This is a genomic window from Staphylococcus sp. ZWU0021 (assembly GCF_000798895.1).
Taxonomy (GTDB): Bacteria; Bacillota; Bacilli; order Staphylococcales; family Staphylococcaceae; genus Staphylococcus; species Staphylococcus saprophyticus.
The window spans coordinates 406911-464581 of record NZ_JTLN01000030.1; the positions used below are offsets into that span (position 1 = coordinate 406911).

Annotated in this window: 57 protein-coding genes, 2 pseudogenes and 1 riboswitch (1 of these 60 only partly in view); of the genes and pseudogenes, 28 read left to right on the top strand and 31 right to left on the bottom strand. The window is 34.2% G+C overall.

Annotated features, from left to right (window positions below):
• Nucleotides 1–111 precede the first annotated feature (111 nt).
• Nucleotides 112–897: a putative hydro-lyase gene (locus L987_RS11005; protein WP_047504649.1), complete on the top strand. Its 786-nt coding sequence runs from the start codon at nucleotides 112–114 to the stop codon at nucleotides 895–897.
• A gap of 47 nt (nucleotides 898–944) precedes the next feature.
• Here L987_RS11005 and L987_RS11010 read toward each other — a convergent pair whose 3' ends face one another.
• The 3 genes from L987_RS11010 to L987_RS11020 all read right to left on the bottom strand — a co-directional run bounded on the left by L987_RS11010 (nucleotide 945) and on the right by L987_RS11020 (nucleotide 4209).
• Complete coding sequence (locus L987_RS11010; RefSeq protein ID WP_011302288.1) at nucleotides 945–1961, bottom strand: PTS sugar transporter subunit IIC; 1017 nt, start codon at nucleotides 1959–1961, stop codon at nucleotides 945–947.
• A gap of 459 nt (nucleotides 1962–2420) precedes the next feature.
• Entirely contained in the window at nucleotides 2421–2984 is a 564-nt protein-coding gene (locus L987_RS11015; RefSeq protein ID WP_002482261.1) for a sugar O-acetyltransferase, read from the bottom strand.
• A gap of 28 nt (nucleotides 2985–3012) precedes the next feature.
• On the bottom strand, nucleotides 3013–4209 hold the full coding sequence (locus tag L987_RS11020; protein WP_002482260.1) for a DUF819 family protein: 1197 nt from the start codon (nucleotides 4207–4209) through the stop codon (nucleotides 3013–3015).
• Nucleotides 4210–4364: 155 nt separating this feature from the next.
• Here L987_RS11020 and L987_RS11025 point away from each other — a divergent pair, with 155 nt between their 5' ends.
• The 3 genes from L987_RS11025 to L987_RS13565 all read left to right on the top strand — a co-directional run bounded on the left by L987_RS11025 (nucleotide 4365) and on the right by L987_RS13565 (nucleotide 6887).
• A complete protein-coding gene (locus L987_RS11025; RefSeq protein ID WP_047504651.1) occupies nucleotides 4365–5786 on the top strand; it encodes an SLC13 family permease in 1422 nt (473 codons plus the stop codon).
• Between the two features lie 136 nt (nucleotides 5787–5922).
• Nucleotides 5923–6129, top strand: a complete 207-nt coding sequence (locus tag L987_RS11030) for a hypothetical protein (protein WP_002482258.1) — start codon at nucleotides 5923–5925, stop codon at nucleotides 6127–6129.
• Nucleotides 6130–6602: 473 nt separating this feature from the next.
• Nucleotides 6603–6887 carry a YxeA family protein gene (locus L987_RS13565; protein WP_256112161.1) on the top strand — a complete coding sequence of 95 codons (285 nt, stop codon included), beginning with the start codon at nucleotides 6603–6605 and terminating at the stop codon, nucleotides 6885–6887.
• Nucleotides 6888–7122: 235 nt separating this feature from the next.
• Here L987_RS13565 and L987_RS11035 read toward each other — a convergent pair whose 3' ends face one another.
• The 3 genes from L987_RS11035 to L987_RS11045 all read right to left on the bottom strand — a co-directional run bounded on the left by L987_RS11035 (nucleotide 7123) and on the right by L987_RS11045 (nucleotide 10809).
• Nucleotides 7123–7992, bottom strand: coding sequence for an SDR family oxidoreductase (locus tag L987_RS11035; RefSeq protein WP_011302285.1), 870 nt, complete (start codon nucleotides 7990–7992; stop codon nucleotides 7123–7125).
• Nucleotides 7993–8162: 170 nt separating this feature from the next.
• A complete protein-coding gene (locus tag L987_RS11040; protein WP_011302284.1) occupies nucleotides 8163–10058 on the bottom strand; it encodes an FtsX-like permease family protein in 1896 nt (631 codons plus the stop codon).
• Nucleotides 10048–10809 carry an ABC transporter ATP-binding protein gene (locus L987_RS11045; protein ID WP_011302283.1) on the bottom strand — a complete coding sequence of 254 codons (762 nt, stop codon included), beginning with the start codon at nucleotides 10807–10809 and terminating at the stop codon, nucleotides 10048–10050. Before L987_RS11045 ends, L987_RS11040 begins: the two co-directional genes overlap by 11 nt.
• A 199-nt stretch (nucleotides 10810–11008) precedes the next feature.
• On the opposite strand from L987_RS11045, the gene L987_RS11050 reads away from it, so the two are divergent.
• The 3 genes from L987_RS11050 to copZ all read left to right on the top strand — a co-directional run bounded on the left by L987_RS11050 (nucleotide 11009) and on the right by copZ (nucleotide 15271).
• Nucleotides 11009–12460, top strand: coding sequence for a SulP family inorganic anion transporter (locus tag L987_RS11050; RefSeq protein WP_011302282.1), 1452 nt, complete (start codon nucleotides 11009–11011; stop codon nucleotides 12458–12460).
• Nucleotides 12461–12634: 174 nt separating this feature from the next.
• Nucleotides 12635–15019 (top strand): heavy metal translocating P-type ATPase, encoded by a 2385-nt coding sequence (locus tag L987_RS11055; protein ID WP_047504653.1) that lies wholly within the window; start codon nucleotides 12635–12637, stop codon nucleotides 15017–15019.
• A gap of 45 nt (nucleotides 15020–15064) precedes the next feature.
• Nucleotides 15065–15271 (top strand): copper chaperone CopZ, encoded by a 207-nt coding sequence (gene copZ / locus L987_RS11060; RefSeq protein WP_011302280.1) that lies wholly within the window; start codon nucleotides 15065–15067, stop codon nucleotides 15269–15271.
• Between the two features lie 50 nt (nucleotides 15272–15321).
• Here copZ and L987_RS11065 read toward each other — a convergent pair whose 3' ends face one another.
• The 5 genes from L987_RS11065 to L987_RS11085 form a co-directional block, all read right to left on the bottom strand.
• Nucleotides 15322–16320 (bottom strand): D-lactate dehydrogenase, encoded by a 999-nt coding sequence (locus L987_RS11065; RefSeq protein ID WP_011302279.1) that lies wholly within the window; start codon nucleotides 16318–16320, stop codon nucleotides 15322–15324.
• Nucleotides 16321–16345: 25 nt separating this feature from the next.
• Nucleotides 16346–17503: an aminotransferase class I/II-fold pyridoxal phosphate-dependent enzyme gene (locus L987_RS11070; protein WP_011302278.1), complete on the bottom strand. Its 1158-nt coding sequence runs from the start codon at nucleotides 17501–17503 to the stop codon at nucleotides 16346–16348.
• Between the two features lie 58 nt (nucleotides 17504–17561).
• Nucleotides 17562–17670, bottom strand: a riboswitch (SAM riboswitch).
• 100 nt (nucleotides 17671–17770) lie between these two features.
• Entirely contained in the window at nucleotides 17771–18502 is a 732-nt protein-coding gene (locus L987_RS11075) for a transglycosylase family protein (RefSeq protein WP_047504656.1), read from the bottom strand.
• A gap of 525 nt (nucleotides 18503–19027) precedes the next feature.
• Nucleotides 19028–20071, bottom strand: a complete 1044-nt coding sequence (locus L987_RS11080; protein WP_047504659.1) for a PTS transporter subunit IIC — start codon at nucleotides 20069–20071, stop codon at nucleotides 19028–19030.
• A 513-nt stretch (nucleotides 20072–20584) separates the two neighbouring features.
• Nucleotides 20585–21013, bottom strand: a complete 429-nt coding sequence (locus L987_RS11085) for a 6-pyruvoyl trahydropterin synthase family protein (RefSeq protein ID WP_011302275.1) — start codon at nucleotides 21011–21013, stop codon at nucleotides 20585–20587.
• A gap of 131 nt (nucleotides 21014–21144) precedes the next feature.
• Here L987_RS11085 and L987_RS11090 point away from each other — a divergent pair, with 131 nt between their 5' ends.
• Together L987_RS11090 and L987_RS11095 are read left to right on the top strand one after the other, a co-directional pair.
• The gene (locus L987_RS11090; protein WP_011302274.1) at nucleotides 21145–21498 is read left to right on the top strand and encodes a DUF488 domain-containing protein; all 354 of its coding nucleotides are present in this window, start codon (nucleotides 21145–21147) and stop codon (nucleotides 21496–21498) included.
• Between the two features lie 10 nt (nucleotides 21499–21508).
• Nucleotides 21509–22174 (top strand): DNA-3-methyladenine glycosylase family protein, encoded by a 666-nt coding sequence (locus L987_RS11095; protein WP_011302273.1) that lies wholly within the window; start codon nucleotides 21509–21511, stop codon nucleotides 22172–22174.
• Between the two features lie 175 nt (nucleotides 22175–22349).
• On the opposite strand, the gene L987_RS11100 is transcribed toward L987_RS11095, so the two are convergent.
• From L987_RS11100 to L987_RS11110, 3 genes and pseudogenes are all read right to left on the bottom strand, one after another.
• A complete protein-coding gene (locus tag L987_RS11100) occupies nucleotides 22350–22922 on the bottom strand; it encodes a M23 family metallopeptidase (protein ID WP_206170434.1) in 573 nt (190 codons plus the stop codon).
• Nucleotides 22923–23119: 197 nt separating this feature from the next.
• On the bottom strand, nucleotides 23120–24067 hold the full coding sequence (locus L987_RS11105; protein ID WP_047504666.1) for a nucleoside hydrolase: 948 nt from the start codon (nucleotides 24065–24067) through the stop codon (nucleotides 23120–23122).
• Between the two features lie 58 nt (nucleotides 24068–24125).
• A pseudogene (locus L987_RS11110) lies at nucleotides 24126–25480 on the bottom strand (amino acid permease).
• A gap of 218 nt (nucleotides 25481–25698) precedes the next feature.
• Between L987_RS11110 and L987_RS14360 the strand changes: the two are divergent.
• The 3 genes from L987_RS14360 (at nucleotide 25699) to L987_RS11120 (ending at nucleotide 27396) form a co-directional block, all read left to right on the top strand.
• Entirely contained in the window at nucleotides 25699–25857 is a 159-nt protein-coding gene (locus tag L987_RS14360; RefSeq protein ID WP_011302269.1) for a hypothetical protein, read from the top strand.
• A complete protein-coding gene (locus tag L987_RS11115) occupies nucleotides 25823–26662 on the top strand; it encodes a DMT family transporter (RefSeq protein WP_305961154.1) in 840 nt (279 codons plus the stop codon). Before L987_RS14360 ends, L987_RS11115 begins: the two co-directional genes overlap by 35 nt.
• Nucleotides 26663–26832: 170 nt before the next feature.
• Nucleotides 26833–27396 carry a TetR/AcrR family transcriptional regulator gene (locus L987_RS11120; protein WP_011302267.1) on the top strand — a complete coding sequence of 188 codons (564 nt, stop codon included), beginning with the start codon at nucleotides 26833–26835 and terminating at the stop codon, nucleotides 27394–27396.
• 57 nt (nucleotides 27397–27453) lie between these two features.
• Here L987_RS11120 and L987_RS11125 read toward each other — a convergent pair whose 3' ends face one another.
• Nucleotides 27454–28236 carry a trypsin-like serine peptidase gene (locus L987_RS11125; protein WP_047504669.1) on the bottom strand — a complete coding sequence of 261 codons (783 nt, stop codon included), beginning with the start codon at nucleotides 28234–28236 and terminating at the stop codon, nucleotides 27454–27456.
• A 287-nt stretch (nucleotides 28237–28523) separates the two neighbouring features.
• Here L987_RS11125 and L987_RS11130 point away from each other — a divergent pair, with 287 nt between their 5' ends.
• Nucleotides 28524–29501, top strand: coding sequence for an LLM class oxidoreductase (locus tag L987_RS11130; RefSeq protein ID WP_011302265.1), 978 nt, complete (start codon nucleotides 28524–28526; stop codon nucleotides 29499–29501).
• Nucleotides 29479–29712, top strand: a complete 234-nt coding sequence (locus tag L987_RS11135) for a DUF896 domain-containing protein (protein ID WP_002482236.1) — start codon at nucleotides 29479–29481, stop codon at nucleotides 29710–29712. Before L987_RS11130 ends, L987_RS11135 begins: the two co-directional genes overlap by 23 nt.
• 333 nt (nucleotides 29713–30045) lie before the next feature.
• Here L987_RS11135 and L987_RS11140 read toward each other — a convergent pair whose 3' ends face one another.
• Entirely contained in the window at nucleotides 30046–30903 is an 858-nt protein-coding gene (locus L987_RS11140; RefSeq protein WP_011302264.1) for a fructosamine kinase family protein, read from the bottom strand.
• Nucleotides 30904–31154: 251 nt separating this feature from the next.
• Here L987_RS11140 and L987_RS11145 point away from each other — a divergent pair, with 251 nt between their 5' ends.
• Both L987_RS11145 and L987_RS11150 read left to right on the top strand, forming a co-directional pair.
• On the top strand, nucleotides 31155–32222 hold the full coding sequence (locus tag L987_RS11145) for a quinone-dependent dihydroorotate dehydrogenase (protein ID WP_047504672.1): 1068 nt from the start codon (nucleotides 31155–31157) through the stop codon (nucleotides 32220–32222).
• A 109-nt stretch (nucleotides 32223–32331) separates the two neighbouring features.
• Nucleotides 32332–32754: a universal stress protein gene (locus L987_RS11150; RefSeq protein WP_011302262.1), complete on the top strand. Its 423-nt coding sequence runs from the start codon at nucleotides 32332–32334 to the stop codon at nucleotides 32752–32754.
• Between the two features lie 82 nt (nucleotides 32755–32836).
• Here L987_RS11150 and L987_RS11155 read toward each other — a convergent pair whose 3' ends face one another.
• Nucleotides 32837–33640, bottom strand: a complete 804-nt coding sequence (locus L987_RS11155; RefSeq protein ID WP_002482232.1) for a Cof-type HAD-IIB family hydrolase — start codon at nucleotides 33638–33640, stop codon at nucleotides 32837–32839.
• Between the two features lie 50 nt (nucleotides 33641–33690).
• Nucleotides 33691–34071: a VOC family protein gene (locus L987_RS11160; RefSeq protein ID WP_047504675.1), complete on the bottom strand. Its 381-nt coding sequence runs from the start codon at nucleotides 34069–34071 to the stop codon at nucleotides 33691–33693.
• 453 nt (nucleotides 34072–34524) lie between these two features.
• Between L987_RS11160 and L987_RS11165 the strand changes: the two genes are divergently transcribed.
• The gene (locus tag L987_RS11165) at nucleotides 34525–35952 is read left to right on the top strand and encodes an APC family permease (RefSeq protein ID WP_002482230.1); all 1428 of its coding nucleotides are present in this window, start codon (nucleotides 34525–34527) and stop codon (nucleotides 35950–35952) included.
• Between the two features lie 139 nt (nucleotides 35953–36091).
• Here L987_RS11165 and L987_RS11170 read toward each other — a convergent pair whose 3' ends face one another.
• The 8 genes from L987_RS11170 to yut all read right to left on the bottom strand — a co-directional run bounded on the left by L987_RS11170 (nucleotide 36092) and on the right by yut (nucleotide 43587).
• Entirely contained in the window at nucleotides 36092–36505 is a 414-nt protein-coding gene (locus L987_RS11170; protein ID WP_011302259.1) for a MarR family winged helix-turn-helix transcriptional regulator, read from the bottom strand.
• Between the two features lie 301 nt (nucleotides 36506–36806).
• The gene (locus L987_RS11175; RefSeq protein WP_011302258.1) at nucleotides 36807–37718 is read right to left on the bottom strand and encodes an ABC transporter substrate-binding protein; all 912 of its coding nucleotides are present in this window, start codon (nucleotides 37716–37718) and stop codon (nucleotides 36807–36809) included.
• A gap of 147 nt (nucleotides 37719–37865) precedes the next feature.
• Nucleotides 37866–38555, bottom strand: a complete 690-nt coding sequence (locus L987_RS11180; RefSeq protein ID WP_047504678.1) for an ABC transporter ATP-binding protein — start codon at nucleotides 38553–38555, stop codon at nucleotides 37866–37868.
• Nucleotides 38548–39327: an ATP-binding cassette domain-containing protein gene (locus tag L987_RS11185; RefSeq protein WP_047504681.1), complete on the bottom strand. Its 780-nt coding sequence runs from the start codon at nucleotides 39325–39327 to the stop codon at nucleotides 38548–38550. The genes L987_RS11180 and L987_RS11185 overlap by 8 nt, the downstream gene beginning before the upstream one ends.
• Nucleotides 39320–40141 carry a nickel transporter permease gene (gene nikC, locus L987_RS11190; protein ID WP_047504684.1) on the bottom strand — a complete coding sequence of 274 codons (822 nt, stop codon included), beginning with the start codon at nucleotides 40139–40141 and terminating at the stop codon, nucleotides 39320–39322. The genes L987_RS11185 and nikC overlap by 8 nt, the downstream gene beginning before the upstream one ends.
• The gene (gene nikB, locus L987_RS11195; protein WP_370490318.1) at nucleotides 40138–41115 is read right to left on the bottom strand and encodes a nickel ABC transporter permease; all 978 of its coding nucleotides are present in this window, start codon (nucleotides 41113–41115) and stop codon (nucleotides 40138–40140) included. The genes nikC and nikB overlap by 4 nt, the downstream gene beginning before the upstream one ends.
• On the bottom strand, nucleotides 41115–42593 hold the full coding sequence (gene nikA, locus L987_RS11200; RefSeq protein ID WP_047504688.1) for a nickel ABC transporter substrate-binding protein: 1479 nt from the start codon (nucleotides 42591–42593) through the stop codon (nucleotides 41115–41117). The genes nikB and nikA overlap by 1 nt, the downstream gene beginning before the upstream one ends.
• A gap of 91 nt (nucleotides 42594–42684) precedes the next feature.
• The gene (yut, locus tag L987_RS11205) at nucleotides 42685–43587 is read right to left on the bottom strand and encodes an urea transporter (RefSeq protein WP_047504691.1); all 903 of its coding nucleotides are present in this window, start codon (nucleotides 43585–43587) and stop codon (nucleotides 42685–42687) included.
• 215 nt (nucleotides 43588–43802) lie between these two features.
• Between yut and L987_RS11210 the strand changes: the two genes are divergently transcribed.
• The 7 genes from L987_RS11210 to L987_RS11240 are packed head-to-tail and all read left to right on the top strand — an operon-like array spanning nucleotide 43803 to nucleotide 48862.
• Nucleotides 43803–44105 carry an urease subunit gamma gene (locus L987_RS11210; protein ID WP_011302251.1) on the top strand — a complete coding sequence of 101 codons (303 nt, stop codon included), beginning with the start codon at nucleotides 43803–43805 and terminating at the stop codon, nucleotides 44103–44105.
• A 15-nt stretch (nucleotides 44106–44120) separates the two neighbouring features.
• Nucleotides 44121–44525, top strand: coding sequence for an urease subunit beta (locus L987_RS11215; protein ID WP_047504693.1), 405 nt, complete (start codon nucleotides 44121–44123; stop codon nucleotides 44523–44525).
• A gap of 5 nt (nucleotides 44526–44530) precedes the next feature.
• The gene (ureC, locus tag L987_RS11220) at nucleotides 44531–46246 is read left to right on the top strand and encodes an urease subunit alpha (RefSeq protein WP_002482218.1); all 1716 of its coding nucleotides are present in this window, start codon (nucleotides 44531–44533) and stop codon (nucleotides 46244–46246) included.
• 10 nt (nucleotides 46247–46256) lie between these two features.
• Complete coding sequence (ureE, locus tag L987_RS11225; protein WP_002482217.1) at nucleotides 46257–46709, top strand: urease accessory protein UreE; 453 nt, start codon at nucleotides 46257–46259, stop codon at nucleotides 46707–46709.
• Complete coding sequence (locus tag L987_RS11230; RefSeq protein WP_011302248.1) at nucleotides 46702–47391, top strand: urease accessory protein UreF; 690 nt, start codon at nucleotides 46702–46704, stop codon at nucleotides 47389–47391. The genes ureE and L987_RS11230 overlap by 8 nt, the downstream gene beginning before the upstream one ends.
• Before the next feature lie 13 nt (nucleotides 47392–47404).
• Nucleotides 47405–48019 (top strand): urease accessory protein UreG, encoded by a 615-nt coding sequence (gene ureG, locus L987_RS11235; RefSeq protein ID WP_011302247.1) that lies wholly within the window; start codon nucleotides 47405–47407, stop codon nucleotides 48017–48019.
• Nucleotides 48020–48862, top strand: a complete 843-nt coding sequence (locus tag L987_RS11240; protein ID WP_047504695.1) for an urease accessory protein UreD — start codon at nucleotides 48020–48022, stop codon at nucleotides 48860–48862.
• Nucleotides 48863–48948: 86 nt separating this feature from the next.
• Here the strand turns inward: L987_RS11240 and L987_RS11245 are convergent, their stop codons facing one another.
• A complete protein-coding gene (locus L987_RS11245) occupies nucleotides 48949–49155 on the bottom strand; it encodes a hypothetical protein (protein WP_011302246.1) in 207 nt (68 codons plus the stop codon).
• A 177-nt stretch (nucleotides 49156–49332) separates the two neighbouring features.
• Here L987_RS11245 and L987_RS11250 point away from each other — a divergent pair, with 177 nt between their 5' ends.
• The 3 genes and pseudogenes from L987_RS11250 to L987_RS11260 all read left to right on the top strand — a co-directional run bounded on the left by L987_RS11250 (nucleotide 49333) and on the right by L987_RS11260 (nucleotide 51916).
• The gene (locus tag L987_RS11250; RefSeq protein ID WP_011302245.1) at nucleotides 49333–49803 is read left to right on the top strand and encodes a thioesterase family protein; all 471 of its coding nucleotides are present in this window, start codon (nucleotides 49333–49335) and stop codon (nucleotides 49801–49803) included.
• 173 nt (nucleotides 49804–49976) lie between these two features.
• Nucleotides 49977–50531: a TetR/AcrR family transcriptional regulator gene (locus L987_RS11255; RefSeq protein WP_002482211.1), complete on the top strand. Its 555-nt coding sequence runs from the start codon at nucleotides 49977–49979 to the stop codon at nucleotides 50529–50531.
• Nucleotides 50532–50666: 135 nt separating this feature from the next.
• Nucleotides 50667–51916, top strand: a pseudogene (locus L987_RS11260) (MFS transporter).
• Between the two features lie 97 nt (nucleotides 51917–52013).
• On the opposite strand, the gene L987_RS11265 reads toward L987_RS11260, so the two are convergent.
• A complete protein-coding gene (locus L987_RS11265; RefSeq protein ID WP_011302242.1) occupies nucleotides 52014–53159 on the bottom strand; it encodes a bifunctional cystathionine gamma-lyase/homocysteine desulfhydrase in 1146 nt (381 codons plus the stop codon).
• Nucleotides 53156–54061 carry a PLP-dependent cysteine synthase family protein gene (locus L987_RS11270; RefSeq protein ID WP_047504698.1) on the bottom strand — a complete coding sequence of 302 codons (906 nt, stop codon included), beginning with the start codon at nucleotides 54059–54061 and terminating at the stop codon, nucleotides 53156–53158. Before L987_RS11270 ends, L987_RS11265 begins: the two co-directional genes overlap by 4 nt.
• Nucleotides 54062–54278: 217 nt before the next feature.
• Here L987_RS11270 and L987_RS11275 point away from each other — a divergent pair, with 217 nt between their 5' ends.
• Nucleotides 54279–55568, top strand: coding sequence for a homocysteine synthase (locus L987_RS11275; RefSeq protein ID WP_011302240.1), 1290 nt, complete (start codon nucleotides 54279–54281; stop codon nucleotides 55566–55568).
• A 405-nt stretch (nucleotides 55569–55973) separates the two neighbouring features.
• On the opposite strand, the gene L987_RS13570 is transcribed toward L987_RS11275, so the two are convergent.
• Nucleotides 55974–57044, bottom strand: coding sequence for an ROK family protein (locus L987_RS13570; RefSeq protein WP_077461027.1), 1071 nt, complete (start codon nucleotides 57042–57044; stop codon nucleotides 55974–55976).
• Nucleotides 57045–57209: 165 nt separating this feature from the next.
• Nucleotides 57210–57671, bottom strand: partial view of a lactate/malate family dehydrogenase gene (locus L987_RS11285; protein WP_047504701.1) — the 3' portion only. 471 nt of this gene lie beyond the right edge of the window; 462 of the gene's 933 nt are visible here — the last part of the coding sequence; its start codon lies beyond the right edge, outside the window; the stop codon is at nucleotides 57210–57212.

Genomic DNA, 57671 nt, shown 5'->3' on the forward strand with positions numbered 1-57671 from the left:
TATGCCATTCAGTGACACGCGTTCAAGTAAATTACTTTAAAAGTATTTAATCCCTATTTGATTACATTTTTTGTTAAAATAGTAATAATACATAGTTAAGGGGTGGTTTGATTGAACATACAAGATGCGCAACCTAGCACTTTAAGAGAAATGATTAAACAAGGGAAACTAACTGGTCACACAAGCGGGATGGCAAAAGGCTATGTACAAGCTAACGTAGTCATACTTCCATCTAAATATGCTTATGATTTTTTACTATTCTGTTTTAGAAATCCCAAAACATGTCCACTCTTGGACGTATCTGAAAAAGGAAATAAATCATTTACAAAATACGGTGTAACTGCAGACATTAGCACTGAAGTAGCTGCTTACCGTATTTATCAATATGGTGAACTCATTGAAACACGCGCCAATGTGGACGATTTATATACTGATGATATGGTTAGCTTTTTAATAGGCTGTAGTTTTACATTCGAACATGCTTTATTGGAAGCAGGCATACCGATTCGACATTTAGAAGAAAATCACAATGTCCCTATGTATGTAACTAATATACCTGCTAATCCAAGTGGGCAATTTAAAGGTAACATTACAGTGAGTATGAGACCCATGACCATGACACAAGCAATTAAAGCTACAGAAATTACGACGCGTTTTAAAAATGTCCACGGGACACCTATTCACATTGGTAATCCTACAGAGATAGGTATCACAGACCTTGCTCTACCAGATTTCGGTGAACCCGTTACTATTAATGAAAATGAAGTTCCTGTATTTTGGGGATGTGGTGTAACGCCTCAGTCAGTTGCACTAGATGCTAAACCCGATTTAATGATTACACATGCACCAGGTCATATGTTTATTACAGATATACCAGATAGTCAATTAAGCGATTAGTCAAAAACACTCCGATGCCTTAACTTTTTTAGCATCGAAGTGTTTTACTATCTTGTTTCTATATCCTCTTTTGAGACAATTGGATAGTTTTTAAATAACACTGAACAAACATAACCAACAATTAAACCTATTAATCCAATAATCGCACCATAGATAAATATTTTTATAGGATCATTAAAACCGAACATAACCAAGAACCCTGCCAATGGTGTCGCAGTACCTGTAGCATCATTTATCATACCTGATGATGCAATCACAGCACCTGCCAATGCACCTCCAATAAAATTAGCTGTGTATATTGGTACCGGGTTCGCTGATACAACATCAGCCTGAGACAAAGGTTCAATACAAACTGCAATTCTAGATTTACGATCTCCCAATTTTAATTTATTGAACATTGTGCCATTGATAAATGATGATGCAAAGGACACCATCGCTGCAATGGCCATTGGCATACCAGTTAAACCGAGTAGCGCTGTTAAAGCCATTGAACTTAACGGTGCAGTACCTACTACTGTAATGACACCACCTAAGATAATACCCATAATAATTGGACTGACCTCAGTAGAACTTTGGATAATATCACCGATTTTTAATAATGAATTATTGACTAATGGTGTAACACCTACGGCTACTAACCTCGCTAAGGGTGCAATAATTAAAATACCAACTATTAAATCAACACCATCTGGTACTTTACGTTCTGCATATTTCATTAAATAACCAATAACATAACCAGCAACAAAACCAGGTATTAAATCTAGTCCACCACATGAAGCAGCAATCGCTAATGCATAGACCGGAGATACACCAATTGCAAGTGCAACTAAACCAGCAGCTGCAACGCCACCGAGACCTCCGGCTGCATCACCAAGATCTCCCAAAAATGAAATGCCTAATAAATCTCCACCGACATATTTGTGAAATGCCTCAACCAAAAAAGTCGCAATCGCTGCATTTGCTAAGGCACCCATAGCTCTCATACCCATAGGTGCTCGATATGTAAATAGTGTAAAAAGTGCTAACACTACAATTAAAAACAATGTTCCAATCAAAATATCCATTTTTTCGAATTCCTCATTCCTATTCTAGAAGTAGTTAAATTAAGTACGGAAATAATTTTTCAACCATTTGCTAAGCAGTATAGACAAACATTTTATTAATTATTACTCCTACTATTTCACTCATATTTTATATTAACACAAATTCGTTTTATATTCCGAACAATTTTATTAATTTTTATTTAAGCTCCGCGGAACATTTTGATAAATGGTTTTAATTATTTTTAATATATTACACAATTTTATATTAATTTTCTTTCAAAAAGCCTGAATATTTGTTTTGTATATTTTATATGTTTAACTTTTACTGTACTAAAAAAACGAGTATACAAATCTAAAAAACAACTTTAGCATTTGCACACTCGTCTTGCGGAGCATTATTATATTCTTCTATATAAAACAAGAAACACCTTGTAAATTACTTATAGCTAAGCAGCATGTCAACATACGATTAGCTTAAATTTATTGATTTTTGATATCGCTGACCGGTTTGGCTGGTGTACCTAACGCTAGCACATTCGGCGGTATATCTTTAGCCACAGTACTACCAGCGCCTATTACTGAACCTTCACCAATTGTTACTCCAGGTAAGACAACGACATTGGCACCTAACCAGACATTAGACTCAATTCGAATTGGTAGTGCTTGTTCTAACCCAATATTACGTTCTTTATATTCTAAGGGATGCACTGCTGTATATAAGCCACAACTTGGCCCGATGAACACATCATCACCAATAAATATCTTGCCACCATCCATAAAATAGCAGTCATGATTAATAAAAATTCTTTCACCTAAAAAGATATTATATCCATAATCTGTTTGGAATGGACTTAACAACTCCAATGCTTTCGGTTCATAATTTAATAATTTTGTAAGTATTGTATGACGCGATTCTTTATCACTAGGTTTGATATGATTTAATTCAAAGCACAAATCCTTAGCCTTCATTCTCTCAGCATCTAATGATTCGTCAAAATTAGCATCATACCAATCACCTGCTAACATTTTTTCTTTTTCACTCATCGTAAATGCACCTCCATATTTTTTATATTCACCCTAAATAAGTTAAAAGTTGATACATTAACGTTCCTGCATAATTTCCAATAACATAACCTAATGTGCCAATGATAAGTATAGGGCCAACCACCTTCGTCCAACCTTTGCCAATTGCTAATGCGGCAGCAGTTGTTGGCCCACCAGCAGTTGCGTTACTTGCAAGTAAAATTTCTTCTATTTTAAAGCCAAAAATTTTACCAAAGATTAAGCTTAGCCCTAGATTAAAGACAAGGATAATTATAACAAAGATAAACAATAAAGGCGCCGTTGTTATTATCGTAGCAAATGAGGCAGGTGTCCCAATAACCACAAAGAAAATATAAATTAGAAATGTACCAATTTCTGAAGCACCTGCTAAACTTTCAAAGAAGTCTCCCCAAACTGCAACTACAATTAAAGTTAAAGTGGTTAACAATAAATAAGGATCTCCCAAAAAAGAAACAATCAATGTAAGAACTACATTGTGTTGCGGCATCCATTGTTGAATGAGATCAGCACCTTTGAAACTAACTGCTACAAGCGTCACAGCACTTGCAATCGAAAAAGCAATATCTAATAATTGTATTTTTTTTGGCTCCCAATACGCTTGTTGAGATTCTGGAGTACTTTTTGATTCATAGTCACTTTTAAATTGTTTTTTAATTAAAGGCAATGAAGGTAGTGCGATTAGCAGCATAAAATAAAGTGCCATAACGCTATTATCTGCTACTACAGTAGATGAAATCATTTCACTTGGTGTCTCAAGTTTGGAACTCAATGCCGCAAAGTTAACGCCTCCTCCAATGTAACTTCCAGTCATCATGGCTCCTATTTTATTTAAATATGGAATCCATTGATTTAAGATCATAAATCCTACCGTTGTACCAATCATGGTACCTATAGAGGCTACAAAAAATATCACTAATAATCTTCTACTTTCTTTCCAAATCTTCAATATATTAGAACTAAAAAGAAGTAATGGAATAGATAAGGGCACAATATAATCCCACACAGTATCATATACTGGCGCGCTCATTGGAATCACTTTGAAATTTGATAGTAACATTGCCCCAACAAGTGCAATAATCGCACCCGAAATGGTACTCGCCCATCGATAACGTTGTTCTAAAAATAAACTCACCGTTGCCCAAACAATAATGATTGCCCATAATAACCATGTATCATCTTTAGCTACTATTGCACCTATTAGCATAAATAATCCCCCTTCGACAATCTACAATTTGTTAAATTCATTCTACCAGTTACCTCGGATTATTTTTACAATTTTCTGAAAAATGAATTGTTTATAAAGTTTTAAATTGATATTCTTACTGGTACAGGGGTTATAAACAAGGGGGATTTACATTTATGAAACAAAAAATCGGATTGATTTTAGGACCATTACTTTTTATTATCTTTTATTTTATACCTGCCATTACAGGTTTAGCAGACGCACCTAGAGCTGTGTTAGCAGTCACATTATTCGTAGCAACATGGTGGATTACAGAAGCGATTCCAATTCCTGCGACTTCATTAATTCCACTTATTCTCCTACCACTTACAGGTGGTACGGATGAAGTGATTGCAGCAAGTGCGTATGCGGATCCCATTGTTTTTATGTACATGGGTGGATTTATTATTGCGCTAGCGATTGAAAAATGGAATTTACATAAGCGGATTGCGATGACAATCATTTCCATGATGGGCACAAGCAGTAACCGCATTATATTAGGAACAATGATCGCCACTGCCTTTATATCTATGTGGATATCAAATGCTGCGACAGCACTGATGATGTTACCGATTGCCTTAGCACTTATTCAAGAAATTAAGGATGCACAATTTCTCAAACCAGCATCTGCAAGTAAGTTTAGTAAAGCGCTCTTACTTACCGTTGCTTATTCCGCTTCTATTGGTGGACTAGCTACACTCATTGGTTCAGTACCCAATGCAGTCTTTGCTGCCGTTGCATCATCAAGTCTTGATCGGAAAGTATCATTCGCGCAATGGATGATTTTCGCAGTGCCATTAACAGTTATTTTATTAGCAATTCTCTACTTCCTCTTAACAAAATGGCTATTTAAAATTGAAGATGCTGACCAAATATCCTCAGATTTTGCCAAGAAAGCTTTGCATGATTTAGGTCCGATGTCTAAAGAAGAAAAATTAACAGGCATTGTCTTTTTACTCGTTAGTTTATTATGGATTTTCGGAGGGCTTTTACCTGAAACATTGCACATCACAGATACGATTATAGCAATGTTTGGCGCTGTGTTGTTATTCCTTATTCCAGCCAAAAATGCTAAAGGCGGATTACTGGTATGGGACGATATGAATAAGTTACCCTGGGGAATATTACTACTATTTGGTGGCGGTTTGTCTTTAGCTGCAGCATTTGAAGATTCAGGGTTAACAAAATGGTTTGGTGGTATGTTAGGTATTGTGAAGCCACTGCCATTCATACTCATTGTGATTGTATTAACAACGGCCATCCTATTCCTAACAGAAGTGATGTCAAATACTGCCGTTTCAAATATGTTAATGCCTATCAGTATTGGATTTGCAGCAGCTATCAGCCAAGATCCCTTTATCATTATGGGTATCGTTGCCTTATCTTCTACTTGTGCATTTATGTTGCCTATATCCACGCCACCGAATGCAGCCGTATTTAGTTCGGATGAGTTAGAAATGAAAGATATGGTCAAGGCTGGCTTTGTACTTAATATTTTTGCAATTATTGTTATTTCACTCTTTGCGTATTTCTGGCTACCTATCGCATTCGGTTTATAGCTGGATGCTTCACAATAAACGATCGATACGTGCTATACTGCTAAGGTATGACACAACATCTATACTAAGGACGCATGTTAAATTGAGCGAAACAGTATAAACTAGGTATATAAACTTATAAAAGGAGTCAATAATTATGAAATTTTTAATTAAGGGAGCAATTGCCGTGGTCATTATACTTGGTGTCGTGAAGACTTTTGAAGATCATGATGTAACTGCCGAGGCAACAAATTACTATAACCAAGTTAAAAACGGTGAAATACTACAAAGCATTGAAAACGTAAATTTTGACGGTATAAAAAATTTGGATTTCGAAAAGTTGATTCCTTCTGATTTCTTTTAAAGTTTATAACCTCATCAAGACATGACACATAAGTATTTAACATATGCTATACGTTATCTTGAGGTAACGCTATGCATATACAAATTGGATTTACTGTATCGGAATAACGCAATTGCAACAAATAGATTTTCTAAGACAACCTTCAGACTGAAGCAACGGACCGCTTATTTAAAAGCGCCGTTGCTTTTTTGTCGTGAATTTTAATTTCCCTATACATTATAGTGAAATATTATAAATAATTATTTATAATATAATTAAATTATAAAAAGGAGGTTTTCTTATGAAGAAATTCATTGTAAGTTCATTGTTGCTTGTCTCATTTTCCTTAAGCACTAGCCCTATACTCAAAGCCGCTACTGTTTATACTCAAGGTGCCGTTTGGAATTAAAGTATAGGTAGTATTGTCGTTATTAGAAAGTACTCATTTCATTAAAATAAAGGAGCTATCATCATGAAAAAAAACCTTACTCATTATCGTTATCCTTTTCGTACTATTGACAGTTGCCTTCTTCTCATTTGATAAATTTGACAGATTTAACCCATTATTAAAAAAAGAAACCTCTTATGCCATCGTTAAATTAAACACGCAATACTATCAAGATTTATCCATTTATTCTAAACAAGGAGAAAAACGCAGTTATAAAGTGTCATTTAATGGGTATAACCCTTCTGAACAATATGTAAAACTAAAACATAAAGGTACATACGTTGAACATATAGAATATATCAGCAAACAATCTTTCCCATCATTAAAATGATTAAAAATAATATTTCCAATAAAATATTTAACTTTAACAAAAGGTACTTCTCCCCAGTTTTATCAATTAAATATAAGTTTCCAATAACATTAAGCAATCAAAATGAGTCAGAAATCAGATTTTCTAATATAGATTTTTTAGTCCCATCCTGCGAACGATGACTAGAAAATGAAAAAGAGTCTGAAACATTTATGTTTGTCCCAGACTCATTGTCTTATTTTTTCCATTTCTATATTTATGAAGTAATATAATCTCCACCATTAACATGAATCACTTGGCCAGTGATATACGAACTATCCGCATAGGAAGCCAAAAATACATAAGAAGGCGCAAGTTCTGCTGGCTGTCCTCTTCTTTCCATTGGTGTTTCTCCACCTTGATTTTCCACTTTATCTTCAGAAAATGTAGCTGGTATCAGTGGTGTATAAATAGGACCTGGTGCCACAGCATTGACTCGTATGCCTTTGCTCATTAAAGTTGTCGCTAGTGAACGCGTAAATGCAACAATTGCCCCTTTAGTAGCTGAATAATCAATTAGGTGTGCAGATCCTCTATAAGCTGTAACACTCGTCGTGTTAATGATTGCGTCACCTTCTTTTAAATGTGGTACCGCTGCTTGAGATAAAAACATCATTCCAAATATATTTGTTTCAAAAGTTTCTTTGATTTGTTCAGGTGCGATATCTTCAAAATGATCTTGTGGAAATTGAACACCACCGTTGTTTACTAAAATATTCAATTCTCCGAAATCAGCAACGACCTTTTCAATTAATTTTTGTGAATCTTCGACTTTTTTTAAATCATGGGCGTACGCTTTTGCAGTAACACCTAAAGATGATATTTGTTCAACGACCGCTTCAGCATCTTCATGCTCATCATAGTATCCAATCGCTACATTAGCACCCTCTTTTGCATAAAGCACTGCGATAGCACGTCCTATACCAGAGTCACCACCCGTTATTAATGCAACTTTACCTTTTAACTTGCCACCACTTTTATAACTTTCCATTTCCGTTATTGGTTGTGGGTTCATATCTTTCTGTATACCTGGCTGTCTATCTTGTGTGTATCCTTTTATTTGCTTATGAAATTCTAATAAATTCATTAACTATACACCTCTCTGTTATAATCTCTATCCATTTATAGATACCACTTTATTCTTATGACAAACATGAATGGCACAACATAAATTCTAGACAGACTATGTGCGTTATACAAAAAACACTGTAACGATATACGCTACAGTGTTCTAAATAAAAACCAATGCTATTATATTTAAATTGAATGTCTGACGATACGGCTTGAATGTACAAAAGCCATTACTGCAAAAATACCATAAACAATTGAATAGGCAATCATGACGATATAAATAGGAGTCATCGTTGAACCACCCATAAGAAACATAAAGGCTTTTGCTGCAAAGTAAGCATGTAATAATGAAACAATGAGTGGTAGACCAAAGTTGAATATCACTTTAAGTCCAAGCCCTTTCAGCATATCTTGATGTGTATAACCAATCTTACGTAGAATACGGAAGTTAGGAATTTCATCTTCGGTTTCATCCATTTGTTTGATATAAATGATACATCCTGCCGCCACTAAAAATGCTAATCCTAAAAATGCAGTAACAAATAGTAGAATTCCTACAGAATCATTCATATCTTGTCGCTGTGTTTTTTGAGATTGTATGTCTGGATTAATGGATTTAGCAATTTTATTTGCCGCTTTCCAATCACTTTGTTTTTCCAAATTATATCCATATTGATGTTTGGTTTCTACAGCACTTTGTTTCAATTGATTATATTTATCTTCACTAACAATAAGTACCGGTCCAGCATAGCTCACTTCACTACTGAAATGGACATCTTCATTACTGTCTATAACCTTAATTGATTGATCCGGTTTACTTTTCAGTTTAATAATACCTTGATCATTATGTTGTGCAAATCCACCTGCAGCTGCTAAATTAGTTATCTTAGCTTTGTTTCCAGTAATGTCTTTATCTTTAAAATATTGATTACTCGTAATAAACATTTCAGTTGGCATCATATTGCCAGTGCCTCCACTTTCCTTGAAAAAGCTATCCTTCGTCACTTTCACTCTCTCTAATTCTTTATATTGTTCATCGTAACCAATATGCGCCTCATCTAATTTATTTTCGAACGCTTCTGCTTGTTTTTGTTCTGTGAAATTAAAATCTTGTGGAGAACTCAACTTCACATTGTCATCAATCGTTGCTTTGCTAATTGCACCAAAGCATAATACTGTCACTGTCACTGCAGATATTGTGGCAATAATTGTTAAAGATAACGCATTCTTTTTCATTCTATGCATAATTGAAGAAGTAAATACAACATCTGTAATGGACACTTTACCATGTTTAGCATTTTTGATTGTTTTAAAAATAACTGATACTGAACTTCTGAAGAATAGATATGCGCCTACAACTGTTAAGAACAGAATGATAAATGGTGTGAACATCATACCACTTGCAAATTTACCAAACATTTCTGTAGACATATAGTAACCAAAGATAATCATAGCGATACCCAAAATACCAGATATGACTTCAGCAATTGAAATATTATTTTTAGTTGCTTCTGATTTTGAACTATCGTTCATCATTGATAAAATACTGCGTTTTCGTAAAAAGATAAAACTTTGTATCATAATTAAGCACATTGCTACAATAACGAGTAATACAGTTTGTGTAACTGCTGGAAATTGGAATGTTAATGATACGCTTGTACTAATATCCAATATTTTAAGTACAATCATCAGTAGAATTTTCGATCCAAAAACACCTACGATAATACCGATTACACTTGTCACTAAGAACATAGCGATTTGTTCAATCAAAATCATGCGTAAAATATTAGATCTCGTAAGCCCAATGAGTTGGTATAATGCAAATTCACGTGTACGTCTTTTAACAAATAACTGATTTGCGTACATTAAAAAGACGATAATAATAACGAATAAAAAATATGAACCAACGACAGAGCCTTTTTTAATGATGCCTATAGAATTCGCGTTATTGATACTATCTGTATATTTTAATGTAACAAAGCTAAAATATAATACAATACTCACAATGAGCGAAAATATATACATCGCATAGTGACGTAAATTTTGTCTTAAATTTTTAAGAACAATTTGATTAAAGCTCATGTGCCACACCACCTAAGGCTGTTTGCATATGAATGATATTTTTATAAAATGCTTGATTCGTATCTTCACCTTGGTAGACCTCTGAATGAATATTGCCATCTTTCAGCATGATTACTCTATTTGAGTAACTCGCTGCAACAGGGTCATGTGTCACCATAACGATTGTCGCATTCATGTTTTTATTAAGATCTTCAAGTCTATGCAATAAGTCTTGCGCACTTTTAGAGTCTAACGCCCCTGTAGGTTCATCCGCGAAGATAATTGCTGGTTTATGGACTGATGCACGCGCTGCAGCAGTACGTTGTTGTTGACCACCAGAAATTTCATTAGGATATTTATCTCCAAGTTCTTGAATACCTAATGCTTCTGTCACTTCTTTATAATTTTTTTCTTTTTCTTCTTTTGACATTTTTTGAATTGATAGAGGCAACATAATATTTTCTTTAACTGTCAGTGTATTTAAGACACTATAATTTTGGAAAATAAAACCGACTTCTTTTTTTCTAAAGTCTGCCAATGCTTTATTACTCATTTCATTCAATTTGTGACCATTGATTTCAACTGTTCCACTGGTAATATAATCAATAGAACTCAATACATTTAACAAAGTTGTCTTTCCTGATCCAGACGGTCCCATAATAGAAACAAATTCACCTTTTTCTATTGAGAATTCAATCCCTTTTAATACTTCTTGTTGACGATGTCTGTTTCCGTAACTTTTCGTTAGTCCTTCTACTTTCAATATAGACAAGCCGCTCACTCCTTAATTACTGTATAGTCATAGCTTAACGAATCTCAATTCTTTTTTCGTTTGTTTCAACTAACAAATATTTCCATTTAAATGACAAACCTGTCACATATATAAAAAGTATTTTATTCAAATCTTAAAATGCTCAATTATATCTTATGATATAATAGCTAAGTTCAATTTTAAATAAGGAGTACAAGAGATGTTAAATAAATTAAAAAGTGAATGGCTAACTGCACCAGGCACCAATGTTTTAGCTGGTATTGTTGTTGCATTAGCGCTCATTCCAGAGGCCATTTCGTTCTCAATTATTGCTGGTGTGGATCCCATGGTCGGTTTATATTCTTCATTTATTATAGCAGTGGTCATTTCCTTTGTAGGGGGCAGACCAGCTATGATATCTGCTGCTACCGGTTCTGTCGCATTAGTAATTGTTCCTTTAGTCAAAGATCATGGCGTCCAATATTTGCTTGCTGCGACAATACTAATGGGTATCATACAAATCATTTTCGGTATTTTAAAAATAGGAAGATTAATGAAATTCATTCCAAATTCTGTCATGATTGGATTCGTTAATGCACTAGCTATTATGATTTTCATGACCCAAATCAAACATATCTTTGGTATTTCTATCCCAACTTATTTATTTGTTATCTCTACCCTACTTATTATTTACTTGCTACCACGCGTATTTAATAAAGTACCCGCACCACTTGTTGCAATTATACTACTAACCATAACGTATTTAATTACCGGTGCAAAAGTTGAGACTGTGGGTGATTTAGGTGCAATTAATCGTTCATTGCCACAATTCTTTATTCCGGATGTACCATTCAACTTACAGACATTACAAATCATTTTTCCATACTCATTATCTATGGCGATTGTCGGTCTGGTAGAAAGTTTATTGACTGCTAGAATTGTGGATCAAGCAACAGATACATATAGTAGTAAAAATCAAGAATCACGTGGCCAAGGTATTGCTAATGTAGTAACTGGTTTCTTTGGCGCAATGGGTGGTTGTGCGATGATTGGTCAATCTGTCATTAATGTTCGATCAGGTGCAACGACAAGATTATCTACTTTTACTGCCGGTATATTTTTAATCATTTTGATTATCATCTTTGGCGACTGGGTTGTTCAAATTCCAATGCCTATTCTCGCTGCAATTATGGTTATGGTTTCAATTGGTACATTTGATTGGAGATCTTTTAAATTTATTAAAAAAGCACCTCGCACTGATGCATTTGTCATGATTTTAACAGTTGCGATTGTGCTAATCTCTAATAACCTAGCTCTAGGTGTTATCGTCGGTGTCGTTGTGAGTGCACTTTGTTTTGCAACAAAGATTTCAAACGTGGTTGTTACCTACGAAGAAGAGGACGACACCATTCATTATTATATTACTGGACAAATTTTCTTCGTATCTATTGATTCATTAATGAACCAACTTGATTTAGAATTAAGACATAAAACAATTTACTTAAATTTTAAAGATGCACATTTATGGGATGATTCTGCAGTAAATGCCATAGATACTTTAATAGATAATTATCATAAAAAAAACAATACAATTTACGTTCAGTATCTAAATAAAGATAGCCGTAAAATCGTAAATGAATTAAGTAAAGTGAATCAACAACATCTTTTATAAATATTTTCCAAGACTGAAGCATGATATACCTTAATTGGCATACGATGCTTCAGTCTTTTTTTAAACATTGTGTTTGACTTGTATACCTACTAGGGGTATATTATAAATATAAAACAAATGACTTAATCGTATATATCCAGCCATTTTATTTTAACTATAAGGAGGTCACAGCATATGACTGAACAGAAAAAGACGACCATTGGCATTACTGGAATGACATGTGCTGCCTGTGCCAATCGCATTGAGAAAAACTTAAATAAATTAGATGATGTAGAAGCAAATGTGAATGTTACAACTGAAAAAGCTACAATATCTTACAACCCAGAATCAACATCCGCAGATGATTTAACAAAAACCATAGAAAAAACAGGTTATGGTGTGTTAAATGAAACAGCTGAGTTAGATGTTATTGGCATGACGTGTGCAGCATGTTCTAATCGAATTGAAAAAGTATTGAATCGTACAGATGGTGTAGATCAAGCAACAGTCAATTTAACAACTGAAAATGCTACGATTTCCTATAATCCTAGTGCAACGTCTGTTGATGCATTAATTAAAAAAATACAAAAAATAGGTTACGATGCACAACCCAAAAAAGAGGTGGCCGAAAAAAGTTCACAAAAAGAATTAGAATTAAGAAGCAAATTAGTTAAATTAATCATTTCTGCAGTGTTGGCCGCGCCACTCTTGCTAACAATGCTTGTACATCTTTTCGGTATACAAATTCCATCTATTTTTATGAATCCTTGGTTCCAATTTATATTGGCAACACCGGTTCAATTTATTATCGGATGGCAATTTTATGTTGGAGCTTACAAAAACTTAAGAAATGGCTCAGCAAATATGGACGTACTCGTTGCATTAGGTACAAGTGCCGCCTATTTCTACAGTTTATACGAAATGGTCAAATGGCTATTTAATGCTAATGTGATGCCTCATTTATATTTCGAAACAAGTGCCGTATTAATTACACTTATTTTATTTGGTAAATATTTAGAAACTCGTGCAAAAACACAAACGACAAATGCATTAAGTGAATTATTGAATCTTCAAGCCAAAGAAGCGCGCGTTTTGCGGGACAATAAAGAACAGATGATACCGCTAAACGATGTGGTTGAAGGCGATTATTTAATTATTAAACCTGGTAAAAAAATACCTGTAGACGGTAAAATCATTAAAGGAAAAACGTCTATTGATGAATCGATGCTAACTGGTGAATCCATGCCAGTTGAAAAAGTGCAAGATGATAACGTTATCGGTTCAACTATGAATAAAAATGGTTCTATCACTGTTAAAGCTACGAAGGTAGGAAAAGATACTGCCCTCGCGTCTATTATTAAAGTTGTTGAAGAAGCACAAGGTTCGAAAGCACCGATACAACGTCTAGCCGATGTTATTTCAGGTTACTTTGTACCTATCGTCGTTGGTATCGCAGTACTCACTTTTATTATATGGATTGCATTCGTTCAACAAGGTCAATTTGAACCCGCATTAGTTGCCGCAATTGCAGTACTCGTCATTGCGTGTCCTTGTGCACTTGGTTTAGCAACACCTACATCAATCATGGTAGGAACTGGAAAAGCTGCAGAAAACGGTATTTTATTTAAAGGTGGCGAACACATTGAACGTACCCATCAAATCGATACCGTCGTACTTGATAAAACAGGTACGATAACCAATGGGAAACCAGTAGTCACTGACTTTGATGGTGATGAAGAAGCTTTGCAATTATTAGCTAGCGCAGAAAAAGGTTCAGAACATCCTTTAGCAGATGCCATTGTAAATTATGCCCAAACGATGAATATTAAATTATTAGATACAACTGATTTCGAAGCGGTACCTGGGCGCGGTATTAAAGCAAATATATCTGGCAAAAATTTAATTGTTGGTAACCGTCAATTTATGAACGACGAAAATGTCGATATAAAAGATTCAGAAGACATCATGACTCAATTTGAAAAATCTGGTAAAACAGCAATGTTAATTGCAATCAATCAAGAATATAGAGGGATGGTTGCCGTTGCAGATACAGTCAAAGACTCAACTGCTGCTGCAATTAAACAATTACATGATCTCAATATTAAAGTCGTCATGTTAACCGGTGACAATGAACGTACAGCACAAGCTATTGCCAATGAAGTTGGTATCGATACAATCATTGCCCAAGTATTACCAGAAGAAAAAGCAGCAAAAATCAAATCACTCCAAACCCAAGATAAAACCATTGCGATGGTGGGTGACGGCGTTAACGATGCACCAGCACTCGTACAAGCCGATATTGGTATTGCTATTGGTACTGGCACAGAAGTCGCTATTGAAGCCGCAGATGTTACAATTCTAGGCGGTGACTTATTATTAATACCTAAAGCCATTAAGGCAAGTAAAGCAACCATACGTAATATTCGCCAAAACTTATTCTGGGCATTTGGTTATAATGTTGCAGGTATACCTATCGCCGCACTTGGTTTGCTCGCACCATGGATTGCTGGTGCAGCCATGGCTCTAAGTTCTGTTAGTGTAGTAACAAATGCGTTAAGATTAAAACGTATGAAATTATAAATGATATATAATACAATCATACGACTTTATGAGGAGGTGATTTATATGGCTACAGAAACAATTCAAGTAGAAGGCATGAGCTGTGACCATTGCAAACATGCTGTAGAAACTGCATTAACTGAGCTTGATGGTGTATCAACAGCTGACGTTAGTCTAGAAGCCGGTAATGTTAAAGTAGATTTTGACGATGACAAAGTTACAATGCCTCAAATGAAAGACGCAATAGAAGACCAAGGTTACGATGTTAAATAAATATAAAAGAAGGGACGCTTAGTCATTTAAGCGCCCCTTCTTTTATATATTTAATTTACTCTTAAACGCGTGTCACCTGTTTTTATGACTTCCATCGTTGCATCTAATGCATCAACAATTAAATTTTCGACAGCGGCATCTGTATAAAATGCAATGTGTGGTGAAACAATGACATCTGGTCGTTCAATCAATTGCTTTAACATATCATCATTAAATGCTGTATGACGTTGATCACTAGGGAACAAGCCTTTTTCACCTTCATACGTATCTAATGCTGCACCTTTTATCAAACCTCGATCTAAAGCATCGATTAATGCACTTGTTTTCACAATTGTACCTCGAGCACAATTAATAAATACAGAACCTGGTTTAAATTCATTGAATAAAGTTTCATCAAACAAATAATCATTTTCCTTACTAGCTGGAATATGTACTGTTACGATATCTGCATTTTGGATTGCTTCATTGATGGTACTTGCATAAGTTAAAAAGCTTCTATAATCATCATTAGGTGCAATGTCATAAGCCGTTACTTCAGCGTCAAATCCTTGCGCAAATATCTTAGCAACAATTGAACCAATGCGACCTGTTCCAATGACAGCAACTTTCAAGTCTCTAATAGAACGTGATAATATATCCGGTTGCCACCTAAAATCATATTCAGCAGTTTTTTGTTGAATGTCATTATAATTACGAACTAGATTGAGTGCTTGTGACACAGTATATTCCGCAATTGAATGTGGTGAATAAGAAGGTACATTACTAATAATCAAATTATATTTTTCCGCCAATTCAAAATCATAAATATCAAAGCCAGCACTACGTTGAGCAATTTGTTTAATCCCAAAATCATGTAATTGCTTATAAATGGTTTCGTCCAATGGTATTTGTTGCGAAATAGACACACCATCAAATCCTTTTACACGTGAGACAGTTTCACATGTTAATAAATCTTCATCTAAATCGACTTCTACTTTATGCTTATTAGACCAAGCTTCAATGAAAGCTTTATCCTCATTTCTAACGCCAAAAAGTTTTATACGCGTCATGTTAGCATCCCCTTTAAAATTAATGTTATTCATACAGATGTCTCAGAGATTGGATTCTCTCGGCAGCTACTTTCAATTGCTCATCATCAAGCGCTAATGATATACGCACATAGTTTTTACCATGTTCACCAAACGGAATACCCGGTGCAACAAGTATGGATTGCTCTTGTAATAAATAGTCAACAAATGATTCCCCATCAAAATTTGGCGGCGTTTTTAGCCACAAGAATATACCACCTTTCATCGGTTCAAATGGAATATTTTCTTCCTTTAACTTCGCTTCAAAAGTATCCCTACGTTGTTTGAAAATATTACTTTGTTCGTCCAAGAAATCATCATAGTGATTCAATGCATAGGTCGCTGCATCTTGTAACGCACCAAACATACCCGCATGCGTGTGTGTGTGATATTTTTTCAACGCTTGAATCATATCTTTATTGCCTACTGCAAATCCAACTCTAAAACCGGACATATTATATCCTTTAGATAATGAAAATACTTCAATCGCTAAATCTTTTGCACCTTCTGTTTGTAAAATACTCGGATTTTTATGATCAAACCCAAATGCACTGTACGCAAAATCATGAACTATTTTAGTCTTTGTACCTTTAAATTGCGCTACAGCCTCATCAAATACAGCTTGTGTAGCTACTGATCCAGTAGGATTATTTGGATACGTTAAATAGACTAATCGCGTATTTTTCAATATATCCCTATCCACTTTATCCCATTGAGGCAAGTAATATGGTGGTTCTAATACGAGCGGTTGTGGATGTGCATCAGCTAATAAGACACCCGCCTTATAATCTGTATAACCTGGATCTGGTAGTAGTACATTTTCACCAGGATTAACAATACAAGATGGTAAAGCTACCAAACCATTTTTAGTTCCGTACAAAATACAGACTTCATCGTCTTTATCTAACACGACATCATATTGCCTTTGATAAAAATCTACAATCGCTTGTTTAAAAGTCTCTTTACCATGAAATGCTACATACTTTTGATTATTTGGCTCTCGCAATGCATCTGTAAAACAATCAATAATCCCTGTTGGTGTTTCTCCATCTGGTATACCTACCGCCATATTAATTAAAGGTAACGGCCCATGTTCAACAGGCTGCCCCATCGTTTTTGCAAAATAACTATCTGGTACTTGTGCTAATCTATCCGAAATCACCATCAAAGTCCTCCTAATAAAAAAACTATATACCTACGAAAGTGGCATATAGTTTACATGTCACCTATCTTTCAAGTAGTGTTACTTGTTGGACGAAGCACAGTACTTCTTTACAAAGTCTGTTGCTGAAGCTTCACAGGGCCAATTCCCTCAACTTCTCTGGATAAGTTTTGCTTTTAAATTACTATTAATTTTATCAGAATATTCAAACATGTCAATGCAAAAAAAGAGCGACTCTAAAGAGTCACTCTTTGTCTATATAATTAAATCTTACCAAGCAACCCATGCTCCAGCACCTTGGTTATTATAAACTTCAACAGCTTTATCTATTTGATCTTGAACTGACATACCTGCATGTTCACCATGGCCTAATAATTGGAATAATCCGTATGCACCTGATGAAGCATTAACAGCATTTGCGTTACCGCCACTTTCACGTTGGATAACACCTTTCCATTGTGAAGCTGATACACCAGTACGTTCTGCCATTTGATTAGCAATTGCATCAATACTTGATGTTGATGTTGTAGTTGTTGTAGTTGTTGATTTAGTTGAAGTACTTGTTTGTGCAGTTTGAACGTTTGTGTTAGATGAAGCTTTAGGCGCTTCAACAGCTGCTACTTCAGTGTTGCTTGATTGTTGTTGTGTACGAACTTCGTTAGCTGAAGTTTCGTTAGTGTGTGTAGTTGCTTGAGCAGTTACATCTTGGATAGTGTTAGAAGATGCACTTTGAGCACCTGCAGTTGTATAATTCCATGACCAAGTTTGGCCATCAGAAGTGAAAGTATATTCGTTTCCACCTAATACGAAATCATAGTTATACGCACCAGCGTGTAATGGTTTTTCATTTAATTGCTCTGGGTTGTTTTGAGCTAAGTCAGCTAAATGCGCTTGGTCGATATTTTCTTCTGATGCATGCGCTTGATTGTGATCAGCTGTTGCTGCATATCCTGTTACACCTAATGCTACTGCTAATGATGATGCTAAAATTGTTTTCTTCATAATAAAAAAATCCTCCAATTAATTTCTTTTTAAGTTAAATTATATTTTCGTTAAATTATTTATCGTATGTGCTGAAATCTTTTAAATTTAATGTCTTATCTTTTCGCCACAAATAATATACCATAAATTTCGTTCAGTTATATTACACTTCCTTAACAAAACGTTACAAATCAAATTCCACTTTGTAACATTACGACATATTTGTTTTATTTTATAATGCTAAATAACTATTGATAGATAAAAGGATATTATATGAGTATATGATATAAAGCGATTAAATAAATTTACATTTAAGAAAATCATATATTCTGAAATATTACAAATCACACTTTTGTTACATAACTGTAAAATAACAAAAAGACAAAAAAATTATATTTTGGAGTAAAACTTGCAAATTTTTTTGTTTAAATTAAAAAAAGACCACTGATGGGTGGCCTTTTTTAATCATTTTATATTTTTTTATGTAACGACAACCTTATGCTTTATTACAAAATATGACACACATTTTAAGCAAATTGTGTAACCTTACGCTAAGAACTTGAAGATTTCTCTATCATATATTTTCAATATCTTCATATATAACGTATTAATTAAATACCCCATAACAAATGGTACGACAAAAAATGAAATAAACACAAAAACTAAATTCAATATTATTGAATGTTCCATAAATCTAAAAGCACTGATCGGTCCAACTAGTCCGATAATACCAAAACCAGCTGATTCCTTTGTACCTCCAATACCAATTAACCCACCAACTAAACCTGTAATAAGCGCATTGGTAAAAATAGGTAACAATATAATAGGATGTCTGACCATATTCGGAATCATCATTTTGACGCCACCTAAGAATATCGTAAGTGGTACACCCGCTCTATTTATTTTAAGTGTGCCTGCTACTAATGCACCTTCACACGCAACAATACCTAGTGAAGCTGAACCTGCAGCTAAGCCATTGATACCAATAGCTAAAGCAGTCGCAACTGTGGAAATTGGTGAAATAATAATAAAGCTAAACACTAATGCAATGAGCATTGACATAAGGACTGGCTGCAACTCAGTAAAAGAATTTACTAAGTTCCCAATACCTGTTGTAATCATTTGGATATATGGTAAGGTAAATACACCAATTACACTTGCGATGACCCCCACAATGGTAGGTAAAATAATTAATGTCAGACTGCCAAATTTTTCTCCTACTAATAATATTAAAAATACTGCAATCGCTGCAGTAAGCATTGTATTAATTAAATCTCCAACTCCAACTAATAACCACACGCCATCTTTGAATTGTGCTGCGCCGCTTCCTACAAATGCAGAGCTAGCTACGACTGCAGTTGCTAATGGGCTTAGTTTGAAACGCATGGCAATTAAAGCACCTACTAATAAAGGAACTGTAAATTGAATACTTTCCACAACTTGCAATAAAGTTGTAAATACTGAAGATTTTGGTGCAAAAAGTTTAAATAATTCTCCCAAGATCGCATTAGGAATTAAACCTGCAACAATAGCAATTGCTACACCTGACAGAACATTATATAGAAATTGTTTTGGACTTACTTTAATCATAGAAGTTCCCCCCTAAGCTGAAATAGAACACTACCATATCATATTTTCTTAATTTTCAGAATATTTATTTTGTATTATTTTTCACTTTTACTAAATTCATCACAGGGGTGATTTCATTTAGTAGCAAACACAAAACATTGGAGGAACTCGACTTTCTAAAAATCGCATCTTATATCAAGCTAATTTTAAGTGTTTTCTAAAACGATATATATCAAACTAGCGAGTCTAGGACATAAATAGTGGTCCTAAACTCGCTTACATTTAGCATTAGCAGATAGTTGAATTGAAAATGTAAATCCTCTCGTATTTAAAGAAACTAATTTTTTCATTTTTATGGAAACGTGTCGTACTGATACATAAGCCAAAACTTAGATATGCCACATAAAAATGCTAGTAAGACTTATCCATGAGCTTTAACTTAATCATCCTTGCCTTAATTGCATAGGTAGAACTAAGAAATCTCTATTAGAAATTTTGATTTCTGTTCTACTCACACTTTTTATATCGTCATTTTTATTTATCCATTAATTCTGTTGTTAACACTAACCCCTGTGTATCCGTTTCAAAAAATTCTAGCTTTTGTAATGAATTATTTTCAGGTAAGTGTTTATTAAATTGATGCCAAATCCAAATCGCAATATTTTCTGCTGTTGTATTCATCTCTGGCAATGTTTCATTCACAAGTTGACCATCAATATAAGGCGCTATTTCTCTTTCATACAGTTTATCTACTTCATTAAAATCCATAGCTAGCCCATATGCATCAATGCTAGATAATATTTCTATATTGAACTTATATGTTTGGTTTTCTAAATCTTTATGCACAGTTTGAGTAAAATAAATTCTATTATCACATGTAAATTCATAATAATTTTTTATTAACACTTCACCCTCTTTATATCGAAAATGGTCAGGTGGTTGAATATGATCAAATTTAGACATTAACATCACTCCTATTTCCCTTTTTATTTATATACCCATTCCTGTTCCTTCTATAATATAACTATGTTTTCAAATTTCATTTAACGGTAATAATATGATTGATACTAAATGATTTTCAGGGAGGCAGTAGCATGACAATTGAAATACAACGCATTTATGAAAATAATCAGAGCGAAGGTACGCGTATACTTGTAGATCGTGTTTGGCCTAGAGGCATATCAAAAGAAGACGCAAATTTAGATTTTTGGTTAAAAGAGCTAGCGCCAACTACCGAATTAAGAAAATGGTTCAATCACGATCCCAAATTATATGCTGCTTTTAAAGAAAAATATGCCAAAGAATTACGTGACAATGAATCACAAAAAGAAGCCTTTGAAAAATTAAAATCTATCATTTCTAATACTGAGAATGACGTCATCTTATTATTTGCAGCAAAAGATGAACAGCACAATCAAGCAGTTGTGCTTCAAGACTTATTAAATTAAGAGGTAATTTATGAATACATGGCAAATTTCCGTTCAAGATGCATGCGTACAAACGCTAATTAAACAAGATGCCACACTTGCGCAGTTAATTAACCAGATAGGAGATTTACAGATTCAGACGCGCGCAGACCCGTTAAAATCCCTTATCCGGTCTATCATCGGACAGCAAATTACAGTAGCTGTAGCGCAATCTATTTTCCAAAAATTATCCATCGCCATTGACGATCACTGGACGGTAAATCAATTATCACAACTAAGAGAATCCGAAATGAAAGCGTTAGGTTTATCTCAATCAAAAATAAACTATATCCAAAATGTACTATTTGCAGTGCGCAATGGACAATTGAATTTTGAACAACTCTACAAAATGGACGATAATAGCGTTATTAACGCACTGACTCAAATTAAAGGGATTGGTAGATGGACTGCCGAAGTTTTTCTTCTATTTACATTACAGCGCAAAAATATATTACCTATATACGATGTTGGATTGCAACGTGCTGCTCAATGGTTATATCAAACAACCAAAGCCGAAAGAAAGAAACAACTCACTATCTGTAAGGAACAATGGCAGGGTTGTGCTTCAATTGGTGCATTCTATTTATGGGAAGCAATTCATCAAGATTTATTACAATACGATTCTATCTATGATATACCAAAAGACCATAAAAATTAGGGCGAGGCAATGAAATCAAACATTATCATTTGAATTCATCGTCTCGCCCTATTCACGTTATCTCAAAAGCTATTATTTTTTCATAAACCCCATTTTTCATTACTTCTTGTGTTGTTTGGTATTAATAGTATGAAAAACTCTAACTTCTAGAATCTCTTTTATTTAATATAGCGATTTACTCTACTTCAAATAAACTTTCTTCTCCATTTGGCAAATCTTTAACATAATCTTTAGGGTCTATCGCATAATCGTTACCAACGCCACCTTCCATACGTTGAAAATGCAAGTGTGCGCCAGTCGTTTGTTCACCGGTATTACCTGACAGTGCAATCGTATCACCTGCTTTAACGTCATCTCCTACTTCCACTTTAAATTCATTAAGATGCATATACCACTGATGATATTCACCATTTGACTCTGCTATCTGAATTACTTTACCACCTAAATCATCATCGAATGTTCGCGTCACTTTGCCATCAGCAGCCGCTTTGATTGGCGTATCTTCAGGCAAATGATAATCGATGCCGTAGTGTTTACCATCAAATTCACTAAATTCATATTCCCCAAAATTTTCTGTTTCCCTACTGCCATCGAAAAATTTACTAAAAGAATCTTCACTTTCACCTTGGTCTGCGTCCTGATTTTGTGTAGTAAATGTTTCATTCATATTTTCTTTTATATCATTTATATTCAGTATTAACCACGTTAGTGGAACAATAATAATTATTAGTAAGACAATCCATTTCATTACATTTTTCACTATTTGATTCACCTTTTAATCATTTTAAGTATTGGCTTTTTAGTATACTTTTTATAGTGATAAATCTCTAATAATTCGCTTGAATTAGCGCTCATACTTTAGTTGTAGCAAAAAGGAGCAGCACTATGAAATCTTTATAGTAAAATCAGATTTCTGTACCACTCCCGCTTATAAATGCCTGCTTGTTAATGTGTATGCTTCTCATAACTTGCTAACATATTTTCCATTAATGTCCATACACTCGCTACATCGACCGCTGTAGCAAAATAGGCATTTTTCTCTTTATTCATAATATCATTTAAATCTACTGACATCGTGCCATATGTCAATGGACTCTGGTGCTCTATATCGATATGTGTATGTTGCATTGTAAATAAATCAGGTTGCATCAAATAAAGTATCGTACAAGCATCATGTATTGGACCACCATCCATGTCAAAGTGCGTTTTATACGTAGATTTGAAAAATTCTAGAAGTTCTACAACAAAGTTTGCAATTGGATTCTTAATCTGTTTAAATCTATCGATAACATGATCTGTGGCTAATACTTGATGCGTCACATCTAAACCAAACACATTGATACACACACCACATTCAAAGACGCGCTTAGCCGCTTCTGCATCAACCCAAATATTAAATTCTGCAGTAGGAGTCCAGTTCCCGAAGGTGCCACCGCCCATAATTGTAATAGATTCAATATGTTGTGTGATATTTGGTTCCTTAATCAGCGCCGTAGCAATGTTGGTTAATGGACCCGTTGCAACAAGCGTGACTGGTTCCTTGCTTTGCTTCAATGTTTCGATAATAACATCGACTGCTTGTTTTTGCGTTGGTTTTAGTGCTGGGACTTCAGGCAGTTTCGGACCATCTAACCCACTATCGCCGTGTATTTGTGAAGCAAAGGATGCTGGCTTAATAAGTGGACGCGTAGCACCAACAGAGACACTAATATCATCTCTTCCCATCACTTCTAATACATTTAAAGCATTTTTGGTATTTTTTTCTACCGATTGATTCCCTGCTACCGTTGTCACAGCTAATATATCTAATGGACTGTTTTGTGCTCCTGCTAAAATTAATGCGATTGCATCATCATGACCCGGGTCACAATCCATAATTATTTTTTTACTCATTTTAATCACTCCAATATAAAAATTCACAACCTATGCGTATTCATGTTAAAAGCACGCATTACTCAGCTGTATGCTTTTTGTATTGTCTATACATTAAAGCAAGTACAATCAACCATAAAGGTGCTAAAATAACCCCAATACGTGTTTCTGGGTTAACAAATAATACCCCGAAAATAAATACGAAAAATGCAATAATACAAATCGACATAATTTTTCCACCTGGCATTTTATATCTACTTTGTTTATGTAAGTCCGGACGTGCTTTGGTATACCTTACATAGGCAATCATAATAATTGTCCAAATAAAGATATTTAATACTGTAGAAACTGTACTGATATACACAAACACAGTCGTCGCATTTGGAATAAAATAATTCAATAATACTGCAAATAACAATAATGCACACGTTACAAGAATTGCGACAACAGGTACGCCTTTACGGTTTGTCGCTTGAAACTTCGGTGGCGCTTGTTTTCTATCTGATAATCCGAATAGTGTTCTACTATTAGCAAATATCCCACTATTACACGCTGACGCTGCAGCTGTTAACACAACAAAATTAATCATGCCTGCAGCAAATGGTATCCCCACTAATGCAAATACTTTCACAAAAGGACTGCCTTCTGGATCTAGTTCATTCCAAGGTATAATAGAAATGATGACTGCTAACGCACCAATGTAAAACAGTAAAATCCTAAGTGGCACATTATTAATCGCCTGAGGAATTGTCTTATGAGGATTTTTTGTTTCTCCGGCTGTGATACCAATCATCTCAATGCCGACAAATGAAAAGATTGCCATTTGAAACGACATTAAGAAACCAGACATACCATTAGGGAACACCCCACCATGACGATAGATATTTGATACGCTAGCATGACCAAATGGCGTTTTATAAGCCATGATAATCATTACAATGCCCACAATAATCAATGCCACAATAGTTACTACTTTGATTATTGCAAACCAAAATTCTAATTCGCCAAATAATTTCGTACTTAATAAATTAAACGACATAAGTAACAATACACATGCCAGTGCTGTTAACCAATTTGGAATATCTAGATACCAAAAGGATACATATTTAGCTACTGCTGTCACTTCTGCCATCCCTGAAATAATCCATGTTAACCAATATGTCCATCCCGTTATAAATCCAGCTAACGGCCCTACATATTCATGCGTGATATCCGCAAAAGAATTAAATTCAGTGTTTGACAATAACATTTCTCCCATTGCCCTCATGAACATAAACAACACAAATCCAACAATAATATAGGTGAGTAAAATGGATGGTCCAGCTAAGTGAATAGATTGTCCAGCACCTAAAAACAATCCGGTTCCAATGGCTCCTCCAATCGCAATTAACTGTATATGCCGATTACTGAGTTCTCCTTTAATTTATCTGCCATTATTTCTACCCCTTATTCGAAATATTTGCACATTTTTATCATACTACTTTTTTCATGATAAGTATCAAAATACTTTTAACACAAATGAAATCATATTGCTTTACACTTATTATTTCCTATAAATATATTTACAAACATACTAGCTTTGCTAATTTTTAAATAAATGTTAAATTAAAAATATTAATTATTTTCAATTACAATGTTAAAGGGTGAATCGTATGCGTGCAATATTAATTGGTATTCTTGGTGCATTATTTTTTTCTGTAACATTTATCTTGAATCATGCAATGGCTAAAGATGAAGGCAATTGGCTATTTAGTGCTTCATTACGCTTTTTTATTTATGTTCCCCATACTTTTTATAATTATATACATTAAAAAGAACCTAACTAAAGTACATTATCATATTAAAACGCATTTTGTTCCATGGATGATTTGGAGTACCCTAGGATTTGTATTTTTTTATATGCCAATTACATTTGTCGCTAATTACAGTCCCGGCTGGCTTATCTCTGCAACATGGCAATTAACAATCATTTGTGGTCTACTCCTCGCGCCATTATTTTATGAATATGTGCAAATAAATCATCAACAAATAAAAGTAAGAGAGCGTATTTCTTGGCGCTCTGTAGGTACCTCTAGCATTATGGTCTTGGGTGTTGTACTTGTCCAAATACCTCAAGTTTCTCATATTGAAATACAAGTTTTTATCATGTCGGTACTTCCTTTAATTATAGGTGCCTTTTGCTATCCTTTAGGTAATCGTAAGATGATGATTCTTGTGGATAATCAATTAAATACACTTGAACGTATTTATGGTATGACGCTCGTCACACTACCTATATGGGTGGTTATATTTATATGTGGTGTATTGAAGTCCGGTCCGCCTTCTTCTAATCAACTTTTACAGACATTTATCGTAGCCGTATTCTCTGGGATAATAGCTACGACACTCTTTTTCTATGCAACCAATATGGTAAAACATAACCAAGCAAAACTTGGAGCAGTCGAATCGACACAAGCGACTGAAATCATTTTTACATTAATTGGTGAAATGCTCCTTTTGGACTTACCGCTTCCAAGCACAGTTAGTATGATAGGGATCATCATAATTACATTAGGTATTTTCATCTATAGTTTCATGAACAGCATAATTAAGGAAAACAATAACATGACACTGTAATTCAAATCACAAAATATTTTGGGACAAAGTTTTATAGTAAGGTTTTTAAACGTATTGCTTAATTTGTAATATATGCAGTTCAAATCATTCACATTGACATCTCGTTACGAAAGCAAGATAATTTGTTTGAATACATAATCGTTTTATAAATTAGAGGAGGTATGAGGTCAATGACTACAACACATGTTGACCCAAGAGTAACCAGAACTAAAAAGTTGTTGATGGACGCCTTTCGTGAAATTGCTAAAGAAAAAAAATTACAAACTATAACAATTAAAGACATTACGGAACGTGCAACGGTAAATCGCGCTACGTTTTATGCTCATTTTTATGATAAATATGACATTATGGATTATACGCTCTCAGAAACTGTATTAAAAAATTTAAATGATGCATTAGATGTTTCTTCAGAACTTAACGAAACGACATTATCTTCTAGCTTCATTACAATTACGAGTTATATTCAAGAAACACATAATGAATGTAAATTAAATAGCGAAGCCTATGGACAAGTTGTTGAAAAAAGAGTGAAAGAAGAGTTAGAGGATATCTTTTTAACATTGCTTGTCCAACAACATCCAAATGAAACAAGAGAATCTCTTGCGGCAAGTGCGAGATTTCTTTCATGGGGGTTATACGGTACAGCTAAGCATTGGTTTCATAGTAGTCAATTATCAGCAAATGATTACATTGAGGGTGCACTACCCTTTCTAATGAAACAGATTTTAAAATAAAAATCCACGTCAGGACTTATTAGGTCTCTGTCGTGGATTTCATGCTTGTACCTTTTATTAACTTTTATTCTTATTAATAAAGCTCAATACATCATCTGTCATAGCTACGGCACTATTACTTTCACCTTCAATACCACCTTGGTGTATACCAATCACTTCATTATTTTCGTTAAATACAGGAGAGCCAGAATTACCTCCGAATGTACTCGCATTATATTCAAATTCAGTAGTGTTCGTATTCAGTATTTGGCCCTTACTCTCCCACATTGTAGCCAAGGGCTTATCTCCTGGATAACCCGTTACGGTAATCGGCATATCTTTTGTTACCGCTGAGGCATCTTTTAAAGTCGCCGGTTGAACTACATCTCCAACTGATTGCCCATCTTTATTTTTATTTAAATGTATAAGCGCTAAATCTTCATTTCCTGGGTACACTTCAATTTCTTTTTCAGAAAATGTACCATAAGGCATCGTATTTTCATTTTGGGCAGCTGGTGAAAAATTCATATTCCCTTCAGAAAGGTTGGCAACGTGTTTATTAGTTAACACTGTATTTTTATCAATCACAACACCCGTCGCAATATTATCTCCAATACTAATATAGCCAACAGATTGATAATGACCATTTGTTGTATTTTCTATTTGTGTTCTATCGTCATTAGGTAAGACGACTCTTGTCTTAATTTGATTGGTACCGACTTTAGCGTCTTCAGACTGAGCTGACTGATCAGTCGATTGATGTGTTTGCGTTGCAGCATATGTATTTCCATTTATCGAGATCACAGTACATAATAAAGCTATTATGAATATGATACCACCTCGTAGTTTTCTTTTAAGCATAAACAACCTCCATCAAAATTTTTTCTATTTCAATTTAATGAATTTTCGGATAATAATCAAATAATTGTATTATCGTTTTAGAAATTTAGCTTTTAAAATAATAAATATCATTTAAATTCAACTGACTTTTTTAGTGAATAAACAACACAATTTCATTTTTGTTGTTTAGACAATATATGCATAAACATGTTGTTTGCATTAGTTAACAAATCAGTATACAATGCATTTATACAACACGTGTTAGTTAGTTATCAGGTGTTGTAAATACAAGTTAAGGAGGGATAGACGTGACAACAATTCAAAAACACAATGGTTTCAAACGGACTTTTCAACAAGGCCATTTAACTTTGGGATTAATGCTGCCTTTTGATAATTCTGAAAACATCGCATTGTCGTTTGAAAATCAAGTTGATTTAGCACAGTATGCTGAAAATCTTGGATTTACAAGCCTTTTTGTGAGAGATAATCCACTTTATAGTCCACATTTAGGTAATGTAACGACAAACTACGATCCGTTTGTATTTTTATCTTATTTAAGCGCTAAAACATCGAAAATCGCTCTCGGAACATCTAGTATTGTTGCTACATTGCGTCATCCAATTCATACAGCTAAAGCTGCAACTTCTCTTGACTTGATATCAGACGAGCGATTTTTATTAGGTTTAGCAACAGGAGATCGTCCATTTGAGTTTCCAGCTTTCAAGATAAAAGAAACGCAATTATCAAAGCAATTCCAGGATGCGATCTATGCAATGAATGATTTGTGGCAATCACATTCGCCAAAAATATCAAATTCAATATTTGAATTATATGAAGATTCAGGTCTTCAAATATTGCCAAAACACAATCATATACCCATGTTTGCTACAGGATATTCGCGACAGGAACTCTCCTGGATTAAGAAAAATATGGATGGCCTTATGTTTTATCCACAACCATTTCAAAAACAAAAAGCTTTATTAAAAGAATGGCATAACAATGATGTATTCAAACCATTTATGCATCCATTAGTTATCGACTTATCTTTAAATCCTAATGAACTCGTTAAACCAATTAAAGGTGGCTACCGTTTAGGTAGAAATACTTTATTAAACATTTTAAAATCATATGAAAAAATCGGTACAAATCATATGATGTTGCATTTAACATCTAATGATAGACCATATAAATCACTATTAACTGAGGTCGGCGATTATATTATTCCACACTTCCCACCTCATTTATCACAGGAGGAAAAAAACAATGACATTACTAGACAGAATTAATGAACTTGCAAATAAAGAAAAAATAGAAACGTTAAGCATTGAAGAAAAAGAAGAACAACAAACTTTGAGACAAGAATATTTGAAAATGATACGTGGACAAGTAATCCATACATTTTCAACGTTAAAAGTAGTTGATCCTTTAGGTGAAGACGTGACACCAGACAAAGTTTACCAATTAAGAGAAGAAATGGGTACACTTGATATAGATTAATTTAAATGAATCATCTAGAGATACTTGATTGTTATGAGTAAGAGCCTGAGACATAATTAGATGCCTCAGGCTCTTTTTCGTTTAGGCAGTAGATGACTGAATTGAAAATGTAACGTCTCACTTGTTTAAAGAAACGATGTTTTCATTTTTATGGACACAAATCATTCTGATGTATCAGCTGAAACTTAGCTATGCCACATAAAAATGCTAGTGAGATTGATGTATGAACGTTAGCTCAGGCAAACCTTTATCCGAGTCATCCTTGCCTTGATTGCATAGATAGGCATACGAAATCTCTATTAGAAAATTTGATTTCTATCCCACTTCCTTATTTTATTGATTTAATATTTTTTGCATTGAACGATCAACACTACCTGCATACATTTCACCAAATTTAACTAGATGTACCATTAAAAGATACAATCTATAAAATTCTAAGCGCACATCTGCTCCCTCACTCAGTGGATAGTGCTTATGATAAGCGTCATAAAATGCTTGCGTAAATCCTCCAAACACTGAAGTAATGCCTATATCAAATTCTCTATCCCCATATAATGGTGCAGGATCGAATAGCGCTGGTGAACCATCTGTTAAAAACATGTAATTACCGCCCCATAAGTCGCCATGTAATAATGAAGGTTTGCTATTATGACTTTCTAATTCATTTACAATCACACGACGTACTGCCTGATATTGAGTGACATCTGCGTCTCCCCATAATCCTTGTTGCACCAATCTATCTTTGAGCTTATCTAAGCGTTTTTCTACAAACAAGGTAATCCAACTATTCGTCCAACTATTATCAAATGAAATATCGCCACCTTCATAAGGTAAATCAAAACCAAATTGATTATCTGCTTGTTGCTCGCTATGCATACGCGCCACAAGTTGTCCTAATGCTTCTTGGCTACCTGACACGCCTTCATCTAAATAAGTTAATAGTAAATAAGCGTCATCTTCAATTTCTCCACTATCAATGACTCTCGGTGCAGTAATACCGACTTTTTCAAATAAATTGAGCCCTGCAATTTCGGCATCAAAAAAAGTTGACTTTCTCTTACGTTGTACTAGTAGAAAATAATCTTCCTGATCCGTTTCAATACGAAATGCATCATTAACATCTCCACCACTTACAGGAACGATATTTTTAATATGACTTAAAGGCAATTGTGATTGCCACGCTTGATTCATGAATCATCCCTCCACTAATCTCTTAAAATTAAGTTATATATGGTTATTTCCTTTTTCTTATCTACTTAATCATACAAACCTACCCAATGATTTCTGTGAAACTTCTATTAATTATTTTTATTTGGTCTAGGCATATATTCCGTAAAATGCTAGTCTATTAAAGACATCATTTTCAATTCAGCTTTTTTACATATTGAACTTAAGATACATAAATATTTTTAATTAAATTTGATAAATGGAGCGATCACTATATGTATAAACTCATCAAACCAATGTTATTTCAATTCGATCCTGAAAAAGCGCATGGAATGACGATAGACGCGCTTAAATTTGTTCAAAACCATCCAAAATTATTAACTGTAATTAAAAAAATCTTTCATTACGAAAACGACTCATTAAACCAAAACCTCAAAGGCATTCACTTTGCGAATCCTATTGGTTTAGCAGCCGGCTTCGACAAATCTTGTGAAGTTCCTAAAGCTTTAGAAAATGCAGGATTTGGATCAATTGAACTTGGTGGTATAACGCCTAAACCACAACCAGGTAATCCAAAACCGCGTATGTATCGTTTAGTTGAAGATCAAGCACTCATTAACCGCATGGGATTTAACAATTTAGGTATGAATAAAGCTTTAAGTTATTTACGCAAGCATCGTTATCAAATTCCAGTCGGTTTAAATGTTGGTGTAAATAAATCCACACCTTATGAAGCGCGTTATGAAGACTACATCAAAGTGATTGATACGTTTAAAAACGACGTCACATTCTTTACTGTCAACATCAGCTCACCTAATACAGAAAATTTACAAAGCTTCCATGATAAAGATGAATTCTCGCAATTATGCGAAGCTATTCAGACATATAAATATAAAGAAAGCCTTAATGTTCCTATTTTCATAAAATTAACTTCTGATTTATCTTTAGATGGTCTTGGTGCAATGTTAACACCAATTACGCAAACTTTTGATGGCATTATACTAGCCAACACAACACAACAACGTGAAGCACTGCATTCAAATCATCGTGAAGAAACTGGCGGTTTAAGTGGCAAACCACTATTCGAGCGTAATCTTAAACTCATTTCTTATGCTTATAAACAAACAGATGGCCAATTTTTAATTATCGGAACTGGTGGTATTTTCAACGCAGAAGATGTCATAAAAATGATGCGCCAAGGTGCATCGCTAGTTCAAATTTATAGTGCTTTAGTATTTGAAGGTCCAGGACTAACTCAGAAATTGAATAAACAATTAGCACATTATCTTAAATCAAATGGCTACAACAATGTTAACGAAATTATCGGTTTAGATGTAAAATAACGCTATGCTAACAAGCGTCATCCTATTTATTTAAGCAATCACTTAATCATCAATATTAAATTATTACTTTATTTTTAATAGGGTATATGAATAAAAAGGAGGCGCTATCATGTATAAGAAAATATTATTAGCTTATGACTTTGATAATTCGTTCAATAACGTCCCTAAAGAATTGGAAAATTTAACCAATGGCGTTGAAAATGCTGAAGTTACAGTATTTAATGTTATTCCAGAAAGTGAACTTGAAACGTCGGTACGTTACGATAATAAGCATTTTGAAGATTTAGCAAACGAGAAGAACGAAGTGCTCTCACCTTTCATTCAACAATTAGAAGCACTCGATTTAACTGTCACGGTTAAATTTAGCGCAGGTTATATTAAACAAGCGATTTTGACTGAAGTGAAGGAAAATGCATATGACATTATCGTAATGAGTAATACGCGTGAAAAATCTGATATCAAGAATATACTTGGTAACGTTACACACAAAATTGCAAGTAATGTTGACATACCTGTATTAATTGTAAATTAGCAAATAAAAACTCAATTTCAGTTATAACTCGCCTCTATTCATTGGCAGGTATAACTGAAATTGAGTTTTATTATTAAATGCACTATTGTTGAAGATATCGTTCAATCACTTGTAAAACACCTGATTCATCGTTAGACGGTGCCCGATGTTTTGCAATCGCTGCTAATTCATCACTGCAATTTGCCATAGCATAACTATGTATGGTTAAACCGAGCATTTCTAAATCATTATTGGCATCACCAAACGCGAGTAATTCGTCTTGCTGTATGTCCCATTCTTTTAACAATTCTTTGATCGCAACGCCTTTATTCACACTAGGTAAGATTAAATCCACACTGTCATTTCCACTTGTCACTGCACGTATCTTCCCTTTATAACGTTGTTCTATTTCGTTAGTCACTTGCTTAACCAAGTCTTCATCTTTAATCCGTAAAGCTATTTTTACAAAGTGATCCTCTGTGATTTCATTAAATGAAGCTACTTTTTTGATATCATAGTAATAATTTCGTATAAAATTTAGGAATTCGTCGCTACTCTCATCACTTACATATGCTGAATGTATACCACTTAAAACAACATCACTGATATGATACGTTTGATGAATCATTTCTAAAACTTCAAATATGAGTTGTTGGTCAAAATAATGTGCTGTCAACAATGCATCATTTTGATAAGTTACCGCGCCATTTTCTGCTACAAAAGTGATATTATCTACCTTGTCAGGAAAAAATGAGCGTAACTGTGCATATTGATTACCACTAGCTACGATAAATTTTATATTTTGCTGTACAATTTTTTGATATAAACGATCAAAATATGCTTTGTCATAGGTATGGTCAGATTTAAGAAATGTACCATCTTTATCTACCGCAATTGCTTTTATCATACTGATACTCCCTTCAATACTGTATATAAATGTTTACGTTATAGTTTAAATTACATTGCGATAATATTAAATAAGTGTCCATCAATATCGCTAAATAGACCACCATAAAAGCCTTCATGTTTTGTACCACGTTGAAGTACTTTTCCACCTGCTGTTTCAACAAGATTTAATAAGTCATCTACCTCTGCTGCCTCTTTTACAGAAACTGAAACCAATGCTTCATGTCTAACTATATCAGATTGTTGCGCCACTTTTTCAAATTGACCTTGCTCAATTAACATAATGATTTTATAATCTGCTGTTTCAATACCTCTCATTTTGTCTAAAACAGCTTCATTCTTTTTAATCGTAAACCCAATATTTTCAAAGAAAGTCGCACTCGCTTTTAAATCTTTTACTGGTAAATTAAGCCATGATGATTGTATATTCATAATAAATACCCCCTATTTCATTCAATCTCAAATTTAATATTAGCTTACCATTTGCACTTGAATAAAACTATAAATCACTGTTTTTAATATAAATAAAAATACATCCTTTAAGTTAAGACCATGTGCCTAACTTTCGGGATATATAAATTATTTTTCATCAGAGCATTCTATTATAATGAGGCTAAATAAAAATACTTTTTGAAAATATTAATGCGCTGCTAAAAGTATGTGTTAATTAGCTTTATTATCACCTTTCTAAAAATTTCTAGGTAATCATCTACTGGTATTAAACACTGCTTAACAAAAGTTCACATAAAAGTGGTATTTTTGTGTATATTTACACATATTTTTATAAAATTTTCTGAATATTTAGATATATATGTGCTATGATATACATTATCATAAATTAGTTATTAAGTTTTACGATATATTATTCATTGGGAGAGGTTCATTATGAAAGGTTTTTTTAATAAGATTTTAAAAAGAGAAGATCCTTCCGTCTATCAAGTGAAGGATGCACATTTAAATAGAACATTACGTGTAAAAGATTTCCTTGCTTTAGGTGTTGGTACCATTGTTTCAACTTCTATTTTTACATTACCAGGTGTAGTCGCAGCACAGCATACTGGGCCAGCAGTTGCACTTTCGTTCTTATTAGCTGCAGTTGTAGCGGGTCTCGTATCTTTTGCTTATGCTGAAATGTCATCGGCAATGCCGTTTGCTGGTTCAGCATATTCTTGGATTAATGTCGTATTTGGGGAGGTATTCGGTTGGGTTGCCGGTTGGGCATTGTTAGCTGAATACTTTATAGCCGTCGCCTTTGTTGCCTCTGGTTTTTCGGCAAATTTACGTGGTCTCGTCTCACCATTAGGGATTGAATTACCCAAATCATTATCCAATACATTAGGGACAGATGGAGGCATCATTGATATCGTTGCCGCTGTGGTCATTTTACTTACTGCTTGTCTCTTGTCATATGGTGTTTCGGCAGCAGCACGTATTGAAAATATACTCGTTGTAATTAAAGTTTTAGCTGTTTTACTATTTATCGTAGTAGGTTTAACCGCTATTGATTTAAGCAATTATGTACCATTTATACCTGAACATAAAGTAACTGAAACAGGTTCCTTTGGTGGTTGGCAAGGTATTTATGCAGGTGTATCAATGATATTCTTAGCATATATTGGTTTTGATTCAATTGCAGCAAATTCGGCTGAAGCAATTAATCCACAAAAAACAATGCCTCGCGGTATCTTAGGGTCATTAGCAATAGCTGTCATTCTATTTGTCGCAGTATCACTTGTCCTTGTAGGTATGTTTACTTATTCAGCTTATGCTGATAATGCTGAACCTGTTGGTTGGGCCTTAAGACAAAGTGGTTTTGGTGTTGTGGCAGCTATTGTGCAAGCAATTTCTGTTATTGGTATGTTCACAGCCCTTATTGGAATGATGTTAGCTGGCTCACGTCTACTATATTCCTTTGGTCGTGATGGTTTATTACCTTCTTGGTTAGGAAAACTAAACAAGAAAAATTTACCTAATCGTTCATTAATTATTTTAACCGTGATTGCAGTTATCATTGGCTCTATGTTCCCATTCGCCTTCCTTGCGCAGTTAATTTCTGCAGGAACCTTGGTCGCATTTATGTTTGTTTCCATTGGTATTTTTGGGTTACGCCCAAGAGAAGGAAAAGATATTCCGATGCCAGCTTTTAAAATGCCATTCTACCCTGTTATGCCAATCATCACGTTTGTCAGTGTCGTTGTTGTATTCTGGGGCTTAGGTGCTGAAGCAAAATTATACACACTCATCTGGTTTATTATTGGGTTGCTCATTTACCTTCTATATGGTGTGAAGCATTCTAAAAAACGTCAATCTTAATAATACGAATAAAAAGGGCTAAAACATGCGTACATGTTTTAGCCCTTTTATTTATAAAACACTCGTTTTATCATTCAACCAAATATTTATACTGCTGTTTATTTATCAACACAGCTATCGTTATAGCTTACATACACCATTAATCTATACTATCTATTTGAGAAAGCTTACGAATATTAGAAAAGCTCACTTTTGAGATTAGACTTTCATACGTGTTCAAAGCTTTTTCAGTAATGTCCTGCCCTTCCTCAGTTAAATAAATATACATCGCCCGGTGATCTTCAAGACATTCTTGTCTCACTACTAATGCTTTCGTTGGCTTTTCTATTCTTACGATTAAACGTGACATTGCACTTTGGCTTAAATCTACAATTTTAATCAAATCATTAATTTTATATTTTTTCCCTTTAGCTTTGTAAATCTCATACAACACATAAAATTCTTTTACACTCAAATTGTATTCTTGCTTCAATTTTTTCTCAATCATCGTATCGATATAGTTTACATATTTCGTGAGCTGTACCCAATTATCAATTTTCTGTTGTTTTTTCATCGTATCCTCCCAAAGATATAAGCATCGTTTTAATACAATGTGATTTTATTTATGTAAATGATAACATTTATTTAATTAATTCTCTAAATACATTTTTTGTCTTAATATAGGATGTCACCTTATAATGTTTAGCTCAAAAACTATGACATATGCATCTTTCTTTATCATCTTGGCGCTGTTACCAAAATAATGATCATTGATACACATTGACATACTCAATCAAATAGAAAAACTGCCGCAAAGTTTAACAACTTTGGCGACAGTTTTAAGTTTACTTCACTAACTAATTTGTTTTAAATGACTAATGGTTTAATAATTTTTCTTTTAAGTCTTTACGTTCATAGTCTAATGAATATGGATCATTTAACCAGTAGATACCTTCATCCACTTTAAATGTTTTACCATTTTTAACCGCTTCTGTATTTTTCCAAATATCTTTATTTTCGAATGATAAATCTGCACCTTTGGCAACTGGTGTAACAACATAATCTCCTGACATTTCAGGAATTTGTTCTTCAGATATATCAGCTAAATCATTTTTCTTAGTCGCTTTTTCTACTTTTTCAGGCATTTTCAAACCAAATGAATCATATAGAATTTCACTACCATGACCATATGTTTTACCTAATGCATAGATTTTTTTGTCGAAATCTTTAATGATAGATACAGTTGTATCTTCACCGATGGCATCTTTAATTTCATTACCATCATCTTTTGTTTTTTCTTCCCAGTCTTTAATCCAATCTTCTGCTTTATCTTCTTTACCTACAATTTTACCTAACTCTTTATGCTGTTCTTTATAATCATGTTTCATATAATCAAAAGCAATAGTTGGTGCAACTTTATTTAATTTTTTCAAATTCTTGTCAGTGTTGTATGTAATAATCAAATCTGGTTTAAGTTTCGCTACACTTTCAACATTTTCAGCATCTACTTTATCAACATCTTTAAATTTGTCTTTTAACACTTTACTATCATCTACAATGTTTGCGACACCCACGATATTTGCATCAAGTTCTTTCAATCCACCTGCATATGTTGCACCTAACACTACGATACGTTTAGGATCTTTAGGTATCTTTACTTTTTTACCTGAATCTTGTGTATACGTCTTTTCTTTTTTATCCTTTTTCGAAGCGTCATCACTTGAATTATTGCCACACGCCGCTAGTATTAACATCAGTGCTAGCAACGGAAATATTAATTTTTTCATTTATCTTTCCCCTTTTCTCATCTTATTCTCAATTATACATTATTATATATTAATCTCAATCATATATATTAATCTCAATCATATATCACGCATTATTTTTGAAATTTAAATATATTTTATTATCGAAATTTAAAAAAATACTACTTTCTAATAAATAGAAAGTAGTGTTTTAGTATATTCATGACGCGTAACATTAAATAAACCTTTAGTTTCAAAATCATCTACAATTTCACCATTTTTCATTACAATGAATCGATTAACAATTTGATTTAGAAACGCAAGATCATGTGATATTAATATCATGCCTTTATGTGTTGTTTTATAATAATGCCTTAATATATCAATCATACGTTGTTCTGCAATGACATCTAAGCTTGCTGTAATTTCGTCACAAATAAGTATGTCAGGTTCTAACATTAATGTACGTATCGTATTAAAACGCTGCAATTGGCCACCACTTAACTCTTCAGGCAATCGATCCATCAATTTTGTATCTAATTGCATATAGGCCATTAAATCAGACAAGCATTGCGCCGCCTTTTGTGATTCCCCTCTACGTTGATACTTTATTGGCTCTTCCATAGATTTTCTAATTTTAAATTTAGGATTAAAGCTATCTACAGCATGTTGAAATATTGGTAAAACGCGTTCCTTATGCGTGATAACTTCACCATGTGTTGGTTGAAGTAATCCGAGCATTATTTTTGCTAGTGTCGTCTTACCAGAACCACTTTCACCAACGATTCCGACAATCTCGTCGGCTTGTATGGATAATTGAATCTTTTTTAAAATAGCTTCATGTTTATAGCTAAAGCTAACGTCTGTTAAATTAAGCATGGTAATCCCCTTTCTTTAATCGACTACGGGAATTAAATAATTTTAAACTATACGGTTTAATATCATTATTTTTAAAAGCATCAATATGATTGGACTCTACCATTTCACCATTTTTAATGACATGAATCCAGTCACTAAAATCTAATACATGCGATAGATTATGTGTTATTAACAGCAAAGTCACTTTGTGTACTTCAGCCAAATGTTTAATCAAATTCATAATACTCACGCCTGTAACAGCATCTAATGAAGCTATTGGTTCATCGGCAATAATGACCTTAGGATTGAGCATTAATACGCTAGCAATTTGAACTCGAGCTAATTGCCCTCCAGAAAGGCTGAAACGGTACTTTGACATCATTTGAGAAGGATTTAATTCGACCCATGATAGTGCTTGTTCCACAATTTTTTGCGCACCTTTTTTATCTGTCTTGTAATGTTGTCTATATATAGAAATCAATTGTTTCCCAAGTTTCGTATGATCGTTAAAGCTGTGTGTATAGTTTTGAGAAATAAAACCAATTTCTTTACCTAAAAGATTGTGCATATCAGACATCTCACTATGTTCATAAGTCATGCAATCGTATTGCATATCTAGTGTGTTCGGTATCTGTTGGACCATTGCTCTAGCTGTTAAACTTTTGCCAGAACCACTCTCACCAATTAAGACATTCACTTTACTTTTTTTAAGACCTAAATCCACGTGTTGAATCAGCTTATTACCAAAACGATCTGCTATAGATAAATTTGTTATTTCTAGTATATTAGTCATTCACATCACGTTGTCCTTTCAATAACCTATCTCTCAGCGCGTCGCCTGCTAAGTTAAATAATAAAATCGTAACAGTAATTAAACAGGCTGGCACAATAATCAGTAATGGGTAGGAACTAATATAATCTCTGCCTACATTGAGCATCGCGCCCCATTCAGGAGATGGTGGTTGTGCACCTAATCCTAAAAATGAAAGTGAAGAAATATATAATATTATTTTCCCAAAATCTACCGTCATTAATACAATAATAGATGGCATCACTTGCGGCATAAAATGTTTAAAAATAATGACATGTGTCGGTACATGAAATAACCTTGCCATCTGTATATATGGTTTATTGATTTCACTACTAACTACTGATTGCGTTAATCTTGTATAGGTCATCCACTTGATAATTGAAATCGCAATGACAAGGTTCCAAATACTCGGTTTGAAAAAACTAGCTAATGCAATCATTAACACAAACTCAGGAATGCTTAATCCAATATCAATCAAGCGCATAATGAACGTATCCACGATACCTTTCTTATAGCCAGCAAGCAGGCCTAATGGCACACCAATGATAACTGTAATAAACAGCGTAATTAAACTTATAATCAATGTATATCTAGCACCGATAATCACTCTTGAAAATAAATCACGTCCGTAATCATCCGTACCTAACCAATGTGTTAAATTTGGCGTTTCCAAACTACTGCCTAAATTGACTTCGTATGCACTATAAGACGATACAAAAAACTGTGCAATGATAAGTACAACAAAATAAATCGCAAATGCATAAAATATCATATTTCGTCGGTTAATCTGCTTCATAATGACTCACCATCCTGACGTTTCATGCGTTCAATATCCGTTGGCTTGTTATATCGTCGCTTGGGATCAATCCATAATAACAGTAAATCACTCATTGTATTTGCTAATACAACAAAGAAACCAATCATGATAACAGCACCTTGAACAACAGGGTAATCACGTGCTCGAATACTATCTACAAGAAAATGACCAATCCCTGGTATACCAAATAAATTTTCTATCACAACAGTACCACCGATTAGACTGCCCACAGACATACCTAACACCGTAATGATTGGAATAATTGCTGGTTTAAATAAATCTTGCCATAATATATAACGTTCAGACATCCCTCTTAATCTTGCTGCTTCCACTTCTTTTGATTGGTAGAGTTCGACTAAATTTGAACGCATTAACCTTACGTAATATGCACTCATACCAACGCTTAATGCAATGACTGGTAATATATAGCCTGCCATTGTATCAAGACCAGAGGACGGGAGTAGATTCCACTTTTGCGCAAACACATAAATCAATATCGTACCCAAGAAGAAGGACGGTATACTTACTGTAAAAGATGTCACACTTCTTATTAAACTGTCTAACCATGTATGATAGTACTTTGCTGCAATCATGCCTAATGGTATGGCTACGACAAACACGACAACTATTGTCATCACTGCGATAAATAATGTTGGCGGTGTATAGTAAATTAATTCTTTGATAACGGGTTCACCTGTTTGATAACTGGTCCCAAAATTTAATTGGATAATTTGCCCGAGCCATTGCACATACTGAATGATTACGGGTTGGTCTAGCCCAAGTTTTGCTTTAGTCGCTTCTATTTGATCACTTGAAACATTTGCTACATCCAAATGTAATATTTTATCTATAGGATCTCCTGGCGTAAGTTTCATTAAAATAAAAGTAATAGTAGAAAGGACAAACAATACAATGATCATTTGTCCAATTCTAGAAAGTATATTTTTTAATATCATTTCGCTTTATCAACCTTATAATCAATGAGATAAATGCCTTCAGGCGTTGCTTTTAAGTTTTTAACTTTTTTATTCATACCGACAATATTATCCATATAAGTAAGATAACTATTGGCTTTATCTTTATCTGTAATATCGATAATTTCATTAGTTAGTCGATTACGTTCAGTTTTATCAACTGTTTTATTGAATTGATCAATCAGTTTGGTTACTTTCGCATTGTCATATCCACCTGCATTGATTGCACCCTCAGGCTTATACGCTTGATTAAAGAAATAACCCGTATCACCTCTAGGAATCGTTCCAAAGCTATACATTGATGCATCCCATTGGCTCTTGTCTTTAAGATAACCCTCAATATCATCTAAGTTACGAATCGTAATATCAATATTTGCTTTTTTAGCATCTGATTGAAGTACTTGAGCCATTTTTGGAAGCTCTGGACGTCCGTTATATGTTGATACCGTTAGTTTTAAAGGATGTGCTTTCGTGTAGCCTTGCGCTGCCATTATTTTTTTAGCTTCATCAATATCTTGCTTTTGTACCTGTTGTTTATCAATAAAATCTAATTTTGTATTAAATGGCCCAGTGGCAGGTGTCGCATGATTCTTGGAGACATTTTTAGCAATGCTTTCTCTATCCACAACTTTGTCAAGGGCTTCACGCACCGGTTTCGTCATTTTTTTACTTGTGTGGTTATACATAATCAAGGACGTTCTAAATCCAGAAACTGAAGATGTTGTCGTTTTATCACCTTGATTTAATGTTTTTTCTTTTTCGACTGGCACATCTGTGATGACATCGGCTTTGCCTGAACTTAGATTACTTGAACGCACATTACCATCTTCTTGATATGTAACATTTACATGGTCTAATTTTGGTTTACCTTGCCAATAATCCTTAAATTGATCTAGTTTAATATTTTGAGATTGTTTGTAATCTTTAATTTGGTATGGTCCCGTACCAACAGGCGCTTTCGTTACATCACTATCCGCTTTTGTATCGTAAATAGCCGAAAATGGACTAGCCAATTCAGATACTAATTCAGGATAAGCCTCTTTGGTAGTGATACTTACATTTTGGCCATCTACTTTAATTTCTTTAATTGGTAATGAGCCTTTAACGAGATCACTTTTTTTTATACTTTCCTCAAGACTCGCCTTTACAGCTTGGCCCGTTACTTTTTTACCATTTTGAAATTTAATGTCATCTTTTAATTTCAAATCTAATTGCGTTGGTGATTTCTGGTTATACGTATCTACTAAAAGTTTTTGTACTTTACCATTCGCACCTGCTTTAAATAGTGATTCTGCTGAGCCTATCTTAACAGGTACATCTGTTTCGTAAGGTGCTATAGAAGTTGTCTTTAGTGGCAATTCGACATTCAATGTTTTACCTTTTGATTCATTACCTGATCCACTGCAACCTGCCAACACAATCGCTGTTGTTGCTAATAGTGCGACCATTTTTTTCATTCATATTCCTTCTTCCTAATAAATTATTAATCACTTAGAAAATATACTTATGACTTTATCTTGCATAACATTCATTATTAATAACCTATGATTATATTTCTTGCGCTTTCATTTGATTACCCGCAAATAGCATTATCCACGTTGCGATAATAAACGGCAGTGTAAAGACAGGGAGTCCATAGGGTGTTAATAATGTCCTCATACCTGCATGGATTACCACAGTCAGCAATATACCTAAAACGATACTAATTGGTCGTTGTATTCTAGTTCGAAACGCTATGCCTAGCGCTAACACAGTGAGTATCACATTATAGCCGAATAAACCTTCATTAATTTGATCATGATTTGCACCTAATACAATCACTGCTAAAAATCCTATTAAATTGGCTACTATCGCATAAACACCCGCTTTTCTAGATGCTATAAAAATGCCGATTAATATTAACGTGCCCGCTAACACACTTTTCAATAAAAATATTTCACTAAATCCGGATAAAAAAGCATTGATAAATTGAATATGATGACCCGAAAATTGAATTTCCTGTATCGCATTGGGAAGAATATTTACATCAGCATTTACGAATTTAAATTGAAATGACATGAGTAAAATGAGCCAACTTACGAACACATAAGGCATCGTTAACATAGGTACACCAAAAGGTTTAAAGAATTCTCTAAATGCAGAACCGATTGGCATCGTAATGATGATTGCAACTAAAATAATAATTAAACTGTACCATTTTGGCACTAAAAATAATGTCAATGCAATTGCTGTTAATACTGGATTAAAACCTGATAATCCTGTATTGATTTCTTCTTCTGAATAATTAGTCCTTTTTGCTAGTAACAATGCAATGACGCTCGCTATGAGTGCCATCACACCCACCTTCCAGCTACCTATAAATAACCCTAGCAAAATAAATAATCCCGTCCATGCATTATTTAGCAGTAGTACTTGTGAGATATTCTTCAATACAATTCGAATCGCATCCACATTGTCACCTGATTTCTATATATTCTGACTTAAACAATAATATATGAGAAATACAAAAAATTAAAGCAATATATATCATGATTTTATTTAAATGTTTTTTAATTTTGTGGAATGTAATGGTTTATTCTTGTAGTTCCAAATTAATCGTCTTATTATTAAGGTGCACATATAAATTTTTATGTACACAATTCAATTTGTCGAAAGGTAGTGAGATTGTGCATTTTACACAACGTGAACAAGATAAACTGATGTTGGTCATCGCAGCAGATTTAGCTCGCAGACGTCAACAACGAGGTTTGAAATTAAATTATCCGGAAGCTGTAGCTATTATCAGTTTCGAGTTACTCGAAGGCGCTAGAGACGGAAAAACAGTTGCCGAACTCATGAGCTATGGTAAACAAATATTAAATGAAGATGACGTGATGGAAGGCGTTGCAGATATGTTAACTGAAATGGAAATCGAAGCAACGTTCCCAGATGGTACGAAACTCATTACTGTCCATCACCCAATCGTTTAGAGGAGGATTAAAATTATGAAACCTGGTGAAATTATAGTCAAACGTACAGAAATCGAAGTGAATCAAGGGCATAATGCAACAATCCTTAATGTTAAAAATACAGGCGATCGCCCTATCCAAGTTGGTTCACACTATCACTTTTTCGAAGCTAACCCAGCGTTACAATTCGATCATGAAAAAGCCTATGGCAAACGTCTAGATATACCAGCAGGCGCGGCTGTTCGTTTTGAACCTGGTGATGAAAAAGAAGTACAACTCGTAGAATACAGTGGTAAACGTAAAATCTACGGTTTTCATGGTGACGTAAATGGTTCCATCGATGAGTCACGTGTTTATAAACCAGAAGATGATAGTACTGCAACAGAAGTCATTGCTGAACAAGACAAAACGAGTGAAAATGCTAACAAAGGAAGAGGGTAAAAAGTATGAGCTTTAAAATGACGCAATCCCAATATACAAGTCTCTATGGACCAACTGTTGGTGATTCTGTAAGATTAGGCGATACAAACTTATTTGCTCGCGTAGAACGTGATTACGCTACATATGGAGATGAAGCTGCATTCGGCGGTGGTAAGTCTATCCGTGATGGTATGGCACAAAATCCAAATGTCACACGTGATGACAAGCAAGTTGCTGATTTAGTCATCACAAATGCGATGATTATTGATTACGATAAGATTGTCAAAGCCGACATCGGCGTTAAAAATGGCTATATCATGAAAATTGGTAAAGCAGGCAATCCAGATATTATGGATAACGTAGATATTATTATTGGTGCTACAACAGACATTATTTCTGCTGAAGGTAAAATTGTAACTGCGGGTGGCATAGATACACATGTCCATTTCATTAACCCTGAACAATCGCAAGTTGCATTAGAAAGTGGTATCACAACACATATCGGTGGCGGTACAGGCGCGTCTGAGGGTACGAAGGCGACAACTGTCACACCTGGACCATGGCACTTACATCGTATGTTACTCGCAGCAGAGTCATTACCGTTGAATATTGGCTTTACTGGTAAAGGGCAAGCTGTAAACCACACAGCTTTAGTCGAACAAATTCACGCTGGTGCAATCGGCTTAAAAGTGCATGAAGACTGGGGTGCAACGCCTTCAGCACTTGATCATGCTTTACAAGTCGCAGATGACTATGACGTACAAATCGCGTTGCACGCAGATACGTTAAATGAAGCTGGTTTCATGGAAGAAACAATGGCTGCAGTAAAAGATCGCGTATTGCATATGTATCATACGGAAGGTGCTGGTGGTGGTCATGCGCCCGATTTAATTAAGTCTGCTGCGTATGCTAACATTTTACCTTCTTCAACAAATCCGACGTTACCTTATACTGTAAATACAATCGATGAACATTTAGATATGGTTATGATTACCCACCATTTAAATGCATCTATCCCTGAAGATATTGCGTTTGCGGATTCACGTATTCGTAAAGAAACCATTGCAGCTGAAGATGTACTTCAAGATATGGGCGTATTTAGTATGGTAAGTTCTGATTCACAAGCAATGGGACGTGTCGGAGAAGTAATTACCCGTACTTGGCAAGTTGCTCACCGTATGAAAGAACAACGTGGATTATTAGATGGCGACAGTGAATACAATGACAATAATCGTATTAAACGCTATATAGCAAAATATACAATTAACCCAGCCATTACACATGGTATTTCTGACTATGTAGGTTCAATTGATGAAGGTAAATTAGCCGACATCATTCTTTGGGAACCAGCATTCTTCGGCGTTAAACCTGATGTCATCGTTAAAGGCGGGTTAATCAACGCTGCAATCAACGGAGATGCGAATGGCTCTATCCCTACTTCAGAACCTTTAAAATATCGCAAAATGTATGGTCAATTAGGTGGAAATCTACAAAGTACATCGATGACTTTTGTTTCTACAACTGCTTATGAAAACGATATTGGTAAACTTTTAGGCTTAAAACGCAAATTAAGACCTGTGCACAATATCCGTAAATTAAGTAAAAAAGATATGAAAAACAATAATGCAACACCAGATTTAGACGTTGACCCACAAACATATGAAGTTTTTGTTGATGGAGAGAAAATTACAAGCGAACCTGCTACAGAATTACCATTAACACAACGCTATTTCTTATTCTAGGAGGTAAATCGTGATTATCGAAGAAATTGTAGGTAATATCGCTAATCTTTCAGATAGTGAAAAAGGTAAACATATGGAAAAGGTATACCTAGAAAATTCAGATTTAGTAAAAAGAATTCAACGCGTTACAACAGATCATGGTAATGAAATAGGTATCCGTTTAAAACAGCCTATTGATTTACAATACGGCGATATATTATATAAAGATGATAAAAATATGATTGTTGTTGATGTAAATTCTGAAGATTTACTGGTAATCAAACCACGTACATTACAAGAAATGGGAGATATCGCTCATCAACTTGGTAACAGACATTTACCAGCACAATTCACAGAAACTGAAATGCTCGTTCAATATGACTACTTAGTGGAATCTTTATTAAAAGACCTAGGTATTCCTTATGAACATGAAGACCGCAAAGTTAACAAAGCATTCAGACACATAGGACATTCACATGATTGATCATGCACACCTACGCCTGTTTCAATTTTGCGATTCGCAATTCCCAACAGGCGCATTCAGTCATTCATTTGGACTTGAGACATATATCCAGCGTGATACTGTCCATGACGAAGAAAGTTTCCAACAATGGCTCGTGTTATTTTTAAATGAGCAATTAACATATGCAGATGGTTTAACAATGCGTTTAGTGTATGATGCCCTAAATGAAAATGATACAAAAGCAATATTGAAATTAGATCGTATTCTTTTTGTTCAAAACTTACCAAAAGAAACGAGACAAGGTTCAAAACAAATGGGAAATCGCATGGTTAAACTTGCGTCTGAATTATATGATAGCGATTGGATTAATTGGTATCATGCCCAAATGAAAGATAAAAAAGCATCCTTGCATCCTGCAATTTGCTTTACAATGCTTGGTCACCATCTCGGTGTCGATATCGAAACCATCATTGACTATTATCTATATCAAAATGTGTCCAGTCTCACTCAAAATGCCGTTCGTGCAATTCCATTAGGACAAACTGCCGGACAGCGTATTGTTCATAAAATGATTCCAATCATGAAAGAAACAAGAGACCATATCATGACAATTCCTGCGTCACAGCTCGGTATTACAGCACCAGGTTTGGAAATCAATCAAATGGAACATGAAAACGTAAATGTAAGAATTTTTATATCTTAGGAGGACAAGCTTTATGACAGATACAATTAAAATAGGTGTCGGCGGCCCTGTTGGTGCAGGGAAAACGCAACTTATCGAAAAAATTGTCAAACGCTTAGCGAAAGACATGAGTATCGGTGTAATTACAAATGATATCTATACTAAAGAGGATGAGAAAATATTAGTGAATTCAGGTGTCTTACCCGAAGATAGAATCATCGGTGTAGAGACAGGTGGTTGCCCTCATACAGCAATTCGTGAAGATGCGTCAATGAACTTTGCAGCAATCGATGAATTAAAAGAGCGCAATGATGATATTGAACTTATCTTCATAGAATCAGGTGGCGATAACTTAGCTGCTACATTCAGTCCTGAACTTGTCGACTTTTCAATCTATATTATCGATGTTGCCCAAGGAGAGAAAATCCCACGTAAAGGTGGCCAAGGTATGATTAAGTCGGACTTTTTCGTCATTAACAAAACAGATTTAGCACCTTACGTTGGCGCATCATTAGATCGCATGGCAGAAGATACGAAAGTCTTCCGTGGTAACCGACCATTTACTTTTACAAATCTTAAAACAGACGAAGGCTTGGATGAAGTCATACAATGGATTGAACAAGATGTATTTCTTAAAGGATTAGCCTAAATGTCTAACAACAAACAAGCTTGGACAGGACAATTAGATTTATCCGTTTTTAACAATGGTAAAAAATCTGTTGCTAGAGATGTCTTTTTTGAAAAAGCCTTAAAAGTCATGCGTCCAGTCTATCTAAATCAATCTGATATCCCCACCTTCTATATCGTCAACGTAGGTGGCGGATACTTAGATAGTGACCGCTATACTATGAATTTTAATATTGATTCTGATGCTAAAGTTATATTAACTTCACAAGGTGCCACAAAAATTTATAAAACATTGAATGATCATGTCGAGCAATACCAAACCTTTAATATAAAAAATAATGGTTATGCTGAATATGTTGGTGATCCCATTATAGCCTTTGAAAACGCAAAGTTTTATCAACACAATGTATTCAATTTGGAATCAACTGCGTCTCTATTCTATACAGATATTCTTACACCAGGTTATTCCAAATCAGATAAACGTTTTAGTTATACGTATATGCACTTACTAAACGAAATATATGTAGATGATGCATTGGTAACGTTTGATAATATGTTACTCGATCCACAGAAACAAAATGTGGATGGTCTAGGTTATATGGAAGATTATACGCATCTAGGTTCTTGTTATTTCATCCACCCTAGCGTTAATCAAAAATTTATTGAACAAGTTTATGAGGAAATTAAACACTTCCAACATAAATATGACTGCCGTTTTGGTATCACACATTTACCAACTCACGGTTTCAGCCTTCGTATCTTATCTAATAAAACGCAAGTGATTGAAAGTATCATAACTGCAGTTCAATGTTATGTCGTCAAACAAATCTTTGACCGTGATGTAGATTTTTTAAGAAAGTATTAGTTTTAAAAAAAGGGCTGGAATCATTTCCAGTCCTTTTTATTATGAATATGCGTTCTGTTATATTATTAACGTTCAAAGTCTATTTCTTAAATCAGGTTAAGTAGCCAAACTAAGCTTGCTACAAATAATACAATAGTAATGAGATAAATGGTTAACTTTTGTCCTTTAGTTAATGCTTTTTCTTCTTTTGTAAACAAACTAAACATGGTACCATCTTTGCCCATTAATAATGTAATAGAATAAATAAGAAAGACAATAGAAATAATGAATAATATTAAGGCAACCAATACCATATATGTCCCCCTTTTCCAGTTGTAAATTTTTCTAGTAAGCTAAATATCATACTATCTTACATTATGCATTTTATAAAGAATTAACTATTTTTAAGCCTCGTAAAACAAATTGTTAACTCTGTTCATACATAATTGATACAATAGTACAGGCTTATAAAAAATAAAGGAGTGATTTTTGTGACAGATGAATATATCTATAAAAATACGGTACAGCCATCTTGGATAGACAATAATAATCATATGCATGATGCGCAATATTATTCCATTTTCAGTGATGCTGTTGTAGGCTTTTTTGAATCTATCGATTTCTCCACAGATTATCGTCATAGTCAAGATGTGACAATGTTCAGCGTAGAAGCGCATATTTCATTTTTAAAAGAACTTTTACTCGATGAATCCTTCTATATTAAAGTACATATTTACGATTACGATGCCAAAAGAGTACATTTATTCTTAACAATGTATAATAGCAACGATGAACGCAATGCAACATATGAAGCCATTATGATGGGTGTTGGCAATGAAACAAGACGAAGCATGGACTTTCCTAAACCCATCCAAGAAAAAATCAAACACTATTTTGATCAACAAAACACTTTCGACGTACCTAAACAACTCGGACATGTCATCGGCATTCCAAAGAAATAACTACGCTTGGTTACGACAACTAAATCATGCAAATATCATCCGACGCTATTAGTAAAGCTCAATACACTTTATAATCAGATAAGTGTATTGAGCTTTACGCTTTTTTTGACATTCTCATTGTGCGTTGCTAGAATTAAATAGAATGACCATTCTACTTTGAAAGTGTGAGATATATGTCACAAAAGAAACAAGATATCTTGAGTGTAGCAGAACGCCTATTTTATGAATATGGTTTTAAAGGTGTAGGTTTGAAGCAAATTATACAAGAAGCTAATGTCGCAACGATGACGCTATATAATCATTTTGAATCTAAAGATAACTTAGTGGCTCAAGTACTGAAACAGCGTGAAACACGTTATTGGCACTATCTAGACAGTCACGTTGAACAACATCCTGAAAAACCTTTTATATCAGCAGTCACGGCGCATTGTCAGTGGTTAAATGATTATTCGTATAAAGGTGATATGTTTATGCGTGCTATTGAGGATTATGCAGACACGGATAATGAGATTGAAAGTACAGCAAGAGGTCACAAAGAAAGACTGTTACATTATTTAGAAAAACTTGCTGATGATGCTGGTATTGAAAATGGTTATGATTTAGCCGTTCAATATACTTTGCTTTTAGAAGGTACAACTTCTATGACTGCTTTATTAGGTTCTAAAGATGCGACTTCGCATGCTATCACAATGGCCAAGTTATTATTAAATGAAGCACATAATCAATAATTCCAAACGAATTTGAAGTATTTTAATACAAAATGCACTTACTCGTTATCTTTACACAAAAGTAGAATGAACATTCTATATATTTTTAGTTCTAAGTAGAATGAACATTCTATCTATAAAAGGAGGTTCCTATTAATGAAATTTTCAAAACTTGTATTCCCTGGTATTGCTATGATCGCAACGACCTATGGATTAGGCCGTTTTAGTTTTGGTCTCTTTTTACCAGACATTACTAATGATTTATCTTTATCTGCATCTCAAGCTGGTCTAATTTCGTCTTTATTTTATTTAGCGTATTGTTTTACAATCGTTTATTCAACTCTACAGACAGATACGATTGGTCCAAAACGTATGATAATACTTGCTGGCATCTCTGTAGTCATTGGTTTGATTACTATTGGCGTATCAAGCAATGCAATCATTCTATCTATCGGTGTTATTTTTACAGGTGCAAGCACCGGTCTCGTTTCTCCTCCGTATGGCTATACCATTTCGTTGTGGATTAATCTTCAAGATCAAGGTAAAGCAAATACTTTGATTAATTCAGGAACGAGTATGGGTTTAATGTTTACTGGTATAACAGCAATGCTTGTATTTTTAGATTGGCGTGATACTTATTTAATATATGCTTTAATTGCATTGGTCGTTTTATTTTGGAACTATATCGTCATACCGAAGCTTCAAAAAGATATTAAAATTCATACAGGTAGTCTTAATATTAGAGATATTTCTGCGAGCACACGTATCGTCACTGCCTCTACACTGCTCGGTATATCTACTGCACCATTTGGACTTTCTCAAAACCCATTGTCCAATTAACAGGCAATTATTCAGATATAGCACTTTCTATTTTTTGGATTTTAATTGGCATATTTGGTGTAGTTGGTGGTATTTCTGGTTCAATTATCGATAAAAAAGGGATTCACTTCGCGTTTAATTTTGGCGTTATTGCATTAGCATGCGCTAGTGTATTATTAGCATACACGCCAAGCATTTGGTTACTACCATTTATTGCGTCATCATTATTCGGCCTGAGTTATATTTTCTTAACCGGTGTTTTACTGGTTTGGGGAATCAAACTGTTTGTCAAAAATGCTTCTCTTGGCATAGGCATACCTTTCTTACTTCTAGCGGTTGGACAAGTCATAGGTTCATCTATCGCTGGTATTGTAATTGATATACTAAATTATGAATATAGCTTTATCATTTTTGGCATTATCGGACTGATTCCATTACTCATTTATCCTAAAGTAGAGGTTACAGAAAACAAAATACCGAAAGGTCGTTATAGTAAATTACAAAAAACTAACTCAGATATACTTAACGATACTTACGCACAACATCAAACTTCAAACTCAAATAATGATAAATATAACCATATATAAAAAAGGAATAAGCCTGAAATCAATGATTCTAAATTGATTTCCGCTTATTCCCAACTTATTCCTATATGCCTTTCATTTCTTTTTGAAATTTATACTATTAACCTAATGCGTTTAATGATTGTTCTAGATCCTCGACTAAATCTTTTGTATCTTCAATACCTACTGATAAACGTACTAATCCGTCGGCGATGCCTTCTTTTTCACGAATATCTTTAGGAATTGAAGCATGTGTCATTAATGCAGGTACTGAAATTAAACTTTCAACAGCACCTAAACTCTCAGCTAAAGTGAAATAATGTGATTCACTGATTACTTTTTTAGCACTTTCTATGTCAGCGACTTCAAATGCGACAACACCTGTATGGCCCTCAGATTGTGCTTCGTGAATATCATGATTTAAATGGTCCGAGATACTTGGATGGAATACCTGTTTCACTGCTGAATGTTGTTGTAACATATCAATGATAGCAAGTGTATTACGTTGAACCTGTTCCATGCGTAATCCAAGTGTTTTTATGCCACGAATCAGTAAATAACTATCTTGAGGTCCAAGCACACCACCAGTTGAGTTCTGAATAAATCCTAAACGTTCAGCTAATTCAGCGTCACTTGTTGCAACTAATCCGGCAACAACATCGCTATGACCACCAATATATTTTGTGGCTGAATGTAAAACAATATCAATGCCCAATGTTAATGGATTTTGGAAATATGGCGTCATAAATGTATTATCAACAACCGAAATTAAATGATGCTTTTTAGCAATTTCTGCTGATTTTTTAATATCAGTGACACGTAATAAAGGATTAGACGGCGTTTCAATGTATAACATTTTCGTTTCAGGTTTAATATATTGTTCAACAGCTTCTATATTTGTCGTATCGATAAACTCAGCATCAATACCAAACCTATTAAACACTTTTGTTAAAGCTCTATAAGTACCACCATATACATCTGAATTGATGAGTAAATGGTCACCTTTATCTAATAACATAATAACTGCTGAAATAGCTGCCATACCAGAACCAAATGCAAAGCCACTTTCACCTTGCTCTAAATCTGCAATTAAACCCTCTAAAGCACTGCGTGTTGGATTTGCCGAACGAGAATATTCATATCCCTGTCTCATGTCGCCAATACCATCTTGCATATACGTACTTGTTTGATAAATTGGCGTTGTAACTGCACCTGTATATGGATCTGTTGTTTGTCCACCATGAATTAATTGTGTTTTTTTATTCATTTGATTGTCTCCTTATAATTTAAAATTTGTTTTGACATATATCGGTCACTGCCATCTGGAAAAATGGTTACAATGACACCTTTATTAATATGTTTTTTAATTTCTAGAGCGCCTTGCAATGCTGCTCCGGAAGAACTACCTACTAAAAGACCTTCTTGTCTTGCTAATAATTTAACATTTTGAAAAGCGGCATCATCACTCACTTTTATAATATCTGACACCAATGCTTTAGGTAGAAAAGATGGCCATTTTTCTGAACCGATCCCTTCAATATCATGACTATGCGCATTACCGCCACTTAAAATAGATCCTTCTGGTTCTACGATGACACTTTCGGTATGATATGTTGCTGCTAAATGTTCAGCAACACCTGTAAAAGTCCCTCCTGAACCAACACCACCTACAAAATAATCAATATCTTTAAGCTTATCTGTTATTTCTTTTCCTATTGTAGATTTATAGGTCTCAGGATTGCGATAAGATTCGAATTGATTTAAATAATACGCACCAGTTTGCAGTTCATAATCACGTGCGGCCTTTTGTGCACCTGCCATGCCTAAAGTTTGATCTGTTCTGATGACTTCAGCACCTAACGCTTTTATAATTGATATCTTTTCTTCAGAAAAACCTTCAGGTGCAAAAATCACAGCACTGACGCCGTAATGATTAGCAGCAATTGCAACACCAATTCCTGTATTCCCTGCAGATGCCTCTACAACGACATCGCCTTTTTGGATTATATTCTCTCTTATTGCTGTTTCGATTAAATGTTTTCCTAATCGATCTTTCACACTACCACCAAGATTATACTGTTCTAACTTGGCATAAATTTGTACATCTTTATTACTAAATGACTCCAACAATACTAATGGCGTATTTCCAATTAAATCAAAAGCAATCATTATTTCCCTCCATAGTGCCTTTCTCCCCACAATACCTTACTATACCGATAAGAATTATAAATCCTTTTCTTCATATTTGCAATCATTTCATTTTCAAGTCAATAAAGTATAATAATCTAATTCCTACTTTTTCAGTAAGCATACTTGAAATAGCCAATTAGCTCTTGTATAGTTGTAATTATCAGAAAATTTAGAAATTATAGGGAGGCTTTATCATATGACTCAAAACCCTTGGCATTTAGATACTTTATCTATTCACGGCGGGCAAGTAGTAGATGATTTTTCAAAAGCACGTGCTGTACCAATTTATCAGACATCTAGTTATGTGTTTGATAATACTGAACATGCGAGAAAGTTATTTGCTTTAGAGGAAGATGGCAATATTTATACAAGAATTATGAACCCTACACAAAATGTTTTTGAAGAACGGATTGCAGCCTTAGAAGGTGGTGTAGGTGCTTTAGCTACATCTTCTGGACAAGCAGCCATACATTTAGCACTTTTAAATATTGTAGAAAGTGGCGATGAAATTGTTGCTTCGTCAAATTTATATGGAGGTACCTATAACCTTTTAAATATTACCTTTAAAAAACTAGGTATTAAAGTCCATTTTGTAGATCCTAGTCATCCAGACAATTTCAAAAATGCAATAACAGATAAAACAAAAGCAGTATATGCTGAAACCATTGGGAACCCACGCATTGATGTGTTAGATATTGAAGCTGTAGCCGATATCGCACACAATCATAACATTCCTTTGATTGTTGATAACACATTCCCAACACCTTACTTATTGCGTCCTTTTGAATTTGGAGCAGATATCATAGTACATTCAGCCACTAAATTCATTGGTGGCCATGGTACTTCCATTGGTGGCGTGATCGTTGATAGTGGAAAATTCAATTGGGATAATGGAAAATTCCCAGGTTTAGTAGAACCTGATGAAAGTTATCATGGTATTTCTTATGCAAAAGATGTTGGCGAAGCTGCCTATATTACCAAAGCACGTGTACAGTTGTTACGTGATTTAGGTTCTGCAGTATCACCCTTTAATGTCCATGAATTCTTAATTGGTTTAGAAACACTACACTTACGCTTAGAACGACACTCTGAAAATGCTTTACGTGTCGCACAATATCTAGAACAACATCCAAAAGTAACTTGGGTCAACTATCCAGGTTTAAAAAATAACGCTTATCATCAACTCGCTCAAAAATATTTACCTGATGGCCAAGGTGCTATATTGACCTTTGGCATAGATGGCACGGTAGACGATATCGCCAAATTTGTTGACGGTTTAAATCTATTTTCCCACTTAGCGAATGTAGGTGATTCAAAATCATTAATCATTCATCCAGCTAGTACTACACATTTACAATTATCACCAGAAGATCAAAAAGCTTCCGGCGTAGTACCAGAACTAGTTAGATTGTCTGTAGGTACCGAAAACATTAATGATATTATTGCTGATCTCGATAACGGTTTTAAAGAATCACTTGGAAATTAATGTTAAAAATTTCCTTAGTGATTCTTATGCAAAAGATTTTCTTTTGTATTCATTAATTTCACTTGGAAATTAATGTTACGAATTTCCTTAGTGATTCTTATGCAATATTACTACGTTTATGATGTAACTTTAAAGTGTGACATCACATATACTCATAAAAAAGGCAGGGCCATATCACTATGGCCCTGCCTTTTTTACACGTCCCAGAACACTTACCTCACACAAACCGAAGCCTAACCTCAGTGTAATTTCCTACAACCTTCTATTCGTGCTAACCATCTCTGACTAATTTAAAAATCTAGATATTAATAAAGGTTCCAGATCTTTATTCTAATTTAGTTTATCCGGAGTGAGACTACGAAATCTCTATTAGCATATTCAATTTATGTCACGTTCTCCTATATATTATTTGTTTACATGATATAAACCCGTTAAAACATTTGCCTCTAAATTACTTATTGTTACATTTAATGTGCTATTTTGAATTAAATAATGTTTTTGTGCATAATTTTCAATGCTTGATTTATAAGGTAGCTTACTTTGGGTAACACCGCCACCCAATACAATGTTATTAATATTAAAAATACTGAATAGATTTGTACATAGTTGTTGTGTTAATATCAAAACTTCATCTATCATTTCAGTTATCTCACTATGCGCTTGATGGAGATACATTTCTATAGCTTCTCTAGTACTTACATGCTTATTTAAAATGTGACTCGCTTTTCTACTGATCGCTAAACCTGATATTTCATTTTCCACACAAACATATTGTTTACAAACCGGACATTGGTAATCACTATCGCCTTTTATAATGGTATGACCAATTTCACCAAAGTTCCCATTAACACCAGAAACAAGTTCCCCTTTTCTTATATAGGCCATACCTACACCCGTACTAATAGTTAAATATATAAAATCCTCAGTTTGATGTTTCATATATTGATGCTCCGCTAAAATAAACGCATCCACTGTTTTAACATTTTCTGAGAGTTGATTTAGGTGCAATATTGCATTTCTGATATTCATTTCACTACCATTGACGGTGATCCCTTTTTTCTTGGTTATTTGGATATTCACGTCGAATGATATACACCATGCTTTAATTTTATTTATATAATCAGTGACTTCTGCCTTCGTTAAATGAAAAGTTTTTCCTATGGCTTCACTTGTAAGTGGTTGTTGATACATGAGTAATTGATAACCCAACTTGATTAATAGTTCACTTTCTTTATTGGTAAAATCAGTTACAATTGTTTCTATTTGTTGCATACTATATAAGGACTGATTCAATTTATACCCTCGTCCTTTTACACTTACAATGAGATCATCTAAGATTTCACTATTAATATATTGAATATCATTTCTAGCTGTTCGATTAGAAACATTTAAGTACCTTGCAATTTCATCTGCATTTAAAAATTGATTACGATTGATTAACATTAATCTGATGAGCTTTACATGTCTTTCTAGCATCATTACACCTCCCATGCTCATATACTTCACTTCTATTCATCGCTATATTTAAGTATATTGTAGCCATTACCGGATTGATAAACAAGATAAGCATTTATTTTAAATATAAAAAACACGCATTCAAAAGAAAATATCTAATGAATGCGTGTTTGAATGTTTTAATCGCTATTGTTGTGCTGTATGAATCGTTTGTCTAATATATTCATATGCTTCTTTAAGTTCGCGTTCTTCTTCTTTGTCTAATGTTATCGCAAATCTTTGAACAATACCCTTTTTATCTATTAATGTTGGTAAACTAAATGCACCATCTTCTAAGCCATATTCTGAACTCAGGGAAGTCAATGGTGTAATTGTTCTCTGATCCAATGCAATGGACTGTATCAAAAATGATGTCACTTTTGATATCGCTGCGTTGGTCCACCCTTTTTGGTAAAAAACATCCATCGACACTTCGTTGATAATGGACGATATGTGTGACTTATCAATTGCTGGACGGTCACTTAATGCCTCAAATTCCGATAGTTCCATACCATGAATATGCACTTTACTCCACACGGGGATTGCATGTTGACCATGTTCCCCAATGACAAAAGCTTCCACATTATTTGGATCAATTTGATAATGATC

Bases quoted from the DNA above. Each gene is read 5' to 3' on its own strand.
- L987_RS11010 (WP_011302288.1), bottom strand. From the start codon at position 1,961: ATGGATATTTTGATTGGAACATTGTTTTTAATTGTAGTGTTAGCACTT.
- L987_RS11015 (WP_002482261.1), bottom strand. From the start codon at position 2,984: ATGAGTGAAAAAGAAAAAATGTTAGCAGGTGATTGGTATGATGCTAAT.
- L987_RS11020 (WP_002482260.1), bottom strand. From the start codon at position 4,209: ATGCTAATAGGTGCAATAGTAGCTAAAGATGATACATGGTTATTATGG.
- L987_RS11025 (WP_047504651.1), top strand. From the start codon at position 4,365: ATGAAACAAAAAATCGGATTGATTTTAGGACCATTACTTTTTATTATC.
- L987_RS11030 (WP_002482258.1), top strand. From the start codon at position 5,923: ATGAAATTTTTAATTAAGGGAGCAATTGCCGTGGTCATTATACTTGGT.
- L987_RS11035 (WP_011302285.1), bottom strand. From the start codon at position 7,992: ATGAATTTATTAGAATTTCATAAGCAAATAAAAGGATACACACAAGAT.
- L987_RS11040 (WP_011302284.1), bottom strand. From the start codon at position 10,058: ATGAGCTTTAATCAAATTGTTCTTAAAAATTTAAGACAAAATTTACGT.
- L987_RS11050 (WP_011302282.1), top strand. From the start codon at position 11,009: ATGTTAAATAAATTAAAAAGTGAATGGCTAACTGCACCAGGCACCAAT.
- L987_RS11055 (WP_047504653.1), top strand. From the start codon at position 12,635: ATGACTGAACAGAAAAAGACGACCATTGGCATTACTGGAATGACATGT.
- copZ (WP_011302280.1), top strand. From the start codon at position 15,065: ATGGCTACAGAAACAATTCAAGTAGAAGGCATGAGCTGTGACCATTGC.
- L987_RS11065 (WP_011302279.1), bottom strand. From the start codon at position 16,320: ATGACGCGTATAAAACTTTTTGGCGTTAGAAATGAGGATAAAGCTTTC.
- L987_RS11070 (WP_011302278.1), bottom strand. From the start codon at position 17,503: ATGGTGATTTCGGATAGATTAGCACAAGTACCAGATAGTTATTTTGCA.
- L987_RS11075 (WP_047504656.1), bottom strand. From the start codon at position 18,502: ATGAAGAAAACAATTTTAGCATCATCATTAGCAGTAGCATTAGGTGTA.
- L987_RS11080 (WP_047504659.1), bottom strand. From the start codon at position 20,071: ATGATTAAAGTAAGTCCAAAACAATTTCTATATAATGTTCTGTCAGGT.
- L987_RS11085 (WP_011302275.1), bottom strand. From the start codon at position 21,013: ATGTCTAAATTTGATCATATTCAACCACCTGACCATTTTCGATATAAA.
- L987_RS11090 (WP_011302274.1), top strand. From the start codon at position 21,145: ATGACAATTGAAATACAACGCATTTATGAAAATAATCAGAGCGAAGGT.
- L987_RS11095 (WP_011302273.1), top strand. From the start codon at position 21,509: ATGAATACATGGCAAATTTCCGTTCAAGATGCATGCGTACAAACGCTA.
- L987_RS11100 (WP_206170434.1), bottom strand. From the start codon at position 22,922: ATGAAATGGATTGTCTTACTAATAATTATTATTGTTCCACTAACGTGG.
- L987_RS11105 (WP_047504666.1), bottom strand. From the start codon at position 24,067: ATGAGTAAAAAAATAATTATGGATTGTGACCCGGGTCATGATGATGCA.
- L987_RS14360 (WP_011302269.1), top strand. From the start codon at position 25,699: ATGCGTGCAATATTAATTGGTATTCTTGGTGCATTATTTTTTTCTGTA.
- L987_RS11115 (WP_305961154.1), top strand. From the start codon at position 25,823: ATGTTCCCCATACTTTTTATAATTATATACATTAAAAAGAACCTAACT.
- L987_RS11120 (WP_011302267.1), top strand. From the start codon at position 26,833: ATGACTACAACACATGTTGACCCAAGAGTAACCAGAACTAAAAAGTTG.
- L987_RS11125 (WP_047504669.1), bottom strand. From the start codon at position 28,236: ATGCTTAAAAGAAAACTACGAGGTGGTATCATATTCATAATAGCTTTA.
- L987_RS11135 (WP_002482236.1), top strand. From the start codon at position 29,479: ATGACATTACTAGACAGAATTAATGAACTTGCAAATAAAGAAAAAATA.
- L987_RS11140 (WP_011302264.1), bottom strand. From the start codon at position 30,903: ATGAATCAAGCGTGGCAATCACAATTGCCTTTAAGTCATATTAAAAAT.
- L987_RS11145 (WP_047504672.1), top strand. From the start codon at position 31,155: ATGTATAAACTCATCAAACCAATGTTATTTCAATTCGATCCTGAAAAA.
- L987_RS11150 (WP_011302262.1), top strand. From the start codon at position 32,332: ATGTATAAGAAAATATTATTAGCTTATGACTTTGATAATTCGTTCAAT.
- L987_RS11155 (WP_002482232.1), bottom strand. From the start codon at position 33,640: ATGATAAAAGCAATTGCGGTAGATAAAGATGGTACATTTCTTAAATCT.
- L987_RS11160 (WP_047504675.1), bottom strand. From the start codon at position 34,071: ATGAATATACAATCATCATGGCTTAATTTACCAGTAAAAGATTTAAAA.
- L987_RS11165 (WP_002482230.1), top strand. From the start codon at position 34,525: ATGAAAGGTTTTTTTAATAAGATTTTAAAAAGAGAAGATCCTTCCGTC.
- L987_RS11170 (WP_011302259.1), bottom strand. From the start codon at position 36,505: ATGAAAAAACAACAGAAAATTGATAATTGGGTACAGCTCACGAAATAT.
- L987_RS11175 (WP_011302258.1), bottom strand. From the start codon at position 37,718: ATGAAAAAATTAATATTTCCGTTGCTAGCACTGATGTTAATACTAGCG.
- L987_RS11180 (WP_047504678.1), bottom strand. From the start codon at position 38,555: ATGCTTAATTTAACAGACGTTAGCTTTAGCTATAAACATGAAGCTATT.
- L987_RS11185 (WP_047504681.1), bottom strand. From the start codon at position 39,327: ATGACTAATATACTAGAAATAACAAATTTATCTATAGCAGATCGTTTT.
- nikC (WP_047504684.1), bottom strand. From the start codon at position 40,141: ATGAAGCAGATTAACCGACGAAATATGATATTTTATGCATTTGCGATT.
- nikA (WP_047504688.1), bottom strand. From the start codon at position 42,593: ATGAAAAAAATGGTCGCACTATTAGCAACAACAGCGATTGTGTTGGCA.
- L987_RS11215 (WP_047504693.1), top strand. From the start codon at position 44,121: ATGAAACCTGGTGAAATTATAGTCAAACGTACAGAAATCGAAGTGAAT.
- ureC (WP_002482218.1), top strand. From the start codon at position 44,531: ATGAGCTTTAAAATGACGCAATCCCAATATACAAGTCTCTATGGACCA.
- L987_RS11230 (WP_011302248.1), top strand. From the start codon at position 46,702: ATGATTGATCATGCACACCTACGCCTGTTTCAATTTTGCGATTCGCAA.
- ureG (WP_011302247.1), top strand. From the start codon at position 47,405: ATGACAGATACAATTAAAATAGGTGTCGGCGGCCCTGTTGGTGCAGGG.
- L987_RS11240 (WP_047504695.1), top strand. From the start codon at position 48,020: ATGTCTAACAACAAACAAGCTTGGACAGGACAATTAGATTTATCCGTT.
- L987_RS11245 (WP_011302246.1), bottom strand. From the start codon at position 49,155: ATGGTATTGGTTGCCTTAATATTATTCATTATTTCTATTGTCTTTCTT.
- L987_RS11255 (WP_002482211.1), top strand. From the start codon at position 49,977: ATGTCACAAAAGAAACAAGATATCTTGAGTGTAGCAGAACGCCTATTT.
- L987_RS11265 (WP_011302242.1), bottom strand. From the start codon at position 53,159: ATGAATAAAAAAACACAATTAATTCATGGTGGACAAACAACAGATCCA.
- L987_RS11270 (WP_047504698.1), bottom strand. From the start codon at position 54,061: ATGATTGCTTTTGATTTAATTGGAAATACGCCATTAGTATTGTTGGAG.
- L987_RS11275 (WP_011302240.1), top strand. From the start codon at position 54,279: ATGACTCAAAACCCTTGGCATTTAGATACTTTATCTATTCACGGCGGG.
- L987_RS13570 (WP_077461027.1), bottom strand. From the start codon at position 57,044: ATGCTAGAAAGACATGTAAAGCTCATCAGATTAATGTTAATCAATCGT.